A 53,190-nucleotide genomic window follows, 5' to 3' on the forward strand; every position below is an offset into this window, starting at 1 on the left:
ACGATTAAAAAGTGTGAAGGCGATCCTGACTATAAAGTTAACTGCATATCACAGGCCTATAAGTATTTGTTTTGTAGGCAAAAAACTATTTTTAATTTTTAACAAAATGTTCACGATCTCGCCCTGGGGCCTCTTGCAGTGCATGCTGCAATTTTGTACGGCTTTCGAGCTTGCCATCAAACAGCTCAAAATCATCGGATTCCCAATAGGTTTCAAAGGTACTCAGGGATTTCTCGATAATATGAGGGATCTCTTGCGAGGTGATTTTTAGGTTCCACTCCAAGCCGCTGGTGAGGGCAGAGTGAGAGAGATTGGAGGAACCTATATAGCCGGTATGAAAGCCGGTATTTCGGCAAAAGAGATAGCTCTTGGCATGCAACCGCTCGCGCTGGGTGTTATAGCTGAGTTTGACTTCGGTATTTGGGAGGCTGGCTAAAAATTCAACTGCCTTGGCGTCGGTCGCCCCCATATATGAGGTAGTAATTACTTTTAATTGGCGGCCGCTGCGAGTGAACTCTTCCAGCTCATGACGGAAAATACGGATACCTGCCCACTTGATAAATGAGACCAGCCAGCAGATGCTATCTGCCGATAATATCTCCCGTTTAATCTCTGACTCCATCGACAAACCCGCATTGCTGCCGCAGAACAGCTCACTTTGCGTTAGACCGGTCAGAGGAAAAATATCTTCGGCATATTGCTTTAAATTGGCAGAGATGGGGTTATCCAACTGGTACAGAGCGGTCAGAATTTTTCCCTGACTGTCGATAAGGTTCTCGCCAATAAAGTCTGGGTCTTGTATGCGATCTTTTAGCCAAAGCAATAACTGGTTAGCCAGCTCAATCTGCCGTTGTAATGGGTCATCGCCAGTGACCGAGCCTACTGCATATTCCAACACACGAGTTAGGAATCGTGATAACCAGACTGCGGCCTCCGCAGACTCCAGTTGTCGTTCCCCGATGTAGAAATGCGATCGATCTAGTCTTGATGCCAACAGTTGTGTGATGAGTTGTTCATAAATACCACATTGCTGCATGGTGACTGACCTTGAATCTTGTGCATAGAGGGAGTAGGCAGGGTATCATTTTTTTTAGCTAAATCAGTAAGCTGTTATCTAATTTTGACCATTTGAAGATCTATCTAGCCATGGGTGGCGAAGATAGAGAAGGCGAACCACAGGGAGGTGGTGATGGATCCAATTTCTTATCTTTTTTCGGCTTATCTCAATCTGGTGCAGCAACAGGTGACGGATATCTATGGCACCGAGCTAAAAACGCTGGTAGTGCCCTATGAGGGGGAGCAGGTTCCCTTCTCTTTCCAGCTCTGGCAGATAAAACAGCAAAGTGTCTGCCGTCCCTACGAGCAAGATGTGCGGCGCTTCAGTCAGTGCACGGTCAAGGCGCAGGCACTGTTTGGCAAACTGTGCGATGACCTGACACGGCAAGACGACAGCAGTTGGCAGCTTCCCAAGTACCGCACCATGTACTGCTCGGCCGCCATCGGCTATCGCCCCATGATCGCGGAGATCGCCGATGCCCAGCAGAGCCCGGGTAAGCTCGCGGAGCGGGCCTGCAATCAGGCCATTCTGGCGGCCATGGGGAGCGATGACGAAACCCTGCTGGCCCAGCGTGACAAGGCGTGTGCCGCCATGCGTTAAGGTATTTCCCTAGTTAAAATAAGTGGTTAGCCACCTGTGCACCATGCCACAGTTTCTATTGAGGCGGGTGGGTATGATGGTGCGGCAATCACCACCACAGGGAGAGACCATGATCAGCCATATCGACCATCTGGTATTGACGGTCAGCGACATTGAGCGGGCGGTGGCGTTTTACAGCGGCGCCTTCAAGATGGAGCCCATCACCTTCGGGGCCGGGCGCCGGGCCCTGCGCTTTGGCAACCAGAAGATCAATCTGCAGTTGCTGGGGGAGGAGGCGCGCAACCGGGCGCAGGTGGGGTCGGGGGATCTCTGCCTCATCACCCGCTGGCCCCTGGATCAGGTGATGGCCCAACTGGCGAGCCAAGGAGTCGAGATAGTGGAGGGGCCTGTGATGAAAAGCGGTGCCTGTGGTCCCATCGAATCGGTCTATTGCCTGGACCCGGATCGGAACCTCATCGAGATCAGCCGCTATTGCTGAGTTCCTGGCACCTTGCGGTTTGTGTCATTGCTCCCTGGTGCGCCCCTTGCGCAGCAGAGGGATCACGGTGAGCACCATGCCGGTGAAGAGCAGCAGATAGCCCAGGGGCAGCAGGGCAAAGGGCTCGTGCAGGAAGCCCTGGGCATCGAGGGTGGAGCCCAGCAGGTTGAATGCCAGGAAGCAGCCGAGCCCGGCCAGGATCAGCAGGGCACCTATTTTCATCGTCATCTTGTTATCCTCGTCAGCGAGATGGAACGGATGGGAGCTTTTCATGCCTGGGTGAAGAGAGTGTGAAGTCGAACCAGGCACAAAACACAACGGCAGCTCGAGGGCTGCCGTTGTGTTGAGGGGGAAGCCCCGGGCCAAGGCGCTCAGCAGACCCCTTGCGCCAGCATGGCGTCGGCCACCTTGACGAAGCCGGCAATATTGGCGCCGCTTTCGTAGTTCACATGGTCAGCATCCTGACCGTAACGGACACAGGTGGCATGGATGCTGGTCATGATCCCCTTGAGGCGGGCGTCCACCTCTTCCCGGGTCCAGGAGAGGCGCTGGGCATTCTGGCTCATCTCGAGGCCCGAGGTGGCAACCCCGCCGGCGTTGGCCGCCTTGCCCGGGGCGAACAGCACCTTTGCTTCGTGGAAGAGACGGATGGCGGCGGCGCTGGAGGGCATGTTGGCCCCCTCGGCCACCAACTGCACGCCGTTGGCAATAAGCTGCGCCGCATCTTCGGCATCCAGCTCGTTCTGGGTGGCGCAGGGGAGGGCGACGTCGGTCGCCAGGTGCCAGGGGGTACGGCCGCTGAAGAACTCGAGCCCGAGTTCATGGGCGTAATCGGCGACCCGCTTGCGCTGCTCGTTTTTAAGCGCCATCAGACGGGCCAGCTTCTCGGGGGTGAAGCCGTCCGGATCATAGACGGTGCCGCCGGAGTCGGAGGCGGTGATGACGCGGGCGCCGAGGGCCATCGCCTTCTCGATGGCGTATTGGGCCACGTTGCCCGAGCCCGACACCGAGACCCGCAGGCCATCGAGGGACTGGCCGCGATGGGCCAGCATGGCGTCGACAAAGTAGAGCAGGCCGTAGCCGGTGGCTTCCGGACGAATGAGGCTGCCGCCAAAGGAGAGTCCCTTGCCGGTGAAGACGCACTCGGCGCTGTTGGTGAGCTTCTTCATCATGCCCGCCATGTAGCTCACCTCGCGCCCGCCCACCCCGATGTCGCCCGCCGGCACGTCGGTGTTGGCCCCCAGGTGGCGATAGAGCTCCAGCATCAGGGCCTGGCAGAAGCGCATCACTTCTCCTTCGCTCTTGCCCTTGGGATCGAAATCGCTGCCCCCCTTGCCGCCGCCCATGGGCAGGGTGGTGAGGGCGTTCTTGAAGGTCTGCTCGAAGGCGAGGAATTTCAGCACCGAGAGATCCACCGAGGGGTGGAAGCGCATGCCGCCCTTGAAGGGGCCGATGGCGGAGCTGTGCTGCACCCGGTAGCCGCGGTTCACCTGCACCCGGCCCTGGTCATCCACCCAGCTCACCCGAAACTGCACCAGGCGCTCGGGCTCCACCAGTCGCTCCAGCAGGCCGTGTTGCAGGTAGCGGGGGTGGCGCTCCACATAGGGCCAGATGGAGGCGATCACCTCGCTCACGGCCTGGATGAACTCGGGCTGGTGAGGGTTGCGGCTGGCGACCTGGGCCAGGAAGGCCTCCTGGGAGAGGGAATGACTCATCTTTAACTCCTGTCGTGAATGATGAAAGTGGCGTCCTGCCAGAGAGGGGATCATGCCCGTCTTCAGGGTTCGCGGGGCTCAAGGGGCCCGTTGTTGCGCCCCGATGGGGGTGTCATTTCCCGTCGTCGGCGGGTCAGAGCAGATAATTCGCGATGACCAAAATCTTTTTATGCATTTTTGCTGGATAAATATCAAGCGTTAGATCATCTGGCTATCTGCCGAAGGCCGCACCCTATCTTCGGCGGTGGGGGCCCGGCCCATGAAGTGAGCACCATGAAGTGAAAAGAGGCGGGGAGTGCGCGGTGCAGCCCAATCAGGGCCGCGGCGTCACCGCACGCTGGATAATGGGGGGCCTGCTGCTGCATCAGGGGCAGCACCCCCTGTGAGCCAGCGGCCAGGGTGCGACGGGGCCGGGCGCGGGCCCGTGCAATGTGCTACTGTAGCGGCGTTTTTTGCCGAACATGCAGGGCGCAGGCCCTTATTTCATGGAGTTGTATGCAGACGAACCCGACCACAGCGCGGCTGATCCAGCCAGCCATTCTCAAGGCCCATCCGACCCGGGAGGTGACCCATGCTGGCCGATGAATCCATGCGCCTGAACAAATACATCAGCGAGAGCGGCATCTGCTCCCGTCGTGAGGCCGATCGTTTCATCGAGCAGGGCAACGTCTTCATCAACGGCAAGCGGGCCGGGGTGGGGGATCAGGTGTTTGCCGGGGATCTGGTCAAGGTCAACGGTCAGGTGATCGAGCCGCGCGAAGCCGACAGCCTGGTCTTCATCGCCCTCAACAAGCCGGTGGGCATCGTCAGCACCACGGAGGCGGGGGAGAAGAACAACATCGTCGACTTCGTCAACCACAGCACCCGCATCTTCCCCATAGGGCGACTCGACAAGGACTCCCAGGGGCTCATCTTCCTCACCAACCACGGGGATCTGGTGAACAAGATCCTGCGGGCGGGCAACGATCACGAGAAAGAGTACCTGGTGACCGTGGACAAGCCGGTGACCGACGAGTTCGTCCGGGGCATGGCGGCCGGGGTGCCCATCCTCGGCGCCGTCACCAAGAAGTGCAAGGTGAAGCGAGAGGCCCCCTTCGTGTTTCGCATCACCCTGGTGCAGGGGCTCAACCGCCAGATCCGCCGCATGTGCGAGCACTTCGGCTTCGAGGTGACCAAGCTCGAGCGCATCCGCATCATGAACGTCAGCCTCAAGGGGCTGCCGGTGGGGGAGTGGCGCGATCTCACCGACGACGAGCTGATCGAGCTGTTCAAGCTGATTGAGGACTCCTCCTCCGAGGCGAAACCGGCCAAGGGGGCTCAGGTTGCCAAGCCCAAGGCGGCTGCGGCCGGCACCCCGGCCCATGGCAAGAAGCCGCGGCGCAGCGACGATCACGAGATTGGCGGGCGGCCCAATGTGCCGGGTCCCGAGGCGTTCGAGAAGAAGAGCCCCACAGGTAAGGGCGGGGCGGGCAAAGGGGCTGCCAGCAAAGGGGCAGCAGGTAAAAGCGCGCCCGGCAAGGGGGGCAAACCCGCCCCGGGCAAACCGCGGCCAGGGCAGGGCGGGCGCCAGAAGAAGGGGCGCTGAGCGCCAGGCCTTCCCGCACCCTGATGCACAACACCGGCCAAGGCCGGTGTTGTGCTTTCTGGCCCCCAAGGCCGGTGCTCGCCGGATCAGGCAGGCTTGTGGCCTGCCGTCTGCACAGCCATGGCCTGCGCCGGGGACAGACCCATGGCCCTTGGGTAGTGGCGCGGGTTGAGACGCACCACCAGCAGGCTCATCAGGACCAGGGCGCCGAGTTGCCACTGCCAGGCGGCGGCGAAGTCACCGCTTGCATGGTGCAGGCGGGCCGCCACCCAGGGGCCGGTAGCCGCCACCATGAAGCCGACCCCCTGCATCAGGGCGCAGAGGGCGCCCGCCCGGCGTGGGTCGGGCAGGTGATCCAGCGCAATCACCATGATGAGGGAGAAGCTCCCCCCAAGCCCGGCGCCGCACAGCAAGCACCAGAGCAGGGGGGCTGTCTGGGGAGCGAGCCAGAGGCCGCCAAAGCCCGCCAGCTGCATGGTGATGGCCAGCGCCATCCAGGGGCGGCGGTCCAGCCGACCGGCTGCCAGCAGGGGCAGGCCAAGGCCGCTCGCGGTCTGGGCCAGGGCGAGCCAGGCCACCAGCTCGCCCCCTTGCTGGGCGCTCCAGCCCGCCGCCATGTAGGCCGGGGCCAGCCAGGCCACGACGATGCCGTAGCCGCTGTTGATGATGCCAAAACAGGCGATGAGCAGCCAGGTGCGGGGCAGGGGGAGCAGCCGCTGCTCCCCGGTGGGGGCGGGCGTGCTGGCCGGGGCGGGCAGGGGCACCCGCCAGGCCAGCCAGCCGAGGGCCAGCAGCACCGGCAGGCCCCAGAGCGCCAGCGCCCGAGACCAGTCCAGATACTCGGCAAGGCGCGGGGTGATCACGGCCCCGAGCGCCCCGCCCCCCATCATGCAGGCGGAGAAGATCCCCATCACCAGGGGCACCTTTTGGGCGAACCCCTCCTTGATGAGGCCGGGCAGCACCCCCTGCACCAGGGCCGAGCCCAGCCCGCACAGGGCGGCGCTGGCGATGAGCAGGGCGCCGCTCGCCAGATCGACGCGCAGGGCGCTGCCAAGGGCGAGCAGCAGCAGTGCCGTCCCGAGCAGGGGGCGCGGGCCCGTGCGACCCAGGAGCGCCGGGGTGAGCAGCACGCCGACCCCGATAAGCCAGAGGGGCAGCAGGGTGACCCAGGCCAGGGTATCCACCCCCAGGGCCAGCCTCGCGTCGATGCGAGGGGCCAGGGGGCCGATGGCGGTGAGGAAGGGGCGCAGGTTGAGGGCGATGAGGATCACCAGCACCAGCAAGGCGCCGCTGCCCGGGGGGAGGCGGCGCTTATGCATGGGGCAGGGGACCGTAGAGGGTTTCGGCCGCGATGGGGCTCGCCAGCTTGATGAGGGGCAGGGGCGGCGGGCACAGGGGCAGTCGCAGGGCCGCGTAGGCCGCGCGGCTGTCATAGCCGAAGGAGGCGGCATCGTCGTTGTCAAAGGCGTAGTAGACCGCCTGGATGCCGTTCATCACCAGGGCCGACAGGCACATGGGGCAGGGGTGCCCGCTGGCATAGACGATGGCCCCGGCCAGCGGCCCCTGGCGACTCCCTTCCCGCAGCGCTTCCAGCTCCGCGTGACGGGTGGGGTCCCCCGCCTCCAGCATGCGGTTGACGGCGCTCGCCACCAGCCGGTTCTCCCTCACCAGCAGGGCGGCGAAGGGGCGCCCCCCTTGCTGGCGATGGGTCAGGGCCAGGTGCAGGGCCTGCTCCAGCCACTCCTGATGGCTGGGGGCCGAGGCGGCGGTGAGGGAGTTGAGGAGGCGGGCACCGGACTGGGAAGGGGGTGGCATGGTCATATCCTGGCAAAAAGGGGGAGGACAGCAGCCTAGAGGGTCGCCGCATCATTTGGAAATTAAATGATAAAATGACTTCCAGTGGTTTTATAAATGGAGATTGCCCATGGAGCGCCCCCTGCTGGACCCCCAATTGCTGCGGAGCTTCGTCGCCATCGTCGAAACCGGCAGCTTTACCCGCGCCGCCGAGCGTATCCACCTCACCCAGTCCACCCTGAGCCAGCAGATGCGCCGCCTGGAGCAGCAGCTGGGCTGCACCCTGCTCGACCGATCCGGTCGCCAGGTGGTGACCACGGCCCAGGGGGAGACCCTGCTCGGGCTGGCGCGCCGCATCCTGGGGCTGTTGGCCCGGGCGGGGGAGCGGGTGAGCGAGGCGAGCCACCCCCTGCGCCTCGGGGTGCCGGAGGATTTTGCCGCGGGGGCCATGACCCCGGTGCTGGCCGCCTTCGCCCGCGCGCACCCGCAGGTGCGGCTGGAGGTACAAAGCGATCTCAGCCATGCCCTGTGGCAGGCATTCGAAGGGGGAGAGCTGGATCTGGCCCTCATCAAGCAGGGGCGCGGCCAGGGGGAGCCCATCGCCCGCTGGCGCGAGCCCCTGGCCTGGGTTGACAGCCGGGAGTGGCCCGCCGCCGGGCGCGACCCCCTGCCTCTGGTGGTGTTTCCAAGCGAGGGGCTCTACCGGCGCCAGATGACCGACGCCCTGGATGCCGAGGGGATCCCCTGGCGCATCGCCTACGTGAGCGGCAGTCTCGCCAGCCTGCAAGGGGCGGTGAGCGCGGGGATCGGGGTCAGCCTGCTGCCGGCGCGCCTGCTGCAACCGGATCAGGTGGTGCTGGCTCACTGGCCTGCGGTGCGCTCGGTGGAGCTGGCCCTGCACCAGGGGCCGGGCACGAGCGAGCCCCTCGCCCGGTTGGGGGAGGCGCTGATCGCGCTCTGTGACGAGGTGATGGGGCCGAGGTAGCCCGGGCGGTCAGGGGTCAGGCCAGGGCCTGTTTTGGTACCACGGCGAGCCAGATTTCCACTTCGCCGCTGCCGGTGGCGGCGTCAAAGCGGGCGCCGTAGCGCTCGAAATCCGGCTGCTGGGCAGATTGATAGTCCGATTGCGCGAGCCACGCCAGGGCCTGGCGCCAGGTGTGCGGCAGGGTCGTGACATGCCCCTGATGCAAGAAGATGGCGTAGGTCTGGGGGGCGATGCGCATGCGGCCAAGCCCGGGAGGCAGCACCTCCAGGGCGGCGACCTCCACCCCGCAGAGGTATTCGCAGTGGGTGTCGGTGGCGGCGCAGATGACGCCATAGGCGTGCTCACCGAGTTGCCCCGGCAGGGGAAGCAGGGTGCTGAGGTCGCGCCACTGGCCGGCGAAGTCCCCCTGCTCGAAGGGGTGGTGACGGCGCAGCCCCCCGAGGAGCATGGCGCGGCCTTGTTCGATGCGAATGGGGGCTGACATGGTGCCTCCTGCGGGGGCGCTCAGGCCTCCCGACCTTCCTCGAGCTTGCGCTCATAATCCCGGCGAACGATGGCGAGTGCCGCCAGGGCCAGCGCGGGGGCGATGTGGTTGGTTTCCAGCAGTTCAATCAGATCCACCGCGAGCTGGACCTCGGGGGGGGCATTTTCCAGAGACATCTTGGGTTCTCAAGGGCAAGGGTGGTCGCCATTATAGCGCCCGGCGGCGCGAAGACACGCCCCGGCAGCCCGGGGCGGGACAGGTCACATGTGCTGGCGCATCTCCTTGTCCAGCTCCTCGCGCAGGGCCATCAGCTTTTTGGCGTACTGCTGCAACTGCAGATCGCTCTCGCTCACCGGCTGCCACTGGGGCACCGGAGTGGGTTTGCCATGCTCGTCCATGGCCACGAAGATGATGATGCAGTGGGTGGTCTTGCGCCGCTCCGGGTCGGTGGGGTGGCGGCTGTAGACATCCACCGTCAGGTGCATGCTGGTGGTGCCGGTGTGGATCACCTTGGCGTGCACCTCAACCAGTTGGCCTATCTGGATGGGGCGCAAGAAGCGGATGCCCCCCACATAGACGGTGACGGCATAGCCGCCACACCAGCCGGCGGCGCAGGCGTAGCCGGCCTGGTCAATCCACTTCATCACCATGCCGCCATGGACTTTGCCGCCAAAGTTGACGTCGGCGGGTTCGGCGAGAAATTGCAGGGTCAGTTCACGGGCGCTCATGGTACTTCCTTATGTCGAGGCAAGGGGGGACTCCTTGGCTGTCCCCCGGGGACAATAGCAGTGGGCGGGGCCGACACTGATCCAACCAGCGCCTCTTCTTGTCTGCGCCGTCATTCACCTTGAGTTCAGCGCAGGCGGCCCAGCATGACCCATCACGCGAGCGAGGAGGCCCCATGAAACAGATGCTGGAGCAATTGATGGGAGCTGGCAAGGGCTGGCTCAACGACGGTGGTGACATGCGCAAGGCCCAGATGAAGGGCATGGCGCAGGGGGGATTGGCCGCCGGGGCCATGGCGCTGCTGCTTGGCAACAAGAAGATGCGCAAATATGGCACCAAGGTGGCGGCGGTGGGGGGGGCGGCAGCCCTCGGGGGGCTGGCCTACAAACTCTATCAGGACTGGCAGACCCAGCAGTCCACCCCGGCCCAGCCGACCCAGCCCCTGGACACCCTGGAGGGCAAGGCCCTGGATGCCCGCGCCAACCTGCTGGTGCGCGCCATGGTGGCGGCAGCCCGGGCCGACGGCCACATCGATGCCGCCGAGCGCCAGAAGATCCAGGAGTACCTGACCGAACAGGGGGAGCGGGATGCGGCCCGCTGGATTGACGCCGAGCTCTCCCGTCCCCTCGACCCCCATGTCCTGGCGCGAGAAGTGACCGACATGGAGCTGGCGACCGAGGTCTACCTCGCCTCTCTCCTCACCATCGAGGTGGATCACTTCATGGAGCGCGGCTATCTGGACGAGCTGGCGCGGGCCTTGAAGCTGGATGACAACCTCAAGGGGAGCATAGAGCGCCAGGTGGCCCAACTGGGGGCGCCGGGCTGAGCCCGCATTGCCATCAGGATTGTCCACAAGGCCCCGTCATGGGGCCTTGTCGTTGCCGGGGGGCTGTTGATTGTCGTGACGAGCCGATAAGATGCGGGTTCCAAAGGGTGACCGCCGAGCCTCTTTCCTCGCTGGCGACCCTCACTGCAAGGAGCATCAGGTGGACATTCGCAAGGCAACTGAACAGGATATCGACGCTATTTTGGCCCTGAACCGGCAGATAGGTCAGCTCCACTTCGAGCAGGTGCCCGAGGTGTTCTGCCCCCCGTCCCCGGAAGACAGGGCCTTCTTGCTCGGCGCCATTGCCGACGAGGCGCGTCTTTTCTGCGTGGCGGTGGTGGCGGGAGAGGTGGCGGGCTTTCTCACCGCCCGCATCGACCTCAACGAGAGCGTCCCCTTTCTCAGCAAGCTGCCCGTCTGCCGCATCACGACCGTGGTGGTGGATGAGGGGCTGCGCTCCCGGGGCATCGGCCGGGCGCTGATCGCCCACGGGGACCAGTGGGGCAAGGCACGGGGCGCAAGCCAGCTGCGCCTGGAGGTGATGGCTTTCAACGAGCGGGCCAGGGCCCTCTACGAGCAACTGGGCTTCAAGGCCCAGTCACAGACCATGGCCAGGTAAGGCGCATTCGCTTGCAAAAGGGCCCGTTACGGGCCCTTGTCGTGTGAGGCGTCAGGGGGGCTCTGCCAGGTTTCCCGTTGCCGGGCGATGAGGTCCGCAAGCCGGTTGAGCGCCGCGTCTAGCTGCGGGCTCCAGGGATGGGAGCTGTTGAGGCGCAGGCAGTGGTTGTGCTGGCCCTGGCTGGAGAAGAGGGCCCCGGGGGCGATGGAGACCCCCTGTTCGATGGCGCTGGCATAGAGCGCCCGGCCATCGAGGCGGGCGTCAAATTCGAGCCAGAGAAAGTAGCCCCCATCCGGGGAGGAGATACGCGCCTCGGGAAAGAGGCGCATCAGGGCTGCCCGCATCTGCTGCTGGCGCTGGGCCAGGGTGTGGCGCAGGCGGCGAAAGTGGGCGTCCACCCCGCCCTGGCGCAACATGTCGGCCAGCGCCAGCTGACTGGGCACATTGGTCGAGAGCGTCGACATCAGTTGCAGCCGCTGGATGCGCTCGGCGTGGCGCTTCGCCACCACCCAGCCGACCCGAAAGCCGGGCGCCAGACACTTGGTCCAGGAGCCGCACAGCAGGCTCTCTCCCCGCGCATCCCAATGGGTGATGGGCCTTGGCCGCTCGCGCCCGACATAGAGCTCCGCATAGACGTCATCCTCCACCAGGGGGACCTGATGGCGGTTGAGCAGCGCCATCAGCGCCTGCTTGTGCTCATTGGGCATGGTGTGGCCGAGGGGGTGCTGCACATTGCCCATCAGCCAGCACGCCTTGACGGGGCGCTGGGCGAGGGCCTCCTCCAGCAGGGCGAGATCGATCCCCACCCCGGGGATCACCGGGATCTCCACCACCTTGAGCTTGAGCCGCTCGATGGCCTGCAGGGCGCCGTAGAAGGTGGGGGACTCCACCACCACCCAGTCGCCGGGCTCGGTCAGCACCTGAAGACTGAGGGAGAGCGCCTCCATGGCCCCCGTGGTGATGATGATCTGCTGGGGATCCACCGCCATCCCCTCGCCGGCGTAGCGCCGGGCGATGGCGCGGCGCAGTGCCTCGTTGCCGGGGGGCAGATCTGCCACCGTGCTGAAGGGATCGAGGCGGCGCATGCAACTGCCGAGGGCCCGACCGAGCTGGGGGTGGGGGAAGAGGGTCGGGTCCGCCACCGCCATGCCAAGGGGCACCAGCTCCCGTGACTTGCTCGCCTGCAGCACCTCGAACACCAGATCGTTGATGTCCACCGAGCCGCTGTAGCGGGCCTGCTGGGGCTGGCTCTCCCGCCGGGCCGTGCTCGCGGCCTTGACGTAGTAGCCGGACTGGGGCCGCGCCAGGATGAGGCCCCGGCTTTCGAGCAACTGATAGGCCTGGAGTACCGTCATGGGGCTGAGGCCGTGGGTCTTGCAGCTCTGGCGGATGGAGGGGATGCGCTCCCCCGGCTGCCAGAGGCCGCTCGTGATCTGCTGTTGCAGCTGGTCTGCCAACTGGCCGTAGCGGGACATGGTGGGCCCAAACTGTTATAGGTGTTTTTCACTATAACTGCATCTGTTATAGGTGTCATGGACCATGGTGTACTTGGCGGGCGAAAACCTGTCCGTTAAATGCAACATAGAGAGTCATGCATGATAAGCCTGGATGATGTGGTCAGCCTCTCCCGAATACAGTTCGGGGCGACGGCGATGTTCCACTTTCTGTTTGTGCCCCTCACCCTGGGGCTGTCCTGGATCCTGGTGATCGCCGAGTCGGCCTACGTGATGACCGGCAAGGTGATCTACAAGGACATCACCCGTTTCTGGGGCAAGCTGTTTGGCATCAACTTCGTGATGGGGGTGACCACCGGGATCACCCTGGAGTTCCAGTTCGGGACCAACTGGGCCTATTACTCCCACTATGTCGGCGATATCTTCGGCACGCCGCTGGCGGTGGAGGGGCTGATGGCCTTCTTCCTCGAGTCTACATTGGTGGGCCTTTTCTTCTTCGGCTGGGACAAGCTCTCCCGCGGTCAGCACCTGCTGGTGACCATGCTGGTGGCGCTCGGCTCCAACCTCTCCGCCCTCTGGATCCTCATCGCCAACGGCTGGATGCAAAACCCGGTCGGCGCCGAGTTCAACCCCATGACCATGCGCATGGAGCTGGTGGACGTGGCCGCGGTCATCTTCAACCCGGTGGCCCAGGTCAAGTTCGTCCACACGGTGGCGGCAGGCTATGTGGCGGCCTCCCTGTTCGTGATGGGGGTGAGCAGCTGGTATCTGCTGCGCGGCATGGAGGTGCGCTTCGCCCTGCGATCCTTTGCCATCGCCTCGGGCTTTGGCCTCGCGGCCATCCTCTCGGTCATCGTGCTCGGGGACGAGTCGGGCTATCGCTCGGGGGAGGTGCAGAAGGTCAAGCTCGCCGCCATCGAGGCGGAGTGGGAGACGGAGCCCGCCCCGGCTTCCTTCACCCTGTTCGGCCTGCCGGATCAGCGTGCCGAGACCACCCACGCGGCCATCAAGATCCCCTATCTGATGGGCATCATCGCCACCCGCTCCCTGGATGAGCAGGTGACGGGCCTCAAAGATCTGAAAGCGCAGCACGAGGCGCGCATTCGCAGCGGCATGCTGGCCCACGAGGCGCTCGAAGCGATGCGGGCAGATGGCAGCAACCAGGCGGCCCGCGCCACCTTCGAGCGCCACCGCAGCGATCTGGGCTACGGCCTCTTGCTCACCCCCTATGCCAAGCAGATTGGCAAGGCGGACGAGGGGGCCATCGCCAAGGCGGTGGAGGACTCCATCCCCCAAGTGGCGCCGCTGTTCTGGAGCTTTCGCCTGATGGTGGGCATCGGCGTGGCGCTGCTGGCGCTCTTTGCCGCCGCCTTCCTGCAACTGTGCCGGGGCAGGCTGGTGCAATCCCCGCGGCTGCTCAGGGCCCTGCTCTGGTCTATTCCGCTACCCTGGATTGCCATCGAGGCGGGCTGGTTCGTGGCGGAGTTCGGTCGCCAGCCCTGGACCATCAGCGACGTGCTGCCGGTGTCGGCCTCCGTCTCCCTGCTGCAACCGGGGCAGCTCTGGTTCAGCCTCATCGCCATCTTCCTCATCTACAGCAGCCTGCTGGTGGTGGAGTTGTTCTTGTTGCGTCATGTGATCCGCAAAGGGCCTGCCAGCCTGCAGACGGGTCGTTATCAAGGTGAAGTGTTGCAAAACGGGAGTCCTGCCTGATGGATTACGAAACCCTGAAAGTGATCTGGTGGGGGCTGGTGCTCTTCCTGCTGGTCGGCTTCGTGGTGATGGATGGCTTCGATCTCGGGGTCGGCATGCTGCTGCCCGTGGTCGGCAAGACGGATGACGAGCGGAGGGTGCTGCTCAACAGCGTAGGGCCGGTGTGGGAGGGCAACCAGGTGTGGCTCATCGCCGGTGCCGGCACCCTGTTTGCCGCCTGGCCCCTGGTCTATGCCGCCGCCTTCTCGGCGCTTTACGTGCCCTTCATGTTCCTGCTGTTCGGCCTCTTTTTGCGCCCGGTGGGCTTTGACTATCGCAGCAAGCTGCCGGACCCGGTCTGGCGCCGCTGGTGGGACCGCGCCCTGGTGGTGGGCGGTCTGCTGCCGACCCTGGTGTTTGGTGCCACCCTTGGCCTCGTGCTGCAAGGGCTGCCGTTTCGCTTCGATGCGGCCCTTCGCATCCACTATGGCGCCTTTGCGTTCCACTGGCCGCTGCTGTTGACCGCCATGGGGACGGCGCTGGCGCTGCTCTTGCTGCACGGTGCCAGCTTCCTGCAGTGCAAGACCCAGGGGGCCATAGCAGCGCGCAGCGCCCGCCTCGCCCTCTGGCTCGGCCCCCTGGCGAGCGCCCTCTTTGCCCTTGGCGGCGTCTGGCTTGGAGAGATGGCGGGGTATCGCATCACGGCCATCGGCGATCTCAACGGCGCCCTCACTCCGCTGATGAAAGAGGTGGTGGCGGTGCCGGCGGGCTGGCTTGGCAACTTTGTCGCCCATCCGGTGCTCTGGGCCGTGCCTGTGCTCGGGCTCCTGCTGCCCCTGGTGTGCGCGCTGGCAAGCCGCCTCGGCAAGTCCGGGCTGGCGCTCGTTGCCAGCGGCGGTGCCTGCGCCGCCATGATGCTGACCGTGGCCATCGCGCTCTTCCCCTTCGTGCTGCCCTCGTCCCTGGATCCGGCCAGCAGCCTGACCCTGTGGGACAGCACCTCCAGCGAGCGCACCCTGCTTATCATGCTGGGGATCGTCGGGGTACTGATGCCGGTCAACATCGGCTACACCCTCTGGGTCTACCGGGTGGTGCGCGGCAGGGTCAGCGCCGAGCAGGTGCGCCAGCACGGCCACAGCCTTTACTAATCCGCTTCAACACAAGGATCAATGCGATATGTGGTATTTCACCTGGTTGCTGGGGCTGGGGTTCGCCTTGCTCTGCGGGCTGGTCAACCTGCTCTGGCTGGAGGCGCGCTGGGCTGCCGATGAGGATCTCAAGGAGCCCTGAGCCTCGCATCTTGCCCATGAAAAAGGCCGACACAGGGTGTCGGCCTTTTGCTTGCCCGGGGTCAGGCAAGGGCGGCGCGGCGCTCGCCCGCTTCGCTGACATGGGTGAGGCCGTAGGCCAGCAGCACGATGAGGGCGCCAATCCAGGGTGTGTGCATCAGGCCGAGGTGCTCCACCACGAAACCGCCGACCACGGAGCCCAGCGCAATGCCGACGTTGAAGGCGGCGATGTTGAGGCCGGAGGCCACATCCACGGCATTGGGGGTGTGGCGCTCGGCCTGTTTCACCACCAGTACCTGAAGACCCGGCACGTTGCCAAAGGCGAAGGCGCCCCACACCAGCACGGTCAGTACCGCCAGCACCGGGTGCGGTGCGGTGAAGGTGAGCACCAGCAGCACCAGGGCGAGCCCGGCGAACAGCAGCTTGAGAGCGGGCAATGGGCCCATCCGGTCGGCGAGCTTGCCGCCCCAGATATTGCCGACGGCGACCGATACCCCGTACACCAGCAGAATGAGGCTGACCGCGCCGGCGCTAAAGCCGCTCACCTGTTGCAGGATGGGGGCGAGGAAGGTAAACGCCGTGAAGGCACCGCCGTAACCGAGCGCCGTCTTGGCGTAGACCAGCAGCAAGGGCTTCCTGGTGAGCACCGAGAGCTGCTCGCGAACGCTGGAGGCGGCCCCCTTCGGCAGGTTCCCCGGTACCAGCAGCATGCTGCCCACCATGGCGACGAGGCCGAGCAGGCTCACCACCAGGAAGGTTTCGCGCCAGCCAAAGACCTGACCAATCCAGGTGCCAAGTGGGACGCCGGTCACCAGGGCGACCGTGAGGCCGCTGAACATGATGGCGATGGCGCTGGCCGCCTTCTCTTTGGCCACGAGACCCGTGGCGATGGTGCTGCCTACCGAGAAGAAGACCCCGTGGGCCAGCCCGGTGAGGATGCGGGCCACAATCAGGCTCTCGTACCCGGGGGCCTGCCAGGCCAGCAGGTTGCCGACAGTGAAGAGGGCCATCAGTCCCACCAGCAGCCACTTGCGCGGCAGCTTGCCGGTGAGGGCCGTGAGCACGGGGGCGCCGATGGCCACCCCAAGGGCATAGAGGCTGACCAGCAGGCCCGCCGAGGGGAGCGAGACATTGAGCTGCTCAGCGATGGTGGGGATGAGCCCCACGATCACGAATTCGGTGGTGCCTATAGCAAAGGCACTTAAGGTGAGGGCAAATAACGCCAGTGGCATAACAACTCCTTGGATTGGGACTCCCGACGGGAGAATGGCGCCAGTATGCCGAGGGTGTTTGTTGGTAAAAATGACGGCAACGTCAAATTACTTTTGCCAAATCAGCAGCAATGGGGCCGTGGAAGTGGGAGTGGCCGAGGCAACTGCGGCAAGAGCGGCCGTAGCGCGCGAGGTGGGTGCAGAGACAACGCGCACGGCGGCAACCCGTGCAGAGCGAGCCGGGACAGAGAGAAAAGAGGAAAGAGAAATGAGGTAAGAGGTAAAGGATTGAGGGAAGGTGTTGGAGGAGGACTCGGGCGGCGGTGACGCGCGGTATTGGGGACAAAAAAAGCGGGAGGCATTGTGCCTCCCGCTGGTGCTGAAGAATGTCATTGAGCCTTATTTGCTCCCTTCTCCCCTGGCGGGAGAAGGGCTGGGGATGAGGGGGATCAATCCCAATCCGGCGCAAAGTCCGGGTTGGCGCAGCGCTCACCCCGATCCAGGGTGGCAATCTGCGCCATCTCGTCGCTGCTGAGCCGTACCTTCAGCGCAGCCAGGTTGGCGGCCAGATTCTCCCGCTTGGTAGAGCTCGGGATCACCGTCATGCCCTGGGCCAGCAGCCAGGCTAGCGACACCTGGGCTGCCGAGACGCCGTGGCGCTGGCCGATCTCCATCAAGAGCGGCTCGGCGAGCACCTTGCCATAGGCGAGTGGCATATAGGCGGTGATGGCGATGCCGTGGGCCTGGCAGAATTCGACCACCTTGCGGTTTTGCAGCAGCGGGTGGATCTCCACCTGCTGGTGGGCGATGGCGCCCGGCCCCAAAATCTCGATGGCCTGTTTAAGCTGGGCCACGGTGAAGTTGGAGACCCCGATCTCCCGGGTCAGGCCCCGGGCTTTGGCCTCGGCGAGTTGCTCCAGATAGACCGCCATCGGCACCTCATCCTGGGGGGAGGGCCAGTGAATGAGCGCCAGATCCAGATAGTCGGTGCCGAGTTTTTCCAGGCTCACCTCCAGGCTCGGGATCACCTTGCCCGGACCGAACTCGCTGGTCCACACCTTGGTGGTCAGGTAGATATCCTGGCGGGGCACGCCACTCTCGCTCATCAACTGGCCGACTTCGGCCTCGTTGTCATAGATCTGGGCGGTGTCGATATGGCGGTAGCCAAGTTCCAGCCCCTGGAGCAGGGAGTCGCGAAGGGGCTGATCTTTCAGGCGGAAGGTTCCAAGACCCAGGTTGGGCATCTTCATCATCAAATTCCTCAGGTTAGTGTTTCTACGCTCAATGCTTTGTCTGTTTGCCGGGCCTGCGGTGCAGATCCGGCGGGGAGGGCGCCGGCAGCCTCAGACCCTGTGATAGCGGCGCACCAGGCTGCTGGCAAACCACTCCTGAGTGTCGGCCACGAAGGCGAGAAAATGGGGCTGCTGCTGGTGGGCGAGCAGGGCGGCTTCACTCTCCCACTCCTCGTACAGCATCCAGCTATGGGGGCTCTCCAGGCTCTGGTGCAACTGGTAGCAAAGGCACCCCGGCTCTTGCAGGGTAGCGGCGATCAGCGGCTCGAGGGCGGCGCGAAACTGGGCGGCGAATTCGGGTTTGGCGTCAAGCTGGGCAATCACAATCAGGGGGGATGGCATCTGAACCTCCTCGTTAAGACGGGAGTCAGTATGCCCGCCCCAGACTGGGGGATACAGGGCAGCAGTCGCAAAACACTATTGAGGTGAGTGCAGCAATGTGGCCTCCCCATGGCTGGTCGTGGTGCAGGTGGGCCAGGGGAGGGCGGAGTATTATCAGGCGCTGGCCGGTTCGGACCAGACCGCAAATTCATTGCCGCTGGGCTCGACAAAGTGAAAGCGGCGGCCACCGGGAAAATCGAACAGGGGGCGCACTATGATGCCCCCTGCGCCGGCTACCTTGCTCTGGGTCGCCTCGATATCGGCGCTGTAGAACACCAGGAGCGCCCCGCCCTGAGCACTCTGGCTGCACAGTTCGGTGCGGTAGAAGCCGCCATCCAGCCCTTCCCCTTCGAAGGCGCAATAATCGGGGCCGTAGTCGGCAAACTGCCAGCCAAAGGCGGCGGTGAAGAAGGCCTTGGTGGCGGCAAGATCCCTGGCCGCAAACTCCACATAGTTCAGTTTTTCATGGGCCCTGGTCATGGGCTCTCCTTGTCGGTGATTATTTCGGTTGTCAGCGTTTTTGCGTGCGGATCGTTGAGTGCGGCAAGGCGTCCCAGGGGGTCAGCTTGAGCCGCTTGCGCCGAAACCAGAACCAGGTCCCCATCAGCAGACCGAGCCCGATGCCAAACAGCAGGCTCTGGCGCAGGGCAAACCCCGGGCTCACCTCATCCTGCCAGCCGAGGCACCACATCAACACCCCCCAGATAGCGCCGATGGGGAGTCCCAGGGCAAGAACGTTGATCATAAAGCGTTCGTAGTGGGGCGGCCTGATGGTGAACCCCGCCTTTCGCAGCAGCCAGATGATCGGCGGGTTGTAGTTGAGCGTTTGCACGCCCTTCTCGGCCAGCTCCCGATGGGCGGCGGCCAATCTGTTGTCGAATGTCATGGATCGTCCCTGTCATAGTGTGGCGCCATACGGTGCCGGTTGGCGGCATTGTACTGGCAAGGGCGCAGATAAAACAGGTGGTGCGTCACGATACGAAGCGACGCCTGTCTTGCCAACTCCCGGCCATTGCACCTATAAAGGCCCATTACTCTTGCCAGGATGACAACAATGAAGACCCATTCCGATGAATTGACCCTGTTTGTGGCGGTGGTGGAGGCGGGCAGCTTTCGCCAGGCGGCGGAGAATCTCGGCATGGATAATTCCGTGGTGAGCCGCGGCATCAAGCGCCTCGAAGAGAAGCTCGCCACCGTGCTCCTCAACCGCACCACGAGGCGGGTCAGCCTGACCGAGGAGGGGAGCTGGTTCTATCAGCGGGCGGTGAAGATCCTGACCGAGATGAGCGAGGCGGAAGGGTTGCTGCTGATGCGCCGGGAGCAGCCGGAGGGCATATTGCGGGTGGACGCCGCCACCCCCTTCATCCTGCATAGATTGGTGCCCATCATCGGCGAGTTTCGCCGCCGCTACCCCGCCATCGAGCTGCAACTGCACAGCTCCGAGGGCTTCATCAACCTGATGGAGCGGCGGGTGGACATGGCCATTCGCATCGGCGAGCTGACGGACTCCTCCCTGCGGGCCCTGCCCCTTGGCCGCTCGCGGCTGCGGCTGCTGGCCTCCCCCGGCTATCTGAAGGCACGCGGTACCCCGCGCCAGCCGGCTGACTTGCTGGCGGGCCACGAGCTGCTCGGTTTTTTGCACCCCGATCACCTCAATCATTGGCCCCTATTGAGCGAGGAGCAGGGGGACAGGTTCGCCATCACCCCGACCCTGCGGGCCAGCAGCGGGGAAACCTTGCGTCAGCTGGCGCTGGCGGGGCAGGGGATCGTCTGCCTGTCGGACTTCATGACAGGGGATGACAGGGCGAGCGGGGCGCTGGTGGAGGTGCTGGCCCGCAGCAACAGCGGCGCCTCGCGCCCCATCCATGCGGTCTTCTACTCCGATGCCCAGCGGGACATCCGGCTGCGGGTCTGGCTCGATTTCCTGAAAGAGCAGCTCGGTGCTGAGGCGTTGTAGAGGGCATGTCGACAGTTCCAACCCCCTCCACGAGGGGGAGGGGTCATTTTCTCCCACCCCTTGGCAAGGGAAGGGTTGGGGTCGGGGGCGGTCAGAACAGTCGTGCTCGCCAATAAAAAGAGGCCGACATCGCTGTCGGCCTCTTTGCTTTTTTCATCTCAAGGACGCGTCGGTTACCCCATCACTCCTCTTCGGCCCAGCGGCGTGAACGTTCCACCGCCTTCTTCCAGCCGCTGTAGCGCTTGGCGCGATCGTCACGGTCCATCTGCGGAATGAACTCGCGGTCCACGCTGAACTTGTCTTCCAGCTCTTCAGAGCTCTTCCAGAAGCCGACGGCGAGGCCGGCCAGGAAGGCGGCGCCCATGGCGGTGGTCTCGATGCGGGTCGGACGCACCACAGGGGTGTGCATCATGTCAGCCTGGAACTGCATCAGGAAGTCGTTGGCCACGGCGCCGCCATCCACCTTCAGGGCTGCCAGCTTGATGCCGGAGTCCTGCTGCATGGCATCCAGCACGTCGCGGCTCTGGTAGGCGATGGATTCCAGCGCAGCGCGGATGATGTGGTTGCGGTTGGCGCCACGGGTCAGGCCGACCATGGTGCCGCGAGCATACGGATCCCAGTAGGGGGCGCCCAGACCGACGAAGGCCGGTACCAGGTAGACGCCGTTGGTGTCACCCACCTTGGAGGCGAAGTAGTCGGTATCGCGGGCATCGTGAATGATCTTCAGCTCGTCACGCAGCCACTGGATGGTGGCGCCACCCATAAATACCGCCCCTTCCAGTGCGTAGTTCACTTCCCCTTTCGGGCCGATGGCGACCGTGGTCAGCAGGCCGTTGCTGGAGCGAACCGGCTCGGTGCCGGTGTTCATCAGCATGAAGCAGCCGGTACCGTAGGTGTTCTTGGCCATCCCTTTTTCGAAGCAGAGCTGGCCGAACAGGGCGGACTGCTGGTCACCGGCGATACCGGCGATGGGGATGCGGGCGCCGCCGCCACGGGTGGTGTAGCCATAGACCTCGGAGGAGGGTTTGACTTGCGGCAGCATGGAGGCGGGGATGCCCAGCTCGTCCAGCATGCGCTCATCCCACTTCAGGTCGCGGATGTTGTAGAGCATGGTGCGCGAGGCGTTGGTCGGGTCGGTGACATGCACCTCGCCGTTGGTCATCTTCCACACCAGCCAGGTGTCGATGGTGCCGAACAGCAGCTCGCCGTTCATTGCCTTCTCCCGGGCACCTTCCACGTTGTCCAGGATCCACTTCACCTTGGTACCGGAGAAGTAGGCATCCAGCACCAGGCCGGTGTTTTCACGCACGTACTCTTCAAGGCCGCGGGCCTTGAGCTCTTCACAGATGGCGGCGGTGCGGCGGCACTGCCAGACGATGGCGTTGTAGATGGGCTTGCCGGTGGCCTTTTCCCAGACGACGGTGGTTTCACGCTGGTTGGTGATGCCGATGGCGGCGATCTGCTCGCTGTGCAGGCCGCTCTTGGCCAGCACTTCGGTGAAGACGGAGGACTGAGTCGCCCAGATCTCCATGGGGTCGTGCTCGACCCAGCCCGCTTTCGGGTAGTGCTGGGTGAATTCGCGCTGGGAGGTCGCGACGATGTTGGCGTCCTGATCGAAGACAATGGCACGGGAGGAGGTGGTGCCCTGGTCCAGCGCAACGACAAATTTCTTTTCAGCAGACATGATGTTCTCCACGTTTTTATTTTCCACGTTGTTACACGTTGGGGAGGGCCGCTCTCAGGCGGCGGCCTCTTCTTTGTTAGACAGCTTGGCGGCTTCTTCGGTGGCGACGCGGTTGCCCGGGACGCAGGGAGCCAGCACTTTCACATACAGGGCGGTACCGATCTGGGCGCCGACGATGGGGCCAAGGATGGGGACCCAGAAGTAGGGGTTGTCACGACCACCGGTCAGGGCCACGTCACCCCAGCCAGCCACGAAGGCGAACAGTTTGGGGCCGAAATCACGGGCCGGGTTCATGGCAAAGCCGGTCAAGGGGCCGAGGGAGGCGCCGATCACCGCGATCAGGATACCGATGAGCAGGGCGGCGGCGAAGCCTTTGGGGGCGCCGTTGTTGTTGTCACCCAGTGCCATGATGCCCAGCATCAGGACGGCGGTGATCACCATCTCGACCGCGAAAGCCTGCATGTTGGAGAGCAGGGCATTGGGGTAGGTGGAGAAGATGCCTGCGGTGCCGAGGCTCTCGACGCTGCCGCGCACCACGTTGTGGGTCAGCTCCCACTGGGTGAACAGGTTGCTGTAGAGGGCGTAGACCAGGGCGGCGGAGGCGAATGCCCCGGCTATCTGGGCGATGATGAAGGGCACCACCTTGCGCTTGTCAAAGCCGCAGAAGGTCATCAGCGCCAGGGTCACGGCAGGGTTGAGGTGGGCACCGGAGATGCCACCGGTGACATAGATGGCGATGGCGACACCCAGGCCCCAGGTAATGGAGATTTCCCATTGCCCGAAGTTGGCGCCAGCCAGCACCAGGGCAGCCACGCAGCCGACGCCGAAGAAGATCAGCAGGCCGGTGCCGATAAACTCGGCGAGGCACTCGCCAAGCAGGGTATTGGGTCTTTGTATGCTCATAGTTGTTATTCCTTATATCCACCCACAGTAGGTTTGATGTTCCGTTTTGTTATCTTTCATTCCCATTCATTGCGCCCGAAAACGTTTCTTCTTGTTTTTTGAGCTTGCGCAAACGTTATGCTCGTTTGCGCTCGTTCTTGGACGAGAGAGAAAATAAACCTTCTGCGTCAATTCACCATACCCCTGCCACCGGAAATGTGGGCAAGATCCCATTCATTGCTAAGAAAATGTGACGAAAAGCAACAGTTGTCGGCCATATTACTCCTTAGTGAGTAGCCAAAAGCCACGCCATGCGTGGGCTGACCCTGGATGCGCGTTCACTCACTGCGTCACAATTTTTGTAATAAAACTGCAATAATTTAGCGCTCATCACAGATTAAATGTTCACAAATGAGCACAATAGGCTCGCTTGCGAATCAAGACGCGTCTGATCGCGGCATGAGCGGGGCGTCCTCAACCGCCCAGAACAACAATAAAAGGAAGCAGAACATGCTTAGTCTCTTCAGGCCTGCACCCCATATTGACCGGCTGCCGGCCGACAAGGTGGATCCCTTCTACAAACGCATGCGTTGGCAGGTGTTCTTCGGGATCTTCTTCGGGTATGCGGGTTACTACCTGGTACGGAAAAACTTCAGTCTGGCGATGCCCTACCTCATCGAGCAAGGCTTCTCCCGCGGGGATCTGGGTCTGGCCCTCTCCGGCGTCTCCATCGCCTACGGTCTCTCCAAATTCCTGATGGGGAACGTGTCGGACAGATCCAACGCGCGCTACTTCCTCTCCGCCGGTCTGCTGCTCTCGGCAGGCATCATGTTCATGATGGGGACCATGCACTGGGCTACCTCCAGCATTGGCATCATGTTCGTGCTCCTGTTCCTGAACGGCTGGGCACAGGGCATGGGCTGGCCCCCCTGCGGCCGTACCATGGTGCACTGGTGGTCGCAGAAGGAGCGGGGTGAGATCGTCTCGGTCTGGAACGTGGCCCACAACGTGGGCGGCGGCATGATAGGCCCCCTGTTCATCCTCGGCATGGGCTGGTTCAACGACTGGCGCAGCGCCTTCTATGTGCCTGCGGCGGCGGCGGCGGCCATCGCGGTGATCGCCTTCTTCGTGATGCGCGATACCCCGCAATCGGTCGGTCTGCCCCCCATCGAGGAGTACAAGAACGACTACCCGAAGGATTACAACGAAAGCCACGAGCAGGAGTTCTCCGCCAAGGAGATCTTCATGAAGTACGTGCTGCACAACAAGCTGCTCTGGTACATCGCCATCGCCAACGCCTTCGTCTACCTCATCCGTTACGGCGTGCTGGACTGGGCGCCCACCTATCTGAAAGAGGCCAAGGACTTCAGCGTGGATCACTCCTCCTGGGCCTACTTCCTCTATGAGTGGGCGGGGATCCCGGGCACCCTGCTGTGCGGCTGGATCTCCGACAAGATGTTCAACGGCCGCCGTGCCCCGGCAGGCATCCTGTTCATGGTGCTGGTGACCCTCTCCGTGCTGGTCTACTGGTTCAACCCGGCGGGCAACCCGACCATCGACATGATGGCCCTGGTCGCCATCGGCTTCCTCATCTATGGCCCCGTCATGCTGATCGGCCTCTACGCCCTGGAGCTGGCGCCCAAGAAGGCGGCCGGTACCGCGGCGGGCTTCACCGGCCTGTTCGGTTATCTGGGTGGCGCGGTCGCGGCCAACGCCATGCTGGGCTACACCGTTGACCACTTCGGCTGGGACGGCGGCTTCATGGTGCTCACCGTCTCCTGCGTGCTCTCCATCATCCTGCTGGCCATGACCCTCAAGCACGAGAACGAGTCGATTGCCGCCAAGGCGGCTGCCCATAAGGCATAAAACGTGATCCTGCCCTTATCGATTGGAAAAGGGATCAGGTACACTGCCAAAGGCCCCGCACCTGCCGGGGCCTTTTTTCGTCTCATCTGCGGAGTGCAAGCGTGAAGCAAACCCAACGACATCTGGAGATCCTGGACGTCCTGACCCGGCAGGGTTTCGTCTCGACCGACGATCTGGTGACCCATTTTGACGTCAGCCCCCAGACCATTCGCCGGGATCTCAACGATCTCGCCGAACAGAACAAGATCCGGCGCCATCACGGCGGGGCCTCACTGCATTCGAGTACCGTCAACACCGCCTACAGTGCCCGCAAGGTGATGCAGCTCAAGGAGAAGGAGCGCATCGCCCGGGAAGTGGCCGCCAACATCCCCGACGGCTCGTCGCTCTTTATCGACATCGGCACCACCACCGAGGCCATCGCCCGGGCCCTGCTCGACCACCGGGAGCTGCGCGTGGTCACCAACAACCTGAACGTCGCCAGCATCCTGACCGCCAAGGATGACTTCACCGTCATCATCGCCGGCGGCGAAATTCGCAACCGGGATGGCGGCATTGTCGGGGAGGCGACCCGCGACTTCATCGGCCAGTTTCGCATGGACTACGGCGTCATCGGCATCTCGGGCATCGACAGCGACGGTTCCCTGCTCGATTTCGACTATCACGAGGTGAAAATCGCCCAGGCCATCATCGCCCACTCCCGCCAGGTGTTCCTGGCCGCCGACCATACCAAGTTTGGCCGCAACGCCATGGTCAACCTCGGCAACCTCAACCAGATCCACGCCCTGTTCACGGATCAGGAGCCGCCGGAGAAGCTGATGCGACTGATGTCCCAGCATCAGATCGCCTGCCATATCTGCTGAGCTTCCCTGCACAGGCATCAGGCCGCCTCGGGGCGGCCGCTTTTTTTCCTGCCCCCTCCCGTCCTGCGGCGTCTCCCTTGCGGCGCCTAAGCGGCCAGTTCCTGGCGCTGATACTCCTTCTTTGACCCCCTGATGTTGCCCCCCGCACTCGGGCGCCAGGTTTGCACCGACGCTAGGCGCCTGTGAGGGATTCACGCCATCGCGCTCACTGCCTTGCCTCATGGCCTCCCCATCCGTGACTCTTTGCTCTCCTCCCTGCCCGAAATGGTTGTTTCCGGCAGACCTTAGCCTGGCCAGGCCGTCACCGACTGGCAGCATTTTTAGCATTGTGAAAACAATCGCGATCACATTTCTCTCACGAAATGTTCGTTTATTGGTTTTTCATGTTCTAATATGAGCGAAATCAAACATTGCTGTCATGGCAAACACAAAATAAGAAAGTAGGTGAACATGAGCGAACATTATGATCTGGTCGTCGTCGGCGGCGGCATCAACGGGGTCGGCATCGCGGCAGATGCGGCGGGGCGGGGGCTGAAGGTGGCGCTGTTCGAGGCGAGCGATCTCGCCTCTGCCACCTCGTCCAACTCCAGCAAGCTGATCCACGGCGGCCTGCGCTATCTCGAACATTACGAATTCCGGCTGGTGAGAGAGGCGCTGGCGGAGCGGGAGGTCCTGCTCGGCATGGCTCCCCACATCGCCCGTCCCATGCGTTTTCGTCTGCCTCATCGCCCGCACCTGCGTCCGGCCTGGATGATCCGCGCCGGTCTCTTCCTTTATGACAACCTGGCCAAGCGGGACAAGCTCAAGGGGAGCTGCGGCCTGCGCTTCCTGCCGCAGGACGGTCTCAAGAGCGGCATCAACAAGGGCTTTGAATACTCGGACGCCTGGGTCGACGACGCCCGGCTGGTGGTGCTCAATGCCATGCTGGCGCGGGACAAGGGCGCTGACGTGCAGACCCGTACCCGCTGCGTCAAGGCGGTGCGCGGATCCAAGCACTGGACCCTGACGCTGGAGTGGGAAGGGGGCGAGCAGTTCACCGTCAGCTGCCGTGGTCTGGTCAATGCGGCGGGCCCCTGGGTCAAGACCTTCTATGACGAGAGCCTGAGCGAGAAATCCCCCCGCGGCATTCGCCTCATCAAGGGGAGCCACATGATAGTGCCGCGCATCCATGAGCGCGAAGAGGCTTACATCCTGCAAAACGAGGACAACCGCATCGTCTTCGTCATCCCCTACCAGCAGGACTATTCCCTCATCGGCACCACGGACGTGGAGCACAAGGGCAGCCCGCGGGAAGCCAAGATCAGCGATGCCGAGATCAACTACCTGTGCAAGGTGGTCAATGCCCACTTCACCAGGCAGATAAGCCCGGCAGACGTGGTGTGGACCTATGCCGGGGTGCGCCCCCTGTGTGACGACGAGTCCGATTCACCCCAGGCGGTGACCCGGGACTACACGCTCGAGCTCAGTGGTGAATCCGACGGCGCGCCGCTCTTGTCGGTGTTTGGCGGCAAGCTCACCACCTACCGCAAGCTGGCCCAGGCCGCCTGCAACAAGCTCAAGCCCTGGTTCAGCCAGATGGGAGAGGACTGGACCGCCTCCTGCCGGCTGCCCGGTGGCGAGTTCGACTGCTCGGTGCGTGAACTGGCGCGTGCCTTTGCGCTGGAATTCGACTGGCTCGACGATCGCAGCGCCCTGCGCATCGCCGAAGCCTATGGCGCTCATGCCCGCCTCTGGCTGAAGGAGGAGCGCGGCCAGCACTTTGGCGCCGGGCTGTATGAATCCGAAGTGCGCTATCTCATCGCGCGCGAATGGGCTCACTCTCTGGAGGACATCCTGTGGCGCCGCAGCAAGCTGGGGTTGCGCCTGTCGGAATCCGAACAGCAGCAGCTCGGTGCCTGGCTGCTCGAGCACCACCACGCCCTGCCCGAAGCCTGCTGATGACCCATGGCGGGCGGCCTTTGCCGCCCGCCGTCAAACTGCAATAAACCCCTGCTATAACAATTACCTGCATCCTACACACCATAACAACGAGATCTCTTGATGAAGCAACCTCACCGTACCCTGATAGCCCTTGGCCTCGGGGCTGCCCTGGCGCTGCCCGCACTGGCGGCCGACGAAGGCAAAATCGTGATCGCCCACCGTGGCGCCTCCGGTTACCTGCCGGAACACACCCTGGAGTCCAAGGCCCTGGCCTATGGCATGGGCGCCGACTATCTGGAGCAGGACCTGGTGATGACCAAGGATGACCAGCTGGTGGTGATGCACGATCACTTCCTCGATGGCATCACGGACGTGGCCGAGCGCTTCCCCGGCCGGGCCCGCCCGGACGGACGCTACTATGTGGTGGATTTCACCCTGGACGAGGTGCGCTCCCTGCGCATGACCGAGCCGTTCCAGCTGGTGGACGGCAAGCAGGTGCCGGTCTATCCGGCGCGCTTCCCGTTGTGGAAATCCAGCTTCAGGATCCACACCTTCCAGGAAGAGATCGAGATGATCCAGGGGCTCAACAAGAGCACCGGCAAGCACATCGGTATCTACCCGGAGATAAAAGCTCCCTGGCTGTTCCGCCACGAGGGCAAGGACATCTCCAGGGCGGTGCTGAACGTGCTCAAGGAGTACGGCTACACCAGCAAGAGCGACAAGGTCTATCTGCAGTGTTTCGATGCCAACGAACTCAAGCGCATCAACGGCGAGCTGATGCCCGCCATGGGCATGGATCTCAAGCTGGTGCAGCTGATGGCCGAGACCGACTGGAACGAGACCATGGTCTATGACGCCAAGGGCAAGGCGACCCCCTATGACTACGACTGGATGTTCAAGCCGGGGGCCATGAAGACCATCGCCACCTATGCCGAGGGAATCGGTCCCTGGAAACCCATGGTGGTGACCGAGCCGGGCACTCCCGGCAAGCCGGTCTTCACCGGCATGGTGAAAGAGGCCCACGCGGCCGGCCTCAAGGTGCATCCTTATACCTTCCGTCAGGATGAGGGGCAGATCCCGGCCTATGCGAAAGACTTCACCGACCTGCTCAACATCTTCCTCTACCAGGCCGATGTGGATGGGGTATTCAGCGACTTCCCCGACAAGGCGGTCGAGGCTATCAAGGCCCACGGCAAATAATAAAAGAAGAGCAACACGGGAATGCAAGCGGGGCCAGGTGCCCCGCTTTTTTATGCCCGGCGTCATCGCCGGGATGAGGGGCCGGATAAGGGGTCATGAGAGGGGGCAGAGAGATGATATTGAAATGGGTTGGTGTAATCTAATGTTTACGATTCGGGGCTGATTTGGCCTCGCGAGTCGCTACTTTTGAGTTGTTTCACTCTGCATTCTTGGTCATTTATCCATCTATCAGCGTGCAAAGACGCTGGTTTCACTTGATTGTTTGTTTTTCCTTGGTAAGGTGGGGGCGGTTGCGTAACAAAACGCTGACTTGTGTAAACAAAAATATACGGTCGGCGCCCTTGGCTTGAAACAGTAGAGAGAATGAGAAGATGCAAAGAGATCCCCTGAACAACATCCATATCCAGTCCGAACAAGTGATGATCACGCCTGCCCAGCTCAAGGAGAAACTGCCCATCTCCGATCGCGCGTTGGCATTCGTGCAAGGGGCCCGCAATACCATCGCCGACATTATCCACCGTCGCGATCACCGCCTGCTGGTGATCTGTGGTCCCTGCTCCATCCACGACATGGACGCCGCCAAAGAGTACGCAACCAGACTCAAAGCGCTGCATGACGCCTATCAGGACTCTCTCTACATTGTCATGCGGGTCTACTTTGAGAAGCCGCGCACCACGGTCGGCTGGAAGGGCTTTATCAACGATCCGAACCTGGATGGCACCTTTGACGTGGAGCTGGGTCTGCACCGCGCCCGCGAGCTGCTCTGCTGGCTGGCCGAGCTGGAGTTGCCGCTGGCCACCGAGGCGCTCGACCCCATCAGCCCGCAATACCTGGCGGAGCTCTTCTCTTGGTCGGCCATCGGTGCCCGCACCACCGAATCCCAGACCCACAGGGAGATGGCGTCCGGCCTCTCCATGCCGGTCGGCTTCAAGAACGGCACCGACGGCAACCTCGGCACCGCCATCAATGCGCTGCAGGCGGCCTCCAGCCCCCACGCTTTCATGGGGATCAACCAGCAGGGTCAGGTCGCGCTGCTGCAGACCCAGGGTAACCCGGATGGTCATGTGATCCTGCGCGGCGGCAAGCACCCGAACTACGACTCGGTCAATGTGTCGCTGGCGGAAGAGGCGCTGGAGAAGGCGGGTTTGCTGCCCGGTCTGGTGGTGGATTGCAGCCACGGCAACTCCAGCAAGGATCACCGGCTGCAGCCCAAGGTGGCCGACAACGTCATTCACCAGATCCAGGAGGGCAACCGCTCCATCATCGGGGTGATGCTCGAATCCAACCTGTTCGAAGGCAACCAGTCCAGCGAGCAGCCCAAGTGCGAGATGCGCTACGGCGTCTCCATCACCGATGCCTGCATCGACTGGGAGACCACGGATGCGCTGCTGGCCCGCTGCCACAGCCAGCTGGCGGCACCACTTTTGGCCAGAACATCGGCATAAGCCGTGGTATCTTGTTGTAACTGATTGAACCATCGAGGTATCACGGCCCACGCAGTGATACCTTGTTGCCTCTTGAATGACAGGGCGTCGCTGCGGGCGGCGCCAGCAGGGACTGGACATGGCGGAAGAGTTGAATGCCCTCAGGGACAAGATAGATGCGGTGGACAAGCAGCTGATTGATCTGCTGGCTGCCCGTCTCGCCCTGGTGGGGGAAGTGGGGGAAGTGAAGAGCCGGCACGGCCTGCCCATCTACGCGCCGGATCGGGAGGCGAGCATGCTGGCCCGCCGCCGCGCCGAGGCCGAGGCACTGGGGGTGCCGGGGGACCTTATCGAGGATGTGCTGCGCCGGGTGATGCGCGAGTCCTATATTCTGGAGTCCGCCAGCGACAAGGAGCACCACTTCAAGTGCATGAAGCCTGAGCTCGGCAAGGTGGTGATCATCGGTGGCCAGGGGCAGCTTGGCCGCCTGTTCGGCAACCTGTTCAGCCTCTCGGGCTACCGGGTCGAAACCCTGGGTCAGGCCGATTGGCCACGCGCCGACGAGATCCTGCACGGCGCCGGGCTGGTGATGGTGGCGGTGCCCATCGACGTCACCTGCCAGGTGATCGACCGGCTCGGCAACCTGCCGGCGGACTGCCTGCTGGTGGACGTGACCAGCGTCAAGAGTGAACCGCTTGCCCATATGCTGGCGGTACACCAGGGGCCGGTGCTGGGGCTGCACCCCATGTTCGGGCCGGACGTGGCGAGCCTCGCCAAGCAGGTGATCGTCTGCTGTCAGGGGCGCGAGCCCGCCGCCAGCCAGTGGCTGTTGGAGCAGATGACCATCTGGGGGGCGCGTTTGCAGCAGGTGGAGGCCAAGGCCCACGACGAGGCGATGACCTTCATTCAGGCGCTGCGCCACTTTGCTACCTTCGCCTACGGCTGGCACCTCTCCCGGGAGCAGGCCAACATCGACCGCCTGCTTGCCTTAAGCTCTCCCATCTACCGGCTGGAGCTGGCCATGGTGGGACGGCTGTTTGCCCAGGATCCCCACCTCTACGCCGACATCATACTGTCGTCGCCGCAGAACCTCGCGATGATCCGTCGTTACTACCAGAACTTCGGCGAGGCGCTGGGCCTGCTGGAGCGGGGCGACAGGGAGGGCTTCATCGAGGCCTTCAGCCAGGTCTCCGGCTTCTTCGGCGAGCGGGCGGAGGAGTTCCTGCGCGAGAGTCGCACCCTGCTGGCCCAGGCCAACGACCGTCGTCATCACGGCTGATGCACAAAGACATCCATACAAAAGGGGCCTGATGGCCCCTTTTTAATGTTGTTTGTGCTGCACCGATAACCAAGGTAGATGAAAACACAGGTCTGGGCGTGAAATCGCCCTCTTTCATTCGGCAGGCGGTTGACGCAAGTCGGCGTCATGCCAGCCCAGCGGCAGGGTGAGCAGCTGATCGATCAGCTCCCGGCGGTCGGATTTCTCCAGATAGGCGAGGTAGAGCGGGCGGCTCAGGGATTGGCCCCCTTCCACCAGATGAAGCTGCCCCTGCTCCAGGAAGGGGCTCACCATGCGCCTTGGCAGGTAGGCGGCGCCACCGTTGGCCAGCACGAATTGCAGGGCCATGCTGGCGGAGCTTGAATGCAGCACCGGGGTCTTCTGCAGGCTCTGCAATCGGCTCGATGGCGGTTCGAAGCTGGTGCCCCAGTCGAGATGAATGTGGGGCATCTGCATCAGGCTGTCGGCGTTTGCGGCCGGCTCCCGGCTCACCAGTTCGAACACCAGCTCGCCGATGGGGTGCAGGGCAATCTCGTCGATCTTGGTCGGCTCGGAGAGCAGGGCGAGATCGAGGGAGCGCTCCAGCAACTGGCGACAGAGGTGCTCGCGGGAGGCGGTTTCGAGGCGCACCGCGAGGCCGGGGGCCAGGGCATAGACATGGTTGAGCCAGTCGTTGAAGTCGAGCTCCCAGAAGACGGCGGGGGCGCCGATGGCAAGCTGCTGGCTGAAACCGGGGGAGAGGGCCACGTCCTGCTTGGCGCGCCCCAAAGTATGCAGAATGGCGTCTGCGTAGGGCAGCAGACGCTCACCGGAGGCAGTCAGGCGGATGTTGTTGCGATGACGGGCAAACAGGCTGACCCCGAGTTGCTGCTCGAGCTGGCGGATCCGGAAGCTCACCGCCGACTGGGTCAGGTAGAGATTTTCAGCCGCCCGGCCAAAGTGCCGGGTCTTGCTGACCTCGATGAAGGTCCGAAGCAGCTCGGTATCCATTAATCGAGGGACTCGTCGCTGCCGCCACCGCCGCCTTCAAAGCTGCCACCCGCATCTTCATTGGCGCCGCCTGCGACGGTGCACAGACGGTGCACGCGCTTGGGACCAATCACCTTCAGGTATTTGAACCACACCTTGGCGTGGGGGTTGTTGCCGGCTGCGCCGGATTTGACCTGTTCGATAAAGGCACTTTCTACGTCATCGCGCGGGGCCAGGTTGCCCTGATAGAGCGCCAGCATCACGGTGCCATATTTTTCCAGACTGTCCGCTTCGGCCACGGTGAATTCGCCACTGCGACGCAGGCCACGGGGAAAATGTTTGAAGTCGTTGAAACGCTTGTCTGATTCGAAGCTCATAGTGCTCTTGTTCTGGTTAGTTTGACCTTTGCGGGCAAGTATCATCAGGCCGTCGCAGAGTGCAAAATCAATTTTCTTACTATGTTAATAAATATCTTTTATCGAACAGGGTTTGTCGCATCCCGAGGGGGCATTTTGCGGTGCGCTGCACAAAAAAGCCTGAAAAATAGTGGAGTTATGTCAGATTTTGTACAGGAAAAACCGCTCAAGAACGGGCTCGGAAGCTAAAAATAAGGCGCCGTATGGCGCCTTTTTATCATCATGACTGAGCTGAACCCGAGTGCGCGGCACTCACTCAATCATGGCTGGCTGTGCCAGGTTGTCGGCACGCCACAGACGATAGCGCACCTCGTACTCCTGGGGCACATAGATGACGAAGGGCAGCTTGGAGTTGTAGTTCACGAAGAAGCCCTGACCGTAGATCTGGACGAAACTCTCCTTCTTCTGGCCGTCTGGGCAGGCCATCAGGGTGCTGACGGGGCCGGTGACCTGGCCCAGGGTCAGGTAGTTGTAACCCCAGCCCTTGACGCTGTGCTGTTCCAGATTGCCCGCGAAGCGGGGCAGGTTGCAGTCGACCAGCATCTTCTTGCCGACTTGCAGCTCGACCATCATGTCGGCTTCGTTCTCGACTTCCGGCAGACGGATCACGACACGTTCCTGGTTCACTTCGGCGGCGGGGAACATGCTGATATCAAATTTTTTCGGTTCGGCGGCGAAGGCATGGCCACCCAATAACAAGGCGCCCAGCAGGCTAAAACGCAACACGGTTTTCATCTGTACCTCTTGGGATTGGTTCAACGCCGCTAGACTAACCGCTCTGCCGGTTTCATGCCAGCGCTGCGGCGTGCAAAACCGCCCTGAACAGGCATCACATGACGCAATTTGATGCTTTTTTGACGGTCAGGGTCACCCTGGCGCTTCTTGCATCGTGTCAAACAGGGGGCCGGGTGGCCCCCATGTCCAGGCTGTCACCTCACCAGCAGGACCTGTTTCGCCCAGGCGCGGGGGGCGCGCTGGGCGACGGAGCCGCTGGTGATGTCCAGGTAGGCGACGCCCTGAAGGGCCGGCACCGGGGTGGAGGACCAGAGATAGACATAGCCGTCGTTCACCTCCTTGCCATCCCCGGCCATGGCGCGGGGGAAGATGGTTTCGTTCAATGCCGGTTTGTAACAGGCGGACTCCAGAATGCTGGCGAGCTCCTTGATGGTGGGCAGGCGCCAGTCGTGATGACCACCAAAGCCATACAGGGCATGGCTCGGTTCGGTGCGGATCCGTTCCGCCGTCTGCAGTGCCTGTTGCCAGTAGAGGCGGGTGGGTTCCCCCTCGCAGCTCTGGTTGCGCCAGGTCTGGCCGAGCTGGCAGCGCATCCAGGTCAGACCGGTGCCCCTGTCGGTGACGGTGCCGTTGCCGTGATCCTGGAAACGGGCGGTGGGGCTGGTACGGGGCAGGGCGTCGTCGCAGATGGCGATGGCCAGTGCCAGGGGGCTGCACAGGGTGAGCAGCAGGGTCAGAAGATACTTGTTCATCGGGTTACCTCGGCCACAAGGCGCAGTTGTATGGCATTGATTTCATTTTCGTTCTGGACGCCATAGGGGTAATCGGTGCCCGCATCCTCCCCCAGGAACTGAGGGCTGATGACGGCGATGGGGACGCTCTCGAGGCGCCGGGATGGGGTCAGGGTCTGGGTCCAGTAGCTGCCATCGAAGTCGCCGCTCGAGGGACCGACGTCGGGGAAGTAGCGCACATCCAGGGTGACGAGCTGGCCATCCTGGCGGGCGAGGGAGCCGTAGTGTTGCAGGCTGCCTAGCTCCTGGGCCGTGGGCAGGCGCCAGTGCCCTATGCCGCAGAGTCGTTGTCCATTTAGCCATTGGCGATACTGCTCGGTGGAGCAGATAGCTTCCCCCTCGGGGCAGGCATAATCCAGCTCCGCCTGACTGGGGTGATAGTTGCCAAACTCCCAGGCGAAGACTTTGTGCAGATCCCGCGGACTGTCCGGATCATCGAGCTTCTTCTCCCAGACGAGGCCGGTATTGAGATCCTCCACGCACTCCCACTCGTCGGCATTGTCCGCCAGGGGTTGCCCCTTGCCGTCCAGCTTGCGATAGCGCAGGGGCGCCTGGCCCAGGCTCGCCTCCTGGCCCGGGTGATCCGCAGGCTCCTGGGTCAGCAGGTAATCCACCCCGTCCGTGTAGGTGGTGACGCCGCTGGCGGTCACCAACGCCCTAGGTTGCTGCTGCATCAGCACGGCGGCGAGTCTGGCCTGCTGGCTCAGTAGCTCGGGGCTGGCGGCAAAGTGCCGGGCGAGCTCGGGCAGCAGGGTGACCAGCCCCTGCCAGATCTGCAGGCGGCGTTCGCTGGCGGCCAAGGTGGGCAGGGTGGCCTCGTCATCGAAGGCGGCGAGGGCCAGCTCGGCGAGGGCGCGGTTGAAGTCGCCCAGCTGCGCCAGTGCCGCCAGATCTGGGCCGGGGTGAAGGGGGGCCAGGGCGAGCAGCACGTCCGTCAGGGCCTGAGCCGGTGGCAGCCCGTCCGAGATACGCGTCTGCAGCAGGGTGCTGAGGGGGCTGGGGGTGAGGTGCTGGTTGTCCTGGCGCGCCGCCGGGTGGGCCAGGGGCAGGGCGGCGGGATCCGCCGGAATGAACAGCAGAGGAGTGGTGAGCAGATCAGGGTGGCGCCGGGTCAGGGAGTGGGCACCGGCCTCGCCGCTGACGGCGGGCTCATTGGCTTCGCAGCCGTCGTTCTGGTTCAGGTTGATGCACAGGGTGCCCGCAGCGGGCAGGCTGACCGTCAGGCGGTAGTCCGGCGCGGTCAGGGGAGCCTCGTCCGAACCGCCGCCACAGGCGCTGAGCAGGGGGGCCAGCAGGCAGACGATCGGGGTCATTCTCATGGTCATGGTGTGTCCTTGGAGGGGCCTTGGCCCCTCTCTTCTTTATATAGGGAGAGTCAGAGGCGACGCAGACGGCGCCACAGGGCCAGCGGCAGCAGCCAGAGCAGGGGGAAGGCTCCCCCGCCACTGCTGTCCGAGGTATCGAAGCGGATGATGCCGTCATCCGGCACGGGCACGGTGTTGCCGCACTGGGCGCCGGTACGCTGACTGATGCTCCACCCGTTCAGGAAACCCTGATTGCCCGGTTTGCTGTCCACCACCTCCAGGGTCCAGCGACCGGCCAGGGGTTCTCCTTCGAAGGCGCTGAAGGGTTGCAGGGACTGCAACTCGGTGGGGAAGACCCCTTTCAGGCTCGGCAGGGGGCTGTAACCCTTGTCCCAGATCTGGACCCGGGTGCCGGCGGGGGAGCTGAGCCAGATCTCCAGCTCATCCAGCGCCTCGTGCTGCAGATCCAGGCTCAGTTGCAGCCTGTCGCTCACACGGGCATCGCTCTTCTCCAGCAGCAGGCTGGTTTCGCTCAAGCCGCGCACCTCCTCGCTCTGGGCATCGTTCAGTCGCTGTGACCGACCACTGGCCCGGCTGATGACGGGGGTGCCGATGGGTAGGGTCAGGGATTGCTGCCACTGGCGCTCGGTGGGGCTGGTACCGCTCATGGCGAGATTCACCGAGAGGCTCGCCTCGTCGCCGCAGGCGAGCGGGCTCTGGGCCAGCAGGCGCAGGGTGGTGGTCATGCTGGCACCGGCGGCCAGGGTTGCTGGTTGCCAGCTGTCAGGATCGGCCTGCAACCCGGTTGGCAGGGTGAGGGCCAGCTCATTGAGGGTCACTTCCCCTTTGCCCGGGTTGCTGAGGGTCAGCTGCACCGACTGGCGCTGCCCCAGCGGGATGGCGCTCCCCTCGGCGAGGGCAATATTGACGGGAGCTTGCAGCAGCCCGTGCTGGCGAAATGCCTGCTCCAGCAGACGGGCATAGGCTCGCGTCGGGTAGAGACGGGCTGCAGTATCCACGGTGATCCGGGCCAGTTGCGGCATGCGAATGGCCGGCCCCAGGCCGAAGTGGGATTCGATGATGACGCGATCAAACTCGTCCCTGGCCGCCTCACCGTGCTCGGCCACCGCCGTCAGCAGGGCCTGGAACAGCGGGGTGCCCCAGAGCTGATCCCCGTTGCTGCCGTTGATGGTGCGGTGGGCCGGGTAGCGGTAGTCCGGATGGTAGCGGGCGCGCAGATCGTCGAGCTGGCGCGGGGTGCGGTCGGTGAAGCGGGCATCCCAGTTGAACACCATGGCGGGTTCGAATTGGCGACCGGCTTCGCTGCGCTGGCGTTGACTGGCGGCCAGGTAGTCGCCAAAGCCCTCGCCGATGGCTCCCCAGTCACCCTCTTCCCCGAGATCCGGCAGGATGTGGTGCTGTACCCCGTGGCCGAACTCGTGCCAGATGACCATGGGATCCTCGGCATCGGGCACGCCGCTGCGACCCAGCTCCAGCCTGCGTTCGAACGGATCGTAGAGGGAGTTGTCCTGATAGCCCGCGTCCGTGTCGATGTCGAGCGCCCCGGGGATGAGCTCGGTGAAGCCGAGCGCCTTGAGGTGGCGCTGGGCGAGATCCAGATGGTAGTAGGCGTTGATGTCCGCAAAGCCGCGATCGTCCCGGGTCAGGCGAAAACCCTGCACGTCACTGCTGCTGTAGGGGGCCGATTCGGGGGCCATGACATCCACCACCCTGGCATGGGGGCCGCTCAGGCGATACTGCCCGGCTTGCAGGCTCACCGGCAGGGGAACCGGATCCTGGTAGGCGGCCTGTGCCAGCACCAGCTCATCGTGCCAGACCAGGCTGGCGTCCTGCAGGCGGGTGCGGGGATCGGGGTCGAACACCCGTGCCTGAACCTTCATATCGCCTGCATCGGCGACATGCAGAGGGTGGGTAGTTGCCTGATCCCCGAGACGGCCAAGCTCCTGCTCCCCGTCGCAACGGGCAAACAGCTGCACCTGGCTGGCCTTGGCATTGCCTGCCTTGTGCTCGCGCACCCGCTGGCGCAGGGCAGGCACCAGGGTATCGCCGTCTCGCCAGTACCAGGCTTCGACCGGCCCCAGCGTCTCTATCTGGTTGTCGTCGGTGCGCAGGGTGGCGAGCAGGGGATCCAGGGTGCCGCTGGCATCGCAGCCGGGCGCTGTGCTCTGCAAGGGGCGCAGGTTGTGATAGAGGCGCCAGGGGCGGCCGTCCCCGTCGACACTGACGGCGGCCTGGGTGGCGGCCACCGGCAGGCCGTTCACCAGCTGGCGAAAGCTGTAATGGTGGCCGAGCAGGCTGGCCCTGTCGTAATCGGGGGCGAGGAGCACACCGAGGCGCTGCTCGAGCCAGCGCTTCGGCGTCGTGGTCAAGGGTTGTTCATCGACAAACTGCAGATCGGCCGCCAGCAGCGGCGATGAGATCAGGGTTGCCGCCAGCCAGAGGGCCAGGGAAGAGGGTTTCATGGTTCACTCCAGAAAAAGAGGACAAGGGGTCAGTGGTTGACGCCCGCCAGGGTGAGCAGGAAGGCATACTCCTGCGCCGCACGCAGCGCCGCCGTTCGGGGGGCGCCCAGGTGGCCGCCGTCGAGTTCGGTGCGCAGCAGATAGGGGCCTGTTCCCGTGCTATGGGATCGCAGGCGGGCTATCCACTTGAGGGGTTCCCAGTAGGGCACCTGACTGTCGTGCAGGCCGCCCGTCACATAGACGGGGGGATAAGGGGCCTTGTGCAGGTTGTCGTAGGGGCTCAGGCGGCGCATGGCGGCATAGTCACTCGGGATGGCCGGATTGCCCCACTCGGCGTACTCCTGCCGGGTGAGGGGCAGCTCGGGATCCTGCATGGTGCCCAGCAGGTCGACGAAGGGAACTTGCAGCACGGCCCCGGCGAAACGGGTGGGCGCCTGGTTGAGTGCCGCAGCCACCAGCAGGCCGCCGGCGCTGCCGCCCATGGCAAACAGCCGGGCGGGATCGATGGCGGGATCCCGTGCCAGGGCATCGGCTACGGCGAGAAAATCATCCACGCTGTGCTGTTTGTCCCGGCCACGACCCTCCCGGTACCAGGATTCGCCGAGCAGACCGCCCCCGCGCACATGGGCGATGGCGTAGACGAAGCCGCGATCCAGCAGGCTCAGCACCCGGGGCTGGTAGTAGGGGCGCATGGGGGTGCCGTAGGCCCCATAGCCGTAGAGCAGCAGTGCCCGGGGGTGGGTAATGCCCTTGCGCCAGACCAGGGAGACAGGCACCTTGACCCCGTCCTTGCCCGCGATCCAGCGCCGCTCGCTCTGATAGGGGGAGGTGCCCCTGCTCTCAGGTGTCCCCTCCCAGGCGCCGGAGGCGAGATCCAGCCAGCGCTGGTGAGGTGGCTCGGCCATCCCCTGGCGGCGAATGAGCGCCTTGTCGCTGGCCGGTTCCTGGCTGCCCTGGATCCAGGCCGTGCCTGCGCCATCGGTGAGCGGCAGGCTGTGGGTCAACGCACCTTTGGCGTCCAGCACATCGAGCCAGTCATCCCCTTCCTTGCGGTATTGCAGCACGGTGTGCCGGGCAAAGAGGCGCCACTTCTCGAGTTCCCGGCCCTCGCCGGACCAGAGCCGTTGCCACTCTCCCTTCGCAACCTGGCTCAAGTCGGCCACCTGATAGAGGCCGAGGGCGCCGTCCCGGTTGCTCTTGAGCAGCACCCTGTCCCCCTGGGTATCCAGGTAGTATTCGAGGCCGCGCTCGCGCCCCTTGAGCAGGTCGGCCCGACCCGCGTCCAGCAGGTATTGCTCGGAGCTGTCGTGGTTGTTGCTTTGCAGCACCAGGTGGCGGCGATCCGTGGTGCGATAGAGGCCGAGCAGCCAGGCGGGATCGCGCTCCTCATACACCAGGGTCTCCTTGCCATCCTGCCAGGCCAGCAGTTGCCAGGGGCGCAGGGTCTGGTGCTCGTTGGCGAGGGTGTAGAGGGTCTTGCCATCCAGACTCCAGAGCAGATCGCCGGCGCGGTGAGGCAAAGAGGCCAGTGTCTCGCCACTCGCCAGATCCAGCAGGGTGATGCGGTAGTCCCGATCTCCCCTGCGGTCTTCGGCCAGGGCAAGCAGTTGCCCGTCCGGGTGCAGGGCCCAGGCGGCGAGCTCGTAATACCCCTCGGCAGGTTGGCGGGGAGCCAGCCGCTTTCGGGGAGCGTCATTGGCGTCGCTGCGTTGCCACAGGCTGCCGTCCGCCTCCATGCGCCACTGGCTGCCAGCCTGGCTCAACCAGTCGTCCGGCACGGGAGCGCCCCGCTCCCGGCCCTGCCACTCCGTCTGCAGGCGCTGCACCAGTGGCACCTGGTCGGCGAGCTGCCGCTCGGTCCAGCGGTTCTGCTCGCGCAGCAGCGTCAGGAGGGCGGGATCCTGGCGGCTGTCGTCACGCCAGCCACCATAGGGATCGAGACGGGCTATCTCCCCCTTCATCAGTTGCGGGCGCTCGGGGATGAGGGGCGCGGCCTCCAGGGTTGCCTCAGGCAGGGGGGAGGCGGGTGCCGGCGTGGCCAGCAGGCTGGCCAGGATCAATAGGCTGTGCATCAGATCCCCACGAAGGTGTAGCGCAGGCTGGCACTCAGGGTGCGGCCGCTCTGGGTGAAGAGGGAAGCATCGGTCCCGGCTTCCAGCCCGGCCACATCCTGATAGCGGGTGTAGCGGGTGTCGAACAGGTTGTCGAGCTTGAGGTTGACCTTGAGGGCGTCGGTGACCAGCCAGTCGGCCGTCAGGGCGAAACTGAGCCAGCCGGCACTTTCGAGGCAGTCCCCCTGGCGGCCGGTCAGGCTGTTGCCGCAGGTGGGCACCCGGCTCATGGCGGCGGCATAGTCCGCCTGAATGCCCAGGCTCCACTCATTGGCCTGATAGCTCAGACGGGTGTTGCCCTCGAGGGGCGTCAGGGTGCGCAGCGCTTCACCTTTGTTGTCCTCGCCATCGACCCAGCCGAGTTTGGTGGCGAGCTCCCACTCCTGGGTCAGCCAGTAGCTGGCGGCGAGTTCGGCCCCCCAGGTTTCGGCCTTGGCGACGTTGCGATATTGGCGCAGGATGACGCCATCGCTCAGGCGCAGCCCCACCTCGCGCCAGTCGATGAAGTTGTAGTAGCGGTTGTAGAAGAGCGCTGGCTTGATGCTCCAGTTGTCCCCCTCGCCACTCAGCCCCCACTCGATGCTGTGGCTGGTTTCCTCCTTGAGCCCGGTATTGGCGATGATCTCGAAGGGCGGCAGGGCGAAGTAGTGGGGGATATTGCCGTACACCTTGTCGTAGGAAGGCGCCCGGAACCCGTTGGCATAGCTGAGCCAGCTGCGCCACTGGTCGTTGAAGCGGTAGCTGGTGGCCAGGCTCGGGGAGAGGTGCCAGCTGTGGTTGCTGTCGTGGCTGCCGTCCAGCGGCGTGAGCCACTGGTGATCCATGCGCAGGGTGGGGGTGAACTGCCACTGGCCCAGGCTGGCCACGTCGCCGAGCCAGACTCCGGCCCTGTCGGTACGGGCGCGGCTGAAGGGGGCGGACTGGCCGGGTTGGGGAATGCCGGCCTCCAGACTCAGCTTCTCCACCGGCCGCTCGTGGGTGGTGCGCTCGAGCTCGATGCCGTAACTGAGCTGATGGGCGAGAGGGCCGGTGGCGAGATCCCGGCGCACATCCAGCTCGGTACCGATCCTGTCTTCGGTGAAGGTGGCGAGTTCCCGTTCGCTGCGATAGCGCGGATAACCGCTCAGCAGATCGTTTTGCAGCAGGCTGCGCTTGTTGGCGGTGTTTTTCGAGTGATTGCCGTAGGCACTCCAGGTGAGACTGTCGGCCAGTATTGTGTCGAGGTTGCTCGCCTCCCAGGCCAGCTTGCCCCCCTGGGTGCGTTGGCTGCCCTGCTCGTGGTACTGGCGCACCTGCCACTTGCCATCGGGCTGGGGCACTTCACGCGGCCCCTGATCCCGCTCGGCGTTGTCCTCGAAGTAGTCGAGTTCGAGGCGCAGCAGATGATGTTCGTTCAGCTGGATGCGAGAGCTGGTGGAGGCGCTGAGGCCATCCAGATCCGCCGGGATGCGGCTCTCGTCGTAGTTGGCGGTCTCATGTCCCTGCCAGCCGGAGAGGCGCAGCAGGTGTTCGGTATCCCGTATCCGGGCGGCGCCGGTGGCGCTCAGCTTCTGCTTGTCACTGCTGCCATCGTGCAGCACCTTGCTGCCGAGATAGGCATCCTGGCCCTGAAGGTAATCTTCCGGCTGCTTGGTGCTGATGACGATGGTGCCGCCGATGGCATCGGAGCCATGGAGGGAGGAACCGGCTCCCTTGGCCACCTCTATCTGTTTGACATCGTCGAGATCGAAGCTGAAGCGGCCCACCTTGTCGTTGAGGTCGTCGGCGCCAAAACCGTCGCTGACCCTCACCCCGTCCTTGATGATGAGTACCCGGTTGCCGCTCATGCCGCGGATGATGATGTTCTGGGGGCGGCCGGCGGAACCGGTCACCGAGACGCCGGGTTCGTTCTTGAACACATCGGTGAGCTCGGTGGCAACCTGGCGATCCAGATCCTCCTCCGTGATGACGGTGATGGAACCGGACACGTCGGAGAGCTTCTGTTCGATGCGCTGTCCCTTGACCACGATGGTTTCCCGCCCCTTGAGTTCGGGGGGCATGTCCGTTGTGTCGACCCCGGCGGGATCGCTGGCAGCCAGCGCCGTACCGGACAGCAGCATGGGCCAGTAGTGAAGAAGTCGAATTTTCATATTTGAGAATAATTATTATTTAAGCCTGAAGGTCGCGGATTATTGCAGAGGGAGTCAAGTAGATCAATAAATGACAATCATTATCATTTTGTTTTTATGATATTGATCGAATTGAATTTTTTGAGAGTTAAATCAGTAAGGTGGTGGCATACGTTTGCGAATGACGCCATGAGAAACAGGAGGACGGGTGTGGTGCGGGCAAGAAAAAACCCGCCATAGGGGCGGGCTCAAGGAGGTGGGCTGGCGCAGATCAGGGGGCGCGATAGAAGCGATTGAGCTCGTTCATCACCTGGATCAGGGTGCCCATGTCCGGGGTGCCGTGCTTGATGGGGCGATAGGTGTCGCGGTCCAGCAGCTCGAAGTCCCCCTGCTTGTTGAACTGGGTGATGGTGTTGCCCTGATAGATGGCGAAGTCATTCTGATCCCCCGCCAGCAGCCAGGTGCGTGTACTGGCTTCGAACAGGTTGCGCCCCGTGCTGTAGTCACGATAGGGGTTGCGTACACCCAGCATGTTCTTCATCAGGGTCGGTACCAGATCCAGGTGGCTGCTCGCCTGCGCCTGGGGCGCAGGTTCGGCACCAGGCCAGGCCAGCACCAGGGGGACCTGCACCTGATAGGTCGAGTAATTGCTGCCATAGCCCCAGCTGTTGCTCTGGGTCTCGTTGAACTCCTGACCGTGGTTGGAGGTGACCACGACGATGGTCTGATCATCAAGCCCCTGCAATTGCAGTTGGGTCAGCATCTGCTCCAGCAGTTGATCGGTATAGAAGACCGCGTTCTTGTAGCGGTTCTCCAGCTTCTGCAGGTTCTCGGGCCGATAGGCAGTGGCCGGGTTGAAGCGGGTCAACTCGGGCTGGAAGGGGCCCTTGATGCTGGCTGGCACCTGATAATCCCCCGGGCTAGAGAGATAGACCAGAGAGAACCAGGGTCTGTCCGCGGTGCGCGTGCCAAGCCACTGCTGCCAGTCGTCGATGAGCCTGCGGTCATCGGTCTGGCGGGAGACTAAGACCTGCTTGCGCAGACCCGCAAGCAGACTCTGGCGATACTGCTTGGCATCTTCCAGTGCACCGAACAGGCCGAACTGGTAGTCCTGACGCAGCATCTCGTCGAACAGCACGGGGGGGCGCTTGTCGGCCCGGATGTCCCCGTAATAGTGGCCGGGCAGCCCGTAGAAGAGGCTGAACATCCCCATGGCTTCATCATTGCCACCACTCATGTGCTGGCGGAAATTGAAGTGGTTGTCCGCGTAGCGTTGCAGATTGGGCATGTTGATGTTGTTGAGCATGTCGGCTCGCAGGGAGTCGACCACCACCACCAGCAGGTTCTTGTGATCGCTGGGTGCGCTCACACTGAGGGGGCGCAAGGGATAGAGCAGACGGTGCTCAGCGCTTCCCTGATCTTCGGCCTTCTTCTCATACTGCTCGAGGTCGAGCCAGCCATGCTTGGCCAGGAAGCTTCTGGCGGTCATGGGGTAGGAGAGGGGGAAGTTGGCCCGCTGCATGGTGATGGGTTGATACAGGGTCGCATCCGCCCAGCTGTTGACCAGATGGGTCAGGATGAAGCAGACCAGCAGGGCCAGTCCCACCTGATTGCCGTACTGGCGGCGTTTGCGCTTGTTGATCTTGCGCCACACATAGGCCGACAGCAGCAGTTGCAGCAGGAAGATGGCGGGCACCGCCACGAAGATGATGCTCCAGATAGAGCCCTCTTCGGTCTGCGCCTGATCCAGCAGCAGTTGCCACACCTGGCCATTCAAGTGGAACTTGAACAGCTGGAACACCTGGGTGTCGATAAGCAGCAGCACCAGCGCCAGGGTGGCGATAATGGATGAAATGAAGCGCAGCGGCTTCTCCCTGGGCAGGATGAAGCTCAAGGGGAAGATGGTCAGCAGATAGGTGACGAAGCTCAGGAACGAGAAATGACCTATCCAGCTGATGACGAGATAGGTCACGCCGAGCGTGGTCGACGGCCAGCTGATGGCGCCCAGGTAACGGGTCGAGATCAGCATGGCCAGGATGATGTTGAAGAAGGAGAACCAATGCCCCCAGGTGATCAGGCGAGAGACATTATCGCGATAGGGGTTGCCGGTTTCGACCATAATGATCCATCTGCTTGAAAAACATCAAAGAATGCGAAGAAACTCAGTGCGCATCGTGGCGATGGCCCACCGAGGCGGTGAGTGCCTGGATGAACTTCTCGGTGATCGCCTGGCGCTGGGCCGGGGCCATGCCGTTGATGATGTTGGTGGTCAGGTTGCCAAGGACCATCAGACTGAGATCCACCGGTGCCTTGTGTTTCTCCAGGGCGGTGATCAGGTCGTTCATCAGGGCGTCAAACTGCTCGTTATTGTACTTTGATACGATGGGCATAATCTTGGGTTCACCTCGGTTCAAAGCGCCTTATAATACTTCACCCTTTCGGCTAACACTATGGCTTTGTGACATGAGTCTCGATATCGACAAGATCATTCTTCACTCCCTGCGGGCGGGCAACGATGGCCAGCCCCACGCCGATACCCGCAGCCAGACCCTGCCTGCCGACGAGGCGGTACAAGGGCTGATGGCGGAGCTGCATCGCATCTACAACGGCAAGGGGGGGAAGGGCTTTGGCTTCTTCGCCGATCCCGAGGCCGCCGTCGCCGAGCTGGCGGAGGGGGAAGACGCCCCCAAGCAGCCTTCCCCCGCCTTTCGCATCGCCCTGGAGCAGCTGCTGGCGGAGCAGACCGAGTTCGTCCCCTTTTCCGTCAACCTGACCCAGATGCTGGTCAAGCAGCTGGTGGAGCATGCCCTGGACGAGCAGGGGGTGTTGCTGATTGCCAAGTACAACTATGTGGGGGTGGATTACCTGATGATCGCCCTGCTGGAAGGCAAGGAGAGCGTCACCGTGAGCGAGGCGCTGGAGCTGCGCCACATCCAGTACCTGGATATCGGCAAACTCAATCTGGTGGCCCGCATCGATCTCACCGAGTGGAAAACCCAGGGGGATTCGCGTCGTTATATCACCTTCAGCAAGGGCCGGGTCGGTCGCAAGCTGGGGGATTTCTTCATGGATCTGCTGGGGGCCCGGGAGGGCATGGATGCCAAGATCCAGAACAAGGGGTTGCTGCAGGCGGTGGACGATTACTGCGACAGCCGCCAACTCGAACCGGCCGAACGCAATGACTACAAGAAGCAGGTCTTCAAATATTGCACCGAGCAGGCCAGCGCCGGCGAGGAGATCGAGATCAAGGAGCTGTCGGCGGAGTTGCCCGGTGATGGGGACCTCGATTTTTACAGCTTCATCGGTCAGGAGTACGAGCTGGAGGAGCGCTTCCCGGCGGACCGTTCCACCCTGCGGGGCTTGACCAAGTTTGTGGGCTCCGGTGGCGGCCTGACTCTGAGCTTCGAGCAGAAGTTGCTCAACAGCCGGGTCTTTTACGATCCCCAGACCGACACCCTGACCATCAGGGGAGTCCCGCCCAATCTCAAGGATCAATTGCTGCGCCAGTCGTAATGTGATCCAGCCGTCATTTCTTGCAAAAAGGCACCGGAGTCCGCTCCGGTGCCTTTTTATTTAAGGGGGTGATGTAGATGGAAACCACCTCAGTACTTTTGTTAACACATTGAACAAAATATCGGGAATGAAAGGGTTTTCAGTGGGGTGAAATCCCTTTCAATGGTGTAAATTAATTTCCTTTCTGTAACTTAATTTCCATATCTTGGCAAAAATATGGGGATATCCCTTCCTAAGTCGCTGAAATAAGAAAATGTTTTCATAACTTTCTGGAAGAAAATACGTAATTGCATTTCAAAAATGCGAGGCGTGTCATGTGAGGCATTGACTGCTTGGGATAATATTCATCTGCACACAATGCTCTTACAGCGCGGAACTAATACAAGGAAAGGCTCATGAAAAAGAAATTGCTGTCATCCCTGATCGGTCTGGCTACCCTGGGCGTGGCCTGCTCTGCCACTGCTGCCATTGATGAAGGTCAGCTGACCATCTGGATCAACGGTGACAAGGGCTACAACGGCCTGGCCGAAGTCGGCAAGAAGTTTGAAGCCGAAACCGGCATCAAGGTCACCGTCGCCCACCCGGATCAGGTTGAAGTCAAATTCCAGCAAGCCGCCGCCACCGGCAACGGCCCGGACATCTTCTTCTGGGCTCACGACCGTTACGGTGAGTGGGTCAAGTCCGGTCTGCTGGTTCCCGTGACCCCGAATGCCGCCACCAAGGCCAAGTTCGAGCAATTCGCCTGGGATGCCATGACCGTCGATGGCAAGACCTATGGCTACCCGGTCGCGGTAGAAGCGGTCAGCCTGATTTACAACAAGGATCTGTTGCCCAACCCGCCGAAGACCTTCGAAGAGATCGCCAAGATCGACGAAGACCTGAAGAAAAATGGCAAGCGCGCCATCATGTGGGCCTATGACACCCCCTACTTCAGCTACCCCCTGGTGGCTGCCAACGGTGGTTATGCCTTCAAGAAGACCGCCACCGGCTATGACGTCAAAGACACCGGCGTGAACAACGCAGGTGCCAAGGCCGGCGTCGGCTACATCTCCGAGATGATCAAATCCGGTCACCTGGAGAAGGGCATCGACTACGGTGTGATGGACGCCAAGTTCAACAAGGGCGAAGTGGCCATGATGATCAACGGCCCCTGGGCCTGGAGCAACTTGGACAAGAGCGGCATCAAGTATGGCGTAGCCCAGCTGCCGACCCTGAAAGGCAAGCCGGCCAAGGCCTTCGTTGGCGTACTGGGTGCCACCATCAACGCCGCCAGCCCGAACAAGGATCTGGCCATCGAGTTCCTCGAGAACTACCTGCTGACCGATGCCGGTCTGGCGCCGATGAACGCCGACAAGCCGCTGGGTGCCGTGGCCCTGAAGTCCTTCCAGAAGACCCTGGAAGCCGACCCCAGCATCAAGGCCACCATGCAGAACGCCCAGAACGGCGAACCGATGCCGTCCGTGCCCGAGATGAGCCGTTTCTGGTCCTCCTTCGAAACCGCCCTCAAGAACGTCACCTCTGGCCGTCAGGGTGTTGACGAAGCCCTGGATACCGCTGCCAAGCGTATCGTCCAGTAAGCATGCACTACCCGGGAGGCCTTCGGGCCTCCCACTCTCTCAATCTCTCTTGGCGCAATAAAGGTTAATTGGCATGGAAGTAGTACCTTCTATCGAATCCTATGCCGGTCCGAAGAAAGACAAGTACGTCTGGCTGAAATGGACCATGGCGGCACTGATCGCAGTGCTTAATGGTTATGCGGCCGTGATGATGTATGCCAGCGGCGAGTGGGTATTTGCCCTGCTCGATCTGGTGGTCGTATCCGTCGGTCTCTATGTCTTCATGAACAAGAAGACCTATGCCCACCGTTATATTTTCCCCGGTGTGGCAGGCATGGTTGTTTTTATCATCTTCCCTCTTGCCTACACGATCGGCATCGCCTTCACCAACTATTCGGGATCCAACTTGCTCTCCCTTGAGCAGGCACGGGATTACCATCTGAAAAAAACCTACAAGGTGACCGGCGGTGAATTCGATTTCACCCTCCTGGGTGGTGAGAACAATCAGTTTCAGCTGTTGCTGAAACAGGACGACCAATCCTTTATCAGTCAACCCCTTACCTTGCTAAACAACAAGGCGCGTACCCTGGCCGTCCGTGAAGGACGGGTCCGTGACGAGCCCCAGGTTGTTCAGTTGCAGCCTCTGGACGGGGCCATGGTCGGCGAGGCGGCACCCATTCGTGCCATCGTTGATCACCGCACCCACCTGAGTGCCCTGGATGTGGTACTGCCGGAAGGCGATATCCATCTGACCCTGAGCAGCCTGCGCAAGTTCGCCGCCCAGAAACAGCTCTATACCCAGCTGGTCGACGGCGCCGTGCTCAAGTCCGGCGTCATGATCAAGGACAGCAACCTGCTGCGTGACAACCAGAGCGGCGAGCTGATGCTGCCCAACGGTGACACCGGCTTCTACCAGTACATCGATGCGGAAGGTCACTTCGTCGGCAAGGGCATTGCCCCCGGTTTCGTGGTGAGCGTGGGTTGGAAAAACTTCATGCGCATCGTGACGGACCCGGGTATCCAGAGTCCCTTCATGCAGATCTTCGTCTGGACCGTGATCTTCTCCGCCTGTTCGGTGGCGTTCACCCTGGCGATCGGCATGGTGCTGGCGTGTCTGGTGCAGTGGGAGCAGCTCAGGGGGCGTGGTTTCTACCGGGTCATGCTGATCCTGCCCTATGCGATACCGGCGTTCATCTCCATCCTGGTGTTCAAGGGCTTGTTCAACCAGAACTTCGGTGAAATCAACCTGTTCCTGGAAGCGGCCTTCGGCATCAAGCCGGACTGGTACACCAATCCCTTCCTGGCCAAGGTGATGATCCTCATCGTCAACACCTGGCTCGGTTACCCCTACATGATGATCCTCTGCATGGGCCTGCTCAAGGCCATTCCGGAAGATCTCTACGAGGCGTCCGCCATGGACGGGGCGGGGCCGGTACAGAACTTCTTCAAGATCACCGTACCGCTCTTGATGAAGCCGCTGACACCGCTGTTGATTGCATCCTTTGCCTTCAACTTCAACAACTTCGTACTTATCCAGTTGTTGACGAACGGGGCACCGGACATCATCGGAGCCACCACGCCGGCCGGGACCACCGACTTGCTGGTGAGCTACACCTACCGGATCGCGTTCCAGGGCTCGGGTGGTCAGGACTACGGTCTGGCCAGTGCCATCGCCACCGCCATCTTCCTCATCGTGGGTGCGCTGGCCTTGCTCAACCTGAAATTGTCCAAAGCCGACAAGCAACTGTAAGGAGGCTTCAACATGGCAATCGTACAACCCAAATCAGTCAAATACCGGGTGTGGGCAACCCACCTGGTGATGTGGGGCTTCCTGGCACTGATCATCTTCCCGCTGATCATGGTCATCGCCATCTCGTTCCGTAACGGCAACTTCTCGGTGGGGGAGATCATCCCCACCAATCCGACCCTGGATCACTGGAAGCTGGCGCTCGGCATGTCCATCACCAACGCCGATGGCAGCATCACGCCGCCGCCGTTCCCGGTGCTGACCTGGCTGTGGAACTCCATCAAGGTGGCGGGCATCACCGCCCTGATGATAGTGGTGCTCTCCACCACCTGTGCCTACGCCTTCGCCCGTCTGCGGTTCCGTGGCAAGTCCACCATCCTGCAGGGCATGCTGATCTTCCAGATGTTCCCGGCGGTGCTGGCACTGGTGGCCATCTACGCGCTCTTCAACAAGATTGGTGACTACATCCCCTGGCTGGGTCTCAACACCCACGGCGGCCTGATCCTGGCCTACATGGGGGGCATCGCCCTGCACGTCTGGACCATCAAGGGCTACTTCGAGACCATCGACTCCTCCCTGGAGGAGGCGGCGGCCATTGATGGCGCTACTCCGTGGCAGGCGTTCCGCCTGATCCTGCTGCCCCTGTCGGTGCCCATTCTGGCGGTGGTGTTCATCCTGGCCTTCATCGGCTCCATCACCGAGGTGCCCATGGCCTCCATCCTGTTGCAGGATGTGAACAATCTGACCCTGGCGGTCGGGGCCCAGCAGTATCTCTATCCGCAGAACTACCTGTGGGGTGACTTCGCCGCAGCCGCCGTGCTGTCAGGCTTCCCCATCACGGTCGTCTTCCTGCTCGCCCAGCGCTGGCTGGTGGGCGGTCTGACCGCAGGCGGCGTGAAAGGTTAACGGTTCATGGCCGGGGGAGCTGGCTCCCCCCGTCATCACGATTTGCAAAGATTCAAGAGCGGAGCTCGACATGGCTGAAGTAGTACTCAACAACGTTCGCAAAAATTACGACCCGGCTGTCCACAAGGACACCCTGCGCAGCATCAACCTCGACATCAAGGAAGGGGAGTTCATCGTCTTCGTCGGCCCGTCCGGCTGCGGCAAGTCCACCCTGCTTCGGATGATCGCGGGTCTGGAAGACATCACCAGCGGCGAGCTGACCATCGGCGGGCGCTACATGAACGACGTGCCACCGGTGGAGCGCAACGTGGGCATGGTGTTCCAGTCCTACGCCCTCTACCCGCACATGAACATCTACGAGAACATGGCTTTTGGCCTCAAGCTCAAGAAGATGGACAAGGAGAACATCCACAAGCGGGTGATGCGCGCCGCCGAGATCCTGGGTCTCGAGCCGCTGCTGGACAGAAAGCCCAAGGCCCTTTCTGGCGGTCAGCGTCAGCGGGTGGCCATCGGCCGCTCCATCGTGCAGCAGCCGCAGGTGTTCCTGTTTGACGAACCGCTGTCGAACCTCGACGCTGCCCTGCGGGTCAAGATGCGCATCGAGATCGCCAAGCTGCACAAGGAGCTCAACTCCACCATCATCTACGTGACCCACGACCAGGTGGAGGCCATGACGCTGGCCAACCGCATCGTGGTGCTGAGCCCGCTCAAGGGCGAGGCGGCCACCAACCTGGAGCAGTTCGGCACCCCCCTCGAGCTCTACCACAACCCGGACAACAAGTTCGTGGCAGGCTTCATCGGCTCCCCCAAGATGAACTTCCTGGCGGGCGAGCTGGTGGAGATCGGCGAGCAGGAGTGCTTGGTCAAGCTCACCTCCGGCGATACCGTCCGTGCACGGGTGGATGCCCGTCGCGGCGCGGTGGGCGACAAGGTGGAGCTGGGCATTCGCCCCGAGCACCTGGTGCCGCTGGGTCATGCCCATGCCGACAGCCGCGTGAGCGGCGTGGTGCAGGTAGCCGAACACCTGGGGGCCGAGTCCTTCGTCTACATGGACGTGGATGGTCACGACTTCACCGTCAAGGCGAGCTCCGACATCGACGTGGCCACCGGCCAGGAGTACAGCGTCGGCATCCCGGCCGAAGCCTGCTACCTGTTCGATGCCAAAGAGCAGGCGTTCCCGCGCACGGCCAAATATATCCGCGCCTGAGAGGGCGAGAGTGCCAGGTTTTCCTTTCTATACGTTCAATGCCTTTTGCCGGTCGCAAGACCGGCTTTTTATTGCCCGTCATCCGAAGCCCGGGTTCCGGCCAGCGGGTGCGGCTGGCCGGAACCCGTCACTGCCCGTGCTTGTCTGACTCGAGGGCGGCGGTGACGTCCGGCACGAAGTGCTGGCTGGTGAGCGGCGGGCGCTCATACCCTTCGGTCTTGATGGGGGGCAGGGTGATGGGCTCGTAGTGGATCGCCTCGTAGGGCACCTTGCCAAGGAGGTGGGAGATGCAGTTGAGGCGGGCGCGGCGCTTGTCGTCGGCGTCCACCACGAACCAGGGGCAATCCTCGGTATCCGTGTAGGTGAACATGTCATCCTTGGCGCGGGAATACTCGACCCAGCGGGAGCGGGATTGCAGATCCATGGGGCTGAATTTCCAGCGCTTGATGGGAGTGTTGATGCGCTCCTTGAAGCGTTTCTCCTGCTCTTCGTCGCTGACCGAGAACCAGTATTTGATGAGGGTGATGCCGGAGCGGATCAGCATCCGCTCGAATTCGGGGCAGGCGCGCAGGAATTCGCGATACTCGTCGTCGCTGCAAAAGCCCATCACCCGTTCGACCCCGGCCCGGTTGTACCAGGAGCGATCAAACAGCACCATCTCGCCCGCCGAGGGCAGGTGCGCCACGTAGCGCTGGAAGTACCACTGGGTGCGTTCCCGATCCGAGGGGGCGGGCAGGGCGGTGACCCGGCAGACCCGGGGGTTGAGGGGCTCGGTGATCGCCTTGATGACGCCGCCCTTGCCCGCGGCGTCGCGCCCCTCGAACAGCACCACCACTTTGAGCCCCTCCTGCTTGACCCACTCCTGCAACTTGACCAGCTCCTCCTGCAGGTGGGTGAGGTGATGTTCGTAGGTCTTCTTGTCCAGACGGGGGCGTTTCTTGCTCTTTTCCTTGGCCATCATCCTCTCCTTGGTGACTCCTCGTTGTGAGTCTCTCCAGCTTGCACCAGGCGGGCACCCCTGCCAAGGGTGGCGTGTTACACTGCCACCTCATCAGCCGCTGGCAACAGAAAAACAGGAAAGCCAGTTTCATCGCCGCTGGCAACAGGAGAAAACATGAAGCAGTTTATGGAGATAGCGGGCCGCCGCATGGCCTATCTGGACGAGGGGCAGGGTCCGGCACTGCTCTTTGGCCACAGTTACCTGTGGGGCAGTGCCATGTGGGTACCGCAAATCGAGGCCCTCAAGGGGCAGTATCGCTGCATCGTGCCCGAGCTGTGGGGTCACGGGGATTCCGATGTGCTGCCCGAGGGGCCATGCACCCTGGCGACCCTGGCCCGGGATCATCTGGCGTTGCTCGATGCCCTTGGCATCGACGAGTGCGTGCTGGTGGGGCTCTCCATCGGTGGCATGTGGGGCGTGGAGCTGGCGCGCATGGCGCCTGCTCGCCTCAAGGGAGTGGTGCTGATGGACAGCTTCGTCGGCCTTGAACCCCAGATCACCTGCGAGCGCTATCTCGGCATGCTGGCGATGATCGAACAGGTCGGCGCCGTGCCTGCGCCCATCGCCGATCAGGTGGCGCCGCTCTTTTTCGCCCATCAACCGGACGCGGCCCTGATGGCCGGTTTCAAGGCCCGGCTGGCCCAATGGCCCGCCGACAAGGTGGCGAGCCTGGTGGCGGTGGGGCGCAGCTTCGTGACCCGGGAGGATCGCATCGACTGGCTCGAAGAGATGAGGCTGCCCGCACTGGTGATGACGGGGTGCGAGGACAAGGCTCGCCCTGTGCTGGAGGGGTATCTGATGGCCGAGGTGCTGGGGTGCCCGTTCAGGGAGATCCCGGGGGCCGGTCACATCTCGACCCTGGAGAACTCCGCGTTCATCAACCAGGCGCTCGCCGAATTTCTCGCCGAAGTGGCAGGGTGACGCTGCGCCGGATAGCCGTAAAAAAGGAGCCATGGGCTAATGCCAGTCAGTTAAGCCTGACTGGCATTGTTTTTACTAGGTTTTCTCGTCGCATACTTCTGTGGTTTGGCTTTGATGCACCTTGGGTAACTTCGTTCTCGGCGGGCGGGTAACTTGAACTGCT

The 53,190-nt window shown here is 62.8% G+C and carries 48 protein-coding genes and 1 pseudogene; 22 read left to right on the top strand and 27 right to left on the bottom strand.

Annotated elements, in window-relative coordinates:
• Nucleotides 1-121: 121 nt before the first annotated feature.
• Nucleotides 122-1,036: pseudogene (locus HKD46_RS14600) on the bottom strand (phospholipase D-like domain-containing protein); the annotation flags it as partial.
• A gap of 153 nt (nucleotides 1,037-1,189) precedes the next feature.
• Here HKD46_RS14600 and HKD46_RS14605 point away from each other — a divergent pair.
• Complete coding sequence (locus HKD46_RS14605) at nucleotides 1,190-1,657, top strand: DUF3105 domain-containing protein (protein WP_151028651.1); 468 nt, start codon at nucleotides 1,190-1,192, stop codon at nucleotides 1,655-1,657.
• Nucleotides 1,658-1,766: 109 nt separating this feature from the next.
• Nucleotides 1,767-2,135, top strand: a complete 369-nt coding sequence (locus HKD46_RS14610; protein ID WP_042017439.1) for a VOC family protein — start codon at nucleotides 1,767-1,769, stop codon at nucleotides 2,133-2,135.
• Nucleotides 2,136-2,159: 24 nt separating this feature from the next.
• Here the strand turns inward: HKD46_RS14610 and HKD46_RS14615 are convergent, their stop codons facing one another.
• Together HKD46_RS14615 and gdhA are read right to left on the bottom strand one after the other, a co-directional pair.
• Nucleotides 2,160-2,363: a DUF3955 domain-containing protein gene (locus HKD46_RS14615; RefSeq protein WP_069652751.1), complete on the bottom strand. Its 204-nt coding sequence runs from the start codon at nucleotides 2,361-2,363 to the stop codon at nucleotides 2,160-2,162.
• Nucleotides 2,364-2,506: 143 nt separating this feature from the next.
• Nucleotides 2,507-3,850, bottom strand: coding sequence for an NADP-specific glutamate dehydrogenase (gdhA, locus tag HKD46_RS14620; RefSeq protein WP_171865585.1), 1,344 nt, complete (start codon nucleotides 3,848-3,850; stop codon nucleotides 2,507-2,509).
• Nucleotides 3,851-4,421: 571 nt separating this feature from the next.
• Between gdhA and rluF the strand changes: the two genes are divergently transcribed.
• Nucleotides 4,422-5,435 (top strand): 23S rRNA pseudouridine(2604) synthase RluF, encoded by a 1,014-nt coding sequence (gene rluF, locus HKD46_RS14625; RefSeq protein WP_171865586.1) that lies wholly within the window; start codon nucleotides 4,422-4,424, stop codon nucleotides 5,433-5,435.
• Nucleotides 5,436-5,521: 86 nt separating this feature from the next.
• Here the strand turns inward: rluF and HKD46_RS14630 are convergent, their stop codons facing one another.
• Nucleotides 5,522-6,754 carry an MFS transporter gene (locus tag HKD46_RS14630; protein WP_171865587.1) on the bottom strand — a complete coding sequence of 411 codons (1,233 nt, stop codon included), beginning with the start codon at nucleotides 6,752-6,754 and terminating at the stop codon, nucleotides 5,522-5,524.
• Nucleotides 6,747-7,256: a nucleoside deaminase gene (locus HKD46_RS14635; RefSeq protein WP_171865588.1), complete on the bottom strand. Its 510-nt coding sequence runs from the start codon at nucleotides 7,254-7,256 to the stop codon at nucleotides 6,747-6,749. The genes HKD46_RS14630 and HKD46_RS14635 overlap by 8 nt, the downstream gene beginning before the upstream one ends.
• A gap of 115 nt (nucleotides 7,257-7,371) precedes the next feature.
• On the opposite strand from HKD46_RS14635, the gene HKD46_RS14640 reads away from it, so the two are divergent.
• The gene (locus HKD46_RS14640) at nucleotides 7,372-8,214 is read left to right on the top strand and encodes a LysR family transcriptional regulator (protein ID WP_151028737.1); all 843 of its coding nucleotides are present in this window, start codon (nucleotides 7,372-7,374) and stop codon (nucleotides 8,212-8,214) included.
• Between the two features lie 16 nt (nucleotides 8,215-8,230).
• On the opposite strand, the gene HKD46_RS14645 is transcribed toward HKD46_RS14640, so the two are convergent.
• From HKD46_RS14645 to HKD46_RS14655, 3 genes are all read right to left on the bottom strand, one after another.
• Complete coding sequence (locus HKD46_RS14645) at nucleotides 8,231-8,698, bottom strand: GyrI-like domain-containing protein (protein WP_171865589.1); 468 nt, start codon at nucleotides 8,696-8,698, stop codon at nucleotides 8,231-8,233.
• 20 nt (nucleotides 8,699-8,718) lie between these two features.
• Complete coding sequence (rsmS, locus tag HKD46_RS14650) at nucleotides 8,719-8,874, bottom strand: pleiotropic regulatory protein RsmS (RefSeq protein ID WP_010674200.1); 156 nt, start codon at nucleotides 8,872-8,874, stop codon at nucleotides 8,719-8,721.
• An 84-nt stretch (nucleotides 8,875-8,958) separates the two neighbouring features.
• Entirely contained in the window at nucleotides 8,959-9,426 is a 468-nt protein-coding gene (locus HKD46_RS14655) for an acyl-CoA thioesterase (RefSeq protein ID WP_171865590.1), read from the bottom strand.
• Between the two features lie 173 nt (nucleotides 9,427-9,599).
• Here HKD46_RS14655 and HKD46_RS14660 point away from each other — a divergent pair, with 173 nt between their 5' ends.
• Both HKD46_RS14660 and HKD46_RS14665 read left to right on the top strand, forming a co-directional pair.
• A complete protein-coding gene (locus HKD46_RS14660; RefSeq protein WP_171865591.1) occupies nucleotides 9,600-10,250 on the top strand; it encodes a tellurite resistance TerB family protein in 651 nt (216 codons plus the stop codon).
• Between the two features lie 160 nt (nucleotides 10,251-10,410).
• On the top strand, nucleotides 10,411-10,869 hold the full coding sequence (locus HKD46_RS14665) for a GNAT family N-acetyltransferase (protein ID WP_171865592.1): 459 nt from the start codon (nucleotides 10,411-10,413) through the stop codon (nucleotides 10,867-10,869).
• A gap of 26 nt (nucleotides 10,870-10,895) precedes the next feature.
• Here the strand turns inward: HKD46_RS14665 and HKD46_RS14670 are convergent, their stop codons facing one another.
• Nucleotides 10,896-12,344 carry a PLP-dependent aminotransferase family protein gene (locus tag HKD46_RS14670; RefSeq protein WP_171865593.1) on the bottom strand — a complete coding sequence of 483 codons (1,449 nt, stop codon included), beginning with the start codon at nucleotides 12,342-12,344 and terminating at the stop codon, nucleotides 10,896-10,898.
• A gap of 120 nt (nucleotides 12,345-12,464) precedes the next feature.
• Between HKD46_RS14670 and HKD46_RS14675 the strand changes: the two genes are divergently transcribed.
• From HKD46_RS14675 to HKD46_RS14685, 3 genes are read left to right on the top strand one after another with little or no spacing between them, the layout of a single operon-like run.
• The gene (locus tag HKD46_RS14675) at nucleotides 12,465-14,036 is read left to right on the top strand and encodes a cytochrome ubiquinol oxidase subunit I (protein ID WP_171865594.1); all 1,572 of its coding nucleotides are present in this window, start codon (nucleotides 12,465-12,467) and stop codon (nucleotides 14,034-14,036) included.
• A complete protein-coding gene (gene cydB, locus HKD46_RS14680) occupies nucleotides 14,036-15,163 on the top strand; it encodes a cytochrome d ubiquinol oxidase subunit II (RefSeq protein WP_042015906.1) in 1,128 nt (375 codons plus the stop codon). The genes HKD46_RS14675 and cydB overlap by 1 nt, the downstream gene beginning before the upstream one ends.
• 28 nt (nucleotides 15,164-15,191) lie before the next feature.
• Complete coding sequence (locus HKD46_RS14685; protein ID WP_010674207.1) at nucleotides 15,192-15,305, top strand: CydX/CbdX family cytochrome bd oxidase small subunit; 114 nt, start codon at nucleotides 15,192-15,194, stop codon at nucleotides 15,303-15,305.
• Nucleotides 15,306-15,366: 61 nt separating this feature from the next.
• Here HKD46_RS14685 and HKD46_RS14690 read toward each other — a convergent pair whose 3' ends face one another.
• The 5 genes from HKD46_RS14690 to HKD46_RS14710 all read right to left on the bottom strand — a co-directional run bounded on the left by HKD46_RS14690 (nucleotide 15,367) and on the right by HKD46_RS14710 (nucleotide 19,074).
• Nucleotides 15,367-16,536, bottom strand: coding sequence for an MFS transporter (locus tag HKD46_RS14690; RefSeq protein WP_113070459.1), 1,170 nt, complete (start codon nucleotides 16,534-16,536; stop codon nucleotides 15,367-15,369).
• Between the two features lie 428 nt (nucleotides 16,537-16,964).
• Nucleotides 16,965-17,768, bottom strand: coding sequence for a 2,5-didehydrogluconate reductase DkgB (gene dkgB / locus HKD46_RS14695; protein ID WP_171865595.1), 804 nt, complete (start codon nucleotides 17,766-17,768; stop codon nucleotides 16,965-16,967).
• 90 nt (nucleotides 17,769-17,858) lie between these two features.
• Nucleotides 17,859-18,149: a putative quinol monooxygenase gene (locus tag HKD46_RS14700; RefSeq protein WP_124245331.1), complete on the bottom strand. Its 291-nt coding sequence runs from the start codon at nucleotides 18,147-18,149 to the stop codon at nucleotides 17,859-17,861.
• 153 nt (nucleotides 18,150-18,302) lie between these two features.
• Complete coding sequence (locus HKD46_RS14705) at nucleotides 18,303-18,668, bottom strand: VOC family protein (protein WP_124245332.1); 366 nt, start codon at nucleotides 18,666-18,668, stop codon at nucleotides 18,303-18,305.
• Nucleotides 18,669-18,699: 31 nt separating this feature from the next.
• A complete protein-coding gene (locus HKD46_RS14710; protein WP_124245333.1) occupies nucleotides 18,700-19,074 on the bottom strand; it encodes a DUF6404 family protein in 375 nt (124 codons plus the stop codon).
• A gap of 168 nt (nucleotides 19,075-19,242) precedes the next feature.
• Between HKD46_RS14710 and HKD46_RS14715 the strand changes: the two genes are divergently transcribed.
• On the top strand, nucleotides 19,243-20,145 hold the full coding sequence (locus tag HKD46_RS14715) for a LysR substrate-binding domain-containing protein (protein WP_052815814.1): 903 nt from the start codon (nucleotides 19,243-19,245) through the stop codon (nucleotides 20,143-20,145).
• 181 nt (nucleotides 20,146-20,326) lie between these two features.
• On the opposite strand, the gene glpK is transcribed toward HKD46_RS14715, so the two are convergent.
• Together glpK and HKD46_RS14725 are read right to left on the bottom strand one after the other, a co-directional pair.
• Nucleotides 20,327-21,829 carry a glycerol kinase GlpK gene (glpK, locus tag HKD46_RS14720; RefSeq protein WP_010674229.1) on the bottom strand — a complete coding sequence of 501 codons (1,503 nt, stop codon included), beginning with the start codon at nucleotides 21,827-21,829 and terminating at the stop codon, nucleotides 20,327-20,329.
• Nucleotides 21,830-21,883: 54 nt separating this feature from the next.
• The gene (locus tag HKD46_RS14725) at nucleotides 21,884-22,732 is read right to left on the bottom strand and encodes an MIP/aquaporin family protein (RefSeq protein ID WP_039038615.1); all 849 of its coding nucleotides are present in this window, start codon (nucleotides 22,730-22,732) and stop codon (nucleotides 21,884-21,886) included.
• Nucleotides 22,733-23,221: 489 nt separating this feature from the next.
• Here HKD46_RS14725 and glpT point away from each other — a divergent pair, with 489 nt between their 5' ends.
• From glpT to tyrA, 6 genes are all read left to right on the top strand, one after another.
• Nucleotides 23,222-24,577, top strand: a complete 1,356-nt coding sequence (gene glpT, locus HKD46_RS14730) for a glycerol-3-phosphate transporter (RefSeq protein ID WP_010674232.1) — start codon at nucleotides 23,222-23,224, stop codon at nucleotides 24,575-24,577.
• Between the two features lie 101 nt (nucleotides 24,578-24,678).
• On the top strand, nucleotides 24,679-25,437 hold the full coding sequence (locus HKD46_RS14735) for a DeoR/GlpR family transcriptional regulator (RefSeq protein WP_010674233.1): 759 nt from the start codon (nucleotides 24,679-24,681) through the stop codon (nucleotides 25,435-25,437).
• A 450-nt stretch (nucleotides 25,438-25,887) separates the two neighbouring features.
• Entirely contained in the window at nucleotides 25,888-27,375 is a 1,488-nt protein-coding gene (gene glpD / locus HKD46_RS14740; protein ID WP_171865596.1) for a glycerol-3-phosphate dehydrogenase, read from the top strand.
• Nucleotides 27,376-27,477: 102 nt separating this feature from the next.
• Complete coding sequence (glpQ, locus tag HKD46_RS14745) at nucleotides 27,478-28,557, top strand: glycerophosphodiester phosphodiesterase (RefSeq protein ID WP_039038618.1); 1,080 nt, start codon at nucleotides 27,478-27,480, stop codon at nucleotides 28,555-28,557.
• Between the two features lie 371 nt (nucleotides 28,558-28,928).
• The gene (locus HKD46_RS14750; RefSeq protein WP_010674236.1) at nucleotides 28,929-30,002 is read left to right on the top strand and encodes a 3-deoxy-7-phosphoheptulonate synthase; all 1,074 of its coding nucleotides are present in this window, start codon (nucleotides 28,929-28,931) and stop codon (nucleotides 30,000-30,002) included.
• A 118-nt stretch (nucleotides 30,003-30,120) separates the two neighbouring features.
• Nucleotides 30,121-31,260, top strand: coding sequence for a bifunctional chorismate mutase/prephenate dehydrogenase (gene tyrA / locus HKD46_RS14755; protein WP_048207358.1), 1,140 nt, complete (start codon nucleotides 30,121-30,123; stop codon nucleotides 31,258-31,260).
• Between the two features lie 114 nt (nucleotides 31,261-31,374).
• Here the strand turns inward: tyrA and hdfR are convergent, their stop codons facing one another.
• From hdfR to HKD46_RS14805, 10 genes are all read right to left on the bottom strand, one after another.
• Entirely contained in the window at nucleotides 31,375-32,250 is an 876-nt protein-coding gene (hdfR, locus tag HKD46_RS14760) for an HTH-type transcriptional regulator HdfR (protein WP_039038620.1), read from the bottom strand.
• Nucleotides 32,250-32,606, bottom strand: a complete 357-nt coding sequence (locus HKD46_RS14765; protein WP_010674239.1) for a DUF413 domain-containing protein — start codon at nucleotides 32,604-32,606, stop codon at nucleotides 32,250-32,252. Before HKD46_RS14765 ends, hdfR begins: the two co-directional genes overlap by 1 nt.
• Nucleotides 32,607-32,897: 291 nt before the next feature.
• Nucleotides 32,898-33,380 carry a serine protease inhibitor ecotin gene (gene eco, locus HKD46_RS14770; RefSeq protein ID WP_010674240.1) on the bottom strand — a complete coding sequence of 161 codons (483 nt, stop codon included), beginning with the start codon at nucleotides 33,378-33,380 and terminating at the stop codon, nucleotides 32,898-32,900.
• Nucleotides 33,381-33,574: 194 nt separating this feature from the next.
• Nucleotides 33,575-34,132: a DUF1566 domain-containing protein gene (locus HKD46_RS14775; RefSeq protein ID WP_043155288.1), complete on the bottom strand. Its 558-nt coding sequence runs from the start codon at nucleotides 34,130-34,132 to the stop codon at nucleotides 33,575-33,577.
• A complete protein-coding gene (locus HKD46_RS14780) occupies nucleotides 34,129-35,496 on the bottom strand; it encodes a DUF1566 domain-containing protein (protein WP_103858821.1) in 1,368 nt (455 codons plus the stop codon). Before HKD46_RS14780 ends, HKD46_RS14775 begins: the two co-directional genes overlap by 4 nt.
• Nucleotides 35,497-35,546: 50 nt before the next feature.
• Nucleotides 35,547-37,958 (bottom strand): proprotein convertase P-domain-containing protein, encoded by a 2,412-nt coding sequence (locus tag HKD46_RS14785; protein ID WP_102948246.1) that lies wholly within the window; start codon nucleotides 37,956-37,958, stop codon nucleotides 35,547-35,549.
• 29 nt (nucleotides 37,959-37,987) lie between these two features.
• Entirely contained in the window at nucleotides 37,988-40,030 is a 2,043-nt protein-coding gene (locus HKD46_RS14790; RefSeq protein ID WP_102948247.1) for a prolyl oligopeptidase family serine peptidase, read from the bottom strand.
• Nucleotides 40,030-42,168 carry a TonB-dependent hemoglobin/transferrin/lactoferrin family receptor gene (locus HKD46_RS14795; RefSeq protein WP_373870476.1) on the bottom strand — a complete coding sequence of 713 codons (2,139 nt, stop codon included), beginning with the start codon at nucleotides 42,166-42,168 and terminating at the stop codon, nucleotides 40,030-40,032. Before HKD46_RS14795 ends, HKD46_RS14790 begins: the two co-directional genes overlap by 1 nt.
• 280 nt (nucleotides 42,169-42,448) lie before the next feature.
• Nucleotides 42,449-44,296, bottom strand: a complete 1,848-nt coding sequence (locus tag HKD46_RS14800; protein WP_171865598.1) for a DUF3413 domain-containing protein — start codon at nucleotides 44,294-44,296, stop codon at nucleotides 42,449-42,451.
• Nucleotides 44,297-44,339: 43 nt separating this feature from the next.
• Nucleotides 44,340-44,567 (bottom strand): YejL family protein, encoded by a 228-nt coding sequence (locus HKD46_RS14805; RefSeq protein ID WP_039038627.1) that lies wholly within the window; start codon nucleotides 44,565-44,567, stop codon nucleotides 44,340-44,342.
• A 73-nt stretch (nucleotides 44,568-44,640) separates the two neighbouring features.
• Between HKD46_RS14805 and yejK the strand changes: the two genes are divergently transcribed.
• The 5 genes from yejK to HKD46_RS14830 all read left to right on the top strand — a co-directional run bounded on the left by yejK (nucleotide 44,641) and on the right by HKD46_RS14830 (nucleotide 51,106).
• Nucleotides 44,641-45,690, top strand: coding sequence for a nucleoid-associated protein YejK (gene yejK / locus HKD46_RS14810; RefSeq protein ID WP_039038628.1), 1,050 nt, complete (start codon nucleotides 44,641-44,643; stop codon nucleotides 45,688-45,690).
• A gap of 395 nt (nucleotides 45,691-46,085) precedes the next feature.
• Complete coding sequence (malE, locus tag HKD46_RS14815) at nucleotides 46,086-47,267, top strand: maltose/maltodextrin ABC transporter substrate-binding protein MalE (RefSeq protein ID WP_171865599.1); 1,182 nt, start codon at nucleotides 46,086-46,088, stop codon at nucleotides 47,265-47,267.
• A gap of 73 nt (nucleotides 47,268-47,340) precedes the next feature.
• Nucleotides 47,341-48,996, top strand: coding sequence for a maltose ABC transporter permease MalF (gene malF, locus HKD46_RS14820; protein WP_171865600.1), 1,656 nt, complete (start codon nucleotides 47,341-47,343; stop codon nucleotides 48,994-48,996).
• A gap of 12 nt (nucleotides 48,997-49,008) precedes the next feature.
• Nucleotides 49,009-49,899 carry a maltose ABC transporter permease MalG gene (gene malG / locus HKD46_RS14825; protein WP_010674251.1) on the top strand — a complete coding sequence of 297 codons (891 nt, stop codon included), beginning with the start codon at nucleotides 49,009-49,011 and terminating at the stop codon, nucleotides 49,897-49,899.
• 70 nt (nucleotides 49,900-49,969) lie between these two features.
• A complete protein-coding gene (locus HKD46_RS14830; protein ID WP_039038631.1) occupies nucleotides 49,970-51,106 on the top strand; it encodes an ABC transporter ATP-binding protein in 1,137 nt (378 codons plus the stop codon).
• Between the two features lie 127 nt (nucleotides 51,107-51,233).
• Here the strand turns inward: HKD46_RS14830 and ppk2 are convergent, their stop codons facing one another.
• Entirely contained in the window at nucleotides 51,234-52,064 is an 831-nt protein-coding gene (gene ppk2, locus HKD46_RS14835) for a polyphosphate kinase 2 (protein WP_104452734.1), read from the bottom strand.
• A gap of 156 nt (nucleotides 52,065-52,220) precedes the next feature.
• Here ppk2 and HKD46_RS14840 point away from each other — a divergent pair, with 156 nt between their 5' ends.
• A complete protein-coding gene (locus HKD46_RS14840; protein ID WP_171865601.1) occupies nucleotides 52,221-53,027 on the top strand; it encodes an alpha/beta fold hydrolase in 807 nt (268 codons plus the stop codon).
• Nucleotides 53,028-53,190 lie beyond the last annotated feature (163 nt).

Origin of the sequence: Aeromonas sp. TW 6, assembly GCF_013168745.1 — a bacterium.
Classification (GTDB): domain Bacteria; phylum Pseudomonadota; class Gammaproteobacteria; order Enterobacterales; family Aeromonadaceae; genus Aeromonas; species Aeromonas caviae.

Coding starts and splice junctions, on each gene's coding strand:
- malG (WP_010674251.1), top strand. CDS start 49,009: ATGGCAATCGTACAACCCAAATCAGTCAAATACCGGGTGTGGGCAACC.
- HKD46_RS14775 (WP_043155288.1), bottom strand. CDS start 34,132: ATGAACAAGTATCTTCTGACCCTGCTGCTCACCCTGTGCAGCCCCCTG.
- eco (WP_010674240.1), bottom strand. CDS start 33,380: ATGAAAACCGTGTTGCGTTTTAGCCTGCTGGGCGCCTTGTTATTGGGT.
- HKD46_RS14750 (WP_010674236.1), top strand. CDS start 28,929: ATGCAAAGAGATCCCCTGAACAACATCCATATCCAGTCCGAACAAGTG.
- HKD46_RS14840 (WP_171865601.1), top strand. CDS start 52,221: ATGAAGCAGTTTATGGAGATAGCGGGCCGCCGCATGGCCTATCTGGAC.
- HKD46_RS14795 (WP_373870476.1), bottom strand. CDS start 42,168: ATGCTGCTGTCCGGTACGGCGCTGGCTGCCAGCGATCCCGCCGGGGTC.
- ppk2 (WP_104452734.1), bottom strand. CDS start 52,064: ATGGCCAAGGAAAAGAGCAAGAAACGCCCCCGTCTGGACAAGAAGACC.
- HKD46_RS14660 (WP_171865591.1), top strand. CDS start 9,600: ATGAAACAGATGCTGGAGCAATTGATGGGAGCTGGCAAGGGCTGGCTC.
- HKD46_RS14725 (WP_039038615.1), bottom strand. CDS start 22,732: ATGAGCATACAAAGACCCAATACCCTGCTTGGCGAGTGCCTCGCCGAG.
- HKD46_RS14790 (WP_102948247.1), bottom strand. CDS start 40,030: ATGCACAGCCTATTGATCCTGGCCAGCCTGCTGGCCACGCCGGCACCC.
- HKD46_RS14710 (WP_124245333.1), bottom strand. CDS start 19,074: ATGACATTCGACAACAGATTGGCCGCCGCCCATCGGGAGCTGGCCGAG.
- HKD46_RS14635 (WP_171865588.1), bottom strand. CDS start 7,256: ATGACCATGCCACCCCCTTCCCAGTCCGGTGCCCGCCTCCTCAACTCC.
- cydB (WP_042015906.1), top strand. CDS start 14,036: ATGGATTACGAAACCCTGAAAGTGATCTGGTGGGGGCTGGTGCTCTTC.
- glpD (WP_171865596.1), top strand. CDS start 25,888: ATGAGCGAACATTATGATCTGGTCGTCGTCGGCGGCGGCATCAACGGG.
- malE (WP_171865599.1), top strand. CDS start 46,086: ATGAAAAAGAAATTGCTGTCATCCCTGATCGGTCTGGCTACCCTGGGC.
- tyrA (WP_048207358.1), top strand. CDS start 30,121: ATGGCGGAAGAGTTGAATGCCCTCAGGGACAAGATAGATGCGGTGGAC.
- HKD46_RS14690 (WP_113070459.1), bottom strand. CDS start 16,536: ATGCCACTGGCGTTATTTGCCCTCACCTTAAGTGCCTTTGCTATAGGC.
- HKD46_RS14630 (WP_171865587.1), bottom strand. CDS start 6,754: ATGCATAAGCGCCGCCTCCCCCCGGGCAGCGGCGCCTTGCTGGTGCTG.
- rsmS (WP_010674200.1), bottom strand. CDS start 8,874: ATGTCTCTGGAAAATGCCCCCCCCGAGGTCCAGCTCGCGGTGGATCTG.
- HKD46_RS14685 (WP_010674207.1), top strand. CDS start 15,192: ATGTGGTATTTCACCTGGTTGCTGGGGCTGGGGTTCGCCTTGCTCTGC.
- HKD46_RS14800 (WP_171865598.1), bottom strand. CDS start 44,296: ATGGTCGAAACCGGCAACCCCTATCGCGATAATGTCTCTCGCCTGATC.
- HKD46_RS14705 (WP_124245332.1), bottom strand. CDS start 18,668: ATGACCAGGGCCCATGAAAAACTGAACTATGTGGAGTTTGCGGCCAGG.
- HKD46_RS14700 (WP_124245331.1), bottom strand. CDS start 18,149: ATGCCATCCCCCCTGATTGTGATTGCCCAGCTTGACGCCAAACCCGAA.
- HKD46_RS14645 (WP_171865589.1), bottom strand. CDS start 8,698: ATGTCAGCCCCCATTCGCATCGAACAAGGCCGCGCCATGCTCCTCGGG.
- malF (WP_171865600.1), top strand. CDS start 47,341: ATGGAAGTAGTACCTTCTATCGAATCCTATGCCGGTCCGAAGAAAGAC.
- hdfR (WP_039038620.1), bottom strand. CDS start 32,250: ATGGATACCGAGCTGCTTCGGACCTTCATCGAGGTCAGCAAGACCCGG.
- HKD46_RS14765 (WP_010674239.1), bottom strand. CDS start 32,606: ATGAGCTTCGAATCAGACAAGCGTTTCAACGACTTCAAACATTTTCCC.
- HKD46_RS14805 (WP_039038627.1), bottom strand. CDS start 44,567: ATGCCCATCGTATCAAAGTACAATAACGAGCAGTTTGACGCCCTGATG.
- glpT (WP_010674232.1), top strand. CDS start 23,222: ATGCTTAGTCTCTTCAGGCCTGCACCCCATATTGACCGGCTGCCGGCC.
- HKD46_RS14785 (WP_102948246.1), bottom strand. CDS start 37,958: ATGAAACCCTCTTCCCTGGCCCTCTGGCTGGCGGCAACCCTGATCTCA.
- glpQ (WP_039038618.1), top strand. CDS start 27,478: ATGAAGCAACCTCACCGTACCCTGATAGCCCTTGGCCTCGGGGCTGCC.
- HKD46_RS14780 (WP_103858821.1), bottom strand. CDS start 35,496: ATGACCATGAGAATGACCCCGATCGTCTGCCTGCTGGCCCCCCTGCTC.
- HKD46_RS14675 (WP_171865594.1), top strand. CDS start 12,465: ATGATAAGCCTGGATGATGTGGTCAGCCTCTCCCGAATACAGTTCGGG.
- gdhA (WP_171865585.1), bottom strand. CDS start 3,850: ATGAGTCATTCCCTCTCCCAGGAGGCCTTCCTGGCCCAGGTCGCCAGC.
- rluF (WP_171865586.1), top strand. CDS start 4,422: ATGCTGGCCGATGAATCCATGCGCCTGAACAAATACATCAGCGAGAGC.
- dkgB (WP_171865595.1), bottom strand. CDS start 17,768: ATGATGAAGATGCCCAACCTGGGTCTTGGAACCTTCCGCCTGAAAGAT.
- glpK (WP_010674229.1), bottom strand. CDS start 21,829: ATGTCTGCTGAAAAGAAATTTGTCGTTGCGCTGGACCAGGGCACCACC.
- HKD46_RS14605 (WP_151028651.1), top strand. CDS start 1,190: ATGGATCCAATTTCTTATCTTTTTTCGGCTTATCTCAATCTGGTGCAG.
- HKD46_RS14715 (WP_052815814.1), top strand. CDS start 19,243: ATGAAGACCCATTCCGATGAATTGACCCTGTTTGTGGCGGTGGTGGAG.
- HKD46_RS14830 (WP_039038631.1), top strand. CDS start 49,970: ATGGCTGAAGTAGTACTCAACAACGTTCGCAAAAATTACGACCCGGCT.
- HKD46_RS14670 (WP_171865593.1), bottom strand. CDS start 12,344: ATGTCCCGCTACGGCCAGTTGGCAGACCAGCTGCAACAGCAGATCACG.
- HKD46_RS14655 (WP_171865590.1), bottom strand. CDS start 9,426: ATGAGCGCCCGTGAACTGACCCTGCAATTTCTCGCCGAACCCGCCGAC.
- HKD46_RS14615 (WP_069652751.1), bottom strand. CDS start 2,363: ATGACGATGAAAATAGGTGCCCTGCTGATCCTGGCCGGGCTCGGCTGC.
- HKD46_RS14610 (WP_042017439.1), top strand. CDS start 1,767: ATGATCAGCCATATCGACCATCTGGTATTGACGGTCAGCGACATTGAG.
- yejK (WP_039038628.1), top strand. CDS start 44,641: ATGAGTCTCGATATCGACAAGATCATTCTTCACTCCCTGCGGGCGGGC.